The following is a 56,141-nucleotide window of genomic DNA, read 5'->3' as shown; positions in this document are numbered from 1 at the left end:
GCGTCGGCCACTCCGGCCCGCTCCCCGGACAGTCCGCGGACCTGGGTGTCGAGGCCGTCGAGCCGCTGCACGGCGGCACAGGGGTCGTCGCCGCCCACGGACCTGACCGCCTCGTCGACCGCGTTCCGCACGGCGGGCTCGACCTTCCCGGCCTGCGCGGACCTGGGGAAGGTCGACAGGAGCTCGTCGAACTGCGTGGTCCAGCCCTCGCTCCCACCGCTCAGCGACGCCGCCGCGCACTCGTAGAGCGACGTGGCCAGCCGGTCGTCGGGCCAGTCGGCGAGGTCTCCCAGTTGTCTCTCGTCCATCGCGCGCGGAACCGTGCGGAGGTACTTCAGGGGCGGTACGGCGGAGCAGTAGTCCTTGCGCGCGTAGGGGGCCCCGACGGTTTCGTAGTAGGTCTCGAGCCGGTCGGGCACCTGCCGGGCCGCGCGTGAGTCCGGGTGGTCCTCGCCGAGCGCTGCGTAGGAGGCCAGCGCGCGGCGGTAGCCGGCCTCGGCCGTCGCGAAGTCCTGCTTCCCGGAGCGCTCGACCAGTTCGTCGGCCCGGTCGAGCCGGTCGAGGAGCATCCGCTCCGTGGCCTCGTCACGCGCTCCGTCGTACAGGACGACTCCCGTGGCGGGCACGGCCAGCAGGACGACGCCGAGCACGGCCGCGATCAGGGCGCTCGGCAGCAGCGCCGGCCGGGCCCGCAGGCCCACGGCCGCGCCGTGCGCGGCGGCGAGCGCCAGGAAGACCAGGTAGAGCACCACCGCGGCGCCGGGGACCCCGTCGGGGTCCGCGGGCAGGGCCACCAGGAGCAGGATCGCCGTCGCGACCCAGCACACGGCCATCAGCCACCAGCGGCGCACCACGGCGTAACCGAGCCCGAGCCCGCTGAGATTCAGCAACGCCACCGCGACGGCCCGCCAGGGGCTGGCGGGAGCGGGCGGCGGCGCGGTCGGCATCGGCGGAACGACGAAGCCGTCACGAGCACCTTGATGATCCCAGGACATGACGGTTCCCCCCGTCGATCACGCCTGAAGCTGTCTGGCTTGTCAGCGTACGGACAGTCAGCGACCCGCGACAGAGCAGACGTCGAGCGTCCGAGACCCGTCTGCCACACGCGACGGTGGACGTCCCACCCGTCGCACACGGGACGGCCGACGGGATGCGTGCCGCGCCGGCTCGTCGTGTCGTGCGTCACGTGGGGTCGCCCCGGCCGGTACGTCCTGGGAGGGCTGTTCGCGCTCCGCGGGGCCGGCGGTGCGTCCCGCCGCCCGCCGGGCGGAAAGCCGACGGTGCGACCGGAAGCCGCAGTCGGTGGTCCCTTCCGGTGCCGCCCTGACGGGTGGTTCGTGACGGTGGGACAGGGTCGGGCCACGCCTGGATGCCGCTCGGTCACCGGGCCCGCGTGCGGATACCGGGACCTCGTGGGGCGTGTGTGTCTGCGGTGCCGCTCCACCTGACGGCCCTCGCTCTCTGGTGAGAGGCGCTCTCGCCGTGTAACGTCGCTGGCAGATGTCGTGGTTCGCAGTACCTGCCCGCGCCGTGGTGCGGGCGTTTTGCTGTGCAGTGCCCGAGGACCAGGACGACTACCTCCGGGTTCGCGCGGTGCGGACCCGTCGACGAGTGAGAGGCACTGGCATGGCCAGCGGAACTGTCAAGTGGTTCAACGCCGAGAAGGGCTTCGGTTTCATCGCGCAGGACGGCGGCGGCCCTGACGTCTTCGCCCACTACTCCAACATCAACGCCACCGGCTTCCGTGAGCTCCAGGAGGGCCAGGCCGTGACGTTCGACATCACCCAGGGCCAGAAGGGCCCGCAGGCGGAGAACATCACGGCCGTCTGACCCCGCGTCACGCCGGCACGGCGCCTCGACGACCATCCGCGACCGAGGCGCCGTGCGGGACGGCGGACGACGAAGGCCCGGCACCCTTCTCGAGAGGGTGGCCGGGCGACGTGCTGACACGATGCCGGCACGCCATGCGCCCGCGGCCGGGCGCGCACCGTGTTTCCGGCGCCGTCCGCGCCGGTGTTCCGACGGCCCGAGTGTCGCCGTCCTTCCTCGCCCTCGCCGGCCCGCCCTCGTTCAGGCGTGTGCCGAGGCGTCCGGGTCCCTTCCGCCCGCGGCCGTCGACGACGGCCCGGCGGGCACCGCTCGTGGCGGTGCGGATTCCTTCCCGTGGATCCCTCGGCCCGGGGCCGTGTTGACGATGCGTCCGCTTTCCGGGCCCTCTCCCTCCGCCGTTGTGCGGTGGCTCCTGTCCTGCGGCCCCGGGCACCCTTCGCCGCGACGGCGGTCTCCCGCCCACCCGCTCGCTCCACCGGTCCCCGGTGGCGGATGCGTACGGCCGTGTCACGCGGTCGCGACGGACCGGAGGGGCGTTACTCACTTTCGGGTGACGGCCGGATGCTCCCCGATGACGCGGAGAACGTCCGCGTATCGCCAGGATGCCGCAGGGGCAAGGGAGTTGATGGTGACGAGACGTCACTCATGGTCTTTCAGCAGTTAAAGGGCTGATACAAGCATCTGTAACCGACATGTCCGTAATCTGTAACAGCGGTCGGGTGTCGCCCGTCCTGGGCGGGGATGTGGAGCAAGTTATGAGTCCTCGGCCACCGGGCCGGGACTCGCACAGGGTCGCACCGTGCGGGTTCCCCGCGAGGGGTGCCCGCACGGGGTGTGCCGGCTCTCGAACCTTGAGGAGCTTTCATGTCCGTTTCCACGTCTGTCACCGCCCGCCGCATGGCGGCCGCCGTCCTGGCGGCCGGTGCGCTGGTCGGCTCGGCCTCCGTCTCGGCCTCGGCCGCGGAGCCGCGCTTCGAGCGCTCGCACGTCGCGATCAGCCGGGTGCAGGCCAACGCTCCGGGCTTTGACGACCGCTCCGCCCGTTCCCTGAACGCGGAGTGGGTGGAAATCACCAACTCGGGCCGTCGCGGCATCAACCTGGACGGCTGGACGCTGTCGGACCGGCAGGGCAACCGCTACACCTTCAACCACTACCGCCTGGCCGGGCGTTCCACCGTCCGGATCCACACCGGCTACGGACGCGACACCAGCCGTGACCTCTACCAGGACCGCCGCAACGAGGTGTGGGACAACCGCTCCGACGCCGCCACGCTGCGCACCGAGCGCGGCCGCTTCGTCGACAGCGTCTCCTGGGGCCGGCACCACGACCGTGACGACCACCGTGGCCACGGCGACCACCGGGGCCACGGGGACCACCGCGGTCACGGCCGTGACGACCACCGCGGTCACGGCGACCACTGAACGGCCCCCGACGGCACGCCCGTTCGGAGCCGGATGATGGCAGACGACCGGCCGAGGGCCGGACGACGCCAGACCCCGTGATCATTCGGTTCACCGGACGGTCCCGCTGAGGAGGACCCGCACCGCACGGTGCGGGTCCTCCGCGTGTGCGCGCAGGCTCCCCCCTTCCCCCCACGAGCGGACCCCGGCGACTCCTTCAGCGCCCGGGCGAAGGACACGACGGACGAGAGCACCGCCCCCGGCACGGCCGGGCACGACGGTCAGGCGGGTACCATCCCGGTCCCGCCCAGCAGCAGGGTCACATCCACCGCCGCCACGACGACCGCCGTCGCGAACGCCAGCCGTTCCCGGCGGCGTCCCAGCACCGTCCCCGTCACCGCCACCAGCAGGACCAGGACCAGCGCCGTCACCCCGCGCCGGCCGGGCGGTCCCGCGGGCCCCAGGACCAGCAGCGCGGACGCGGCCACCAGGGGCACCGGAAGCAGCCGCCGCGCACGGTCCGGCCCCAGCCGCTGCGGCCACCCGTGCACCCCCGCCACCAGATCACCACGGATGTCCGGAAGCACGTCGCCCAGATGCGCCCCGATCCCCAGGAGCGCCCCGGCGCCGAGGACCCACCAGGCGGGCCACGGGCGGCCGGGCAGCCCCAGCGTCACGAAGGCCGGGAGCGCGGCGAACGCCAGCGCGTAGGGCGCCCAGGACCAACGGGTCGCCTTGAGACGCAGGTTGTACGCCCATCCCGCACCGACCGCGACCAGATGGACGGCGCCGGCCCAGAGACCGTTGAGGAACGAGAGGGGCACGCACAGGGCCAGCGCCGCGTACGCGGCGGTCCACACCTGCCCCGCTCCGACCGCTCCGTCCGCGACGGGCTTGCCGCGGCGGCCCTCCGCGATGTCCCGCCCCGCGTCGAACGCGTCGTTGCACCAGCCGACGGACAACTGCCCCGCCAGGACGGCGGCCCAGGCCAGGACACACCCCTCGGTCCCGCGGCCGGCGATCACGGCCAGCGCCGCCGTCAACGTGGTGACGGCCACGACGGGCCCGGGATGGCACGCCCGGCCCAGACCGGTCACCAGGCCGCTCCCGCGTCCCGCGCCGCCACCGGCCGTCGTGTGCTCGGGAGTACCCACCCGGCGATGGTAGGAGGCCCGGTCCCCGCGGTCGGAGCGCGCCACGGGACGAACGGCCGGACGGGCGATCCCTGGTGACGAAGCGCCGGGTCGGGGAAAGGCTGCTGAGCCGGGCAGCCCGGCCCAGTCGGTTTCGGACGGGAGTCCTATGACGCGGATCGCCGCCGTTCACGGAACCCTCGCGCCGCACCGCTACGACCAGTCCGAGATCACGGACATGGTGGCCCGCAGGTGCCTGCGGGACGGTGCCGACCGCCGTGCGCTCGACCGGCTGCACCGCGGCGCGAAGGTCCGCGGCCGCCACATGACACTGCCGCTCGGACAGTACGAGACGCTGGACGGATTCGGCGCCGCGAACGCCGTCTTCGTCCGGACCGCGACGGACATGGGGGCCAAGGCCGTCCGGGAGGCGCTGCGTCTGGCCGGTCTGTCCGCCACCGACGTGGACCTGCTGGTCTTCACCTCCGTCACGGGCATCGCGGCACCCTCCGTCGACGCCCGGCTGGCGGGCCGCCTCGGACTGCGGCCCGACGTCAGGCGCGTGCCGATGTTCGGCCTGGGCTGTGCCGGGGGCGCCGCGGGCCTGGCCCGCGCGCACGACTACCTGCTGGGCCGGCCCGACGAGGTGGCGGTGCTGCTGTCGGTGGAGCTGTGCTCGCTCACCTTCCAGCGCGACGACGCGTCCCTGGCCAACCTGGTCGCCACCGGTCTGTTCGGCGACGGCGCCGCCGCCGTGGTGGCCTGCGGTTCCCGTCGTACGGGCGGAGCCGGGGGCCCCACGATCGTGGACACGCGCAGCCGGCTGTACCCCGGCACCAGCCGCGTCCTGGGCTGGGACGTCAGGGACTCGGGCTTCCGGGTCGTACTGGACCCGGAGATCCCCGACGTGGTGCGCCGTCACCTCGCCGACGACGTCCAGGGGTTCCTGGAGGACCACGGCCTGAAGCCGAAGGACGTGACCGCGTGGGTGTGCCACCCCGGCGGCCCCCGGATCCTGGAGGCCGTCGGCGAAGCGCTCGACCTGCCCGAAGACGCCCTCGACGTGACCTGGCGTCATCTGGCAGAGGTGGGCAACCTCTCCTCGGCGTCCGTGCTGCACGTACTGCGCGACACCCTGGCGGACCGTCGCCCGCCCCCCGGCACGCCGGGTGTGCTGCTGGCGATGGGGCCGGGCCTCGCCTGCGAACTGGTGCTGCTGCGCTGGTAGGCCGCCGGCACACGACACGGAACGGTGGGACACGCACACATGGACTGGTACGCGCTGCTGGTGGCCGCCGTCGCCGCCGAACGGGTGGGCGAACTCGTCGTCGCCCGCCGCAACGGACGCCGGAGCCGCGCGCACGGCGCGATCGAGGCGGGCCGGGGTCACTACCCGGCGATGGTCGCCCTGCACACGGCCCTGCTGATCGGCTGCCCCGCCGAGGTGTGGCTGGCCGGCCGGCCCTTCGTCCCGGCGCTCGGCTGGTCCATGCTGGCCGTGCTCGTGGGTGCCCAGGCGCTGCGCTGGTGGTGCATCGCCACCCTGGGGTTCCGCTGGAACACCCGGGTGATCGTCGTGCCCGGTCTGCCGCTGGTGGCCCGCGGCCCCTACCGGGTGCTGCGCCATCCGAACTACGTGGCGGTCGTCGCGGAGGGAGTGGCCCTCCCGCTGGTGCACACCGCCTGGGTCACGGCGCTCCTCTTCACGCTGGCCGACGCCGTGGTGCTCACCGTACGCATCCGGTGCGAGAACCGGGCACTGGCCGGTACGGCTCCCTCGTTCGGGTCCGTTCCGGCGTGATCGACGTCCTGGTGGCCGGCGGCGGCCCGGCCGGTCTGGCGGCCGCGGTCCACAGCGCGCTGGCCGGTCTGGAGGCGGTGGTCGTCGAGCCGCGGACCGCGCCCGTGGACAAGGCCTGCGGAGAGGGCGTCATGCCCAGCGGCGTCGCCGGGCTGCGGGCGCTGGGCGTCGAGGCGGCGGGGAAGGAACTGCGCGGAATCCGGTACGTGGACGGCACCGCCCGTGCCGAAGCGTTCTTCCGGGGCCCGAGCGGCCTGGGGATCCGCCGCACCGAACTGCACCGGGCGCTGTACGAGCGCGCACTCGGCCTCGGCGTGCGGATCGTTCCGGGCAGGGTGGGGGAGGTGCGCCAGGGCACGGACACGGTCACCGCCGCGGGTCTCACGGCGCGCTGGCTGATCGCCGCCGACGGCCTGCACTCCACCGTACGCCGGGGCCTCGGGCTGGAACTGCCCGGCGGCGCGCACCGGCGCTACGGACTGCGCCGGCACTACCGTGTCGAGCCCTGGACGGACTTCGTCGAGGTCCACTGGTCCGGCCGTGGCGAGGCCTACGTGACACCGGTCGCCGACGACCTGGTGGGCGTCGCGGTCCTCAGCCGTGTGCGCCGCGGATACGACGAGCACCTGGGCGACTTCCCGGACCTCACCGCGGCGTTGCGCGGGGCCGGAGCAGAGGCCACCGGCGTGCGGGGCGCCGGTCCGCTGCTCCAGCGGGTGCGCCGCAGGGTCGCCGGGCGCGTCCTGCTCGTCGGCGACGCGGCGGGCTACGTCGACGCCCTCACCGGGGAGGGGATCGCCCTCGGCCTCGCGACGGCCGGTGCCGCCGTCCGCTGCCTGGCGGCGGGGCGGGCACGGGAGTACGAGCGGGCGTGGGCCCTGCTGACCCGCCGTCACCGGCTGCTGACCGGGGCCCTCCTGGCCGCGAGCCGCCGTCCCGGCACCGCCCGCCTGGTCGTCCCGGCGGCGTCCCGGCTCCCTCCGCTCTTCACCGCCGCGGTCCGCGCGTTGCAGTAGCGGAGCACTTGTGGCACGCGGCTCCGGTTCCGACTCCCGCGGACTCCGCCGCCGCCCACCGGGAGCACGGCCGGACGAACGGCCACCACGTGCGCGCGGCGGACACCCGTCCGCGGCTCGAGGCGGGACCGGCATCCGGTCGTGGCTCCGCGCCCGGGGCCGGGTGCCCGTCGTGTCCCGGGAGTCGGGCCGGGCGCCCGTCGTGTCCTGCGGGCGGGGCCGGCCGACGACCCGCGTGGCGGGGCCGGGGCAGGTGATCGTCTCCGCGTCGTGTCCGCGGCCGCCGTCTGATCGCGCACCGCGGCCGGGTGCCCGGCCGCGTGAGACGGGGTCCGGCACCCGTCCGCGGTCCACGCCGGGGCGGGTGCCGCCGGTGCGCCGTGACCGACGGGGGTGTCACCCCGTGAGAACGCCCGGCAGGGCCAGTGCGCCGAGCAGGGTGATGCCGGCCAGGAGCCAGACCACGTAGTCGCCGATGTGCCCCGAGTGCAGGAGGCGCAGCGGCTTCGTCCAGCCGTACGGCTCCTGGCGGGCGGGGCCGTGGACGCCCGCCGCGGCCAGTCCCACCGCGAGCGCGGTCGAGACGAGGCCGAGGACGAGGCCCGGCGCTGTCCAGTGCGGTGGTTCCCCGGTACCGAACGCCCGGCCCGCACGCGCGGCGAACTCCGGGAGCAGCCCGGCCACGAGAGCCCCGGCGAGCAGGACGGCGGGGACCGCGGCCATCGTCGCGGGCACCCGCAGGAGCCGCCCCCGGCTCTCCGGCTCCTCCCGCTCCCCCTTCGTCTCGTACGCCGCCGCGGCCGCGGGCCGCTCACCGGCGCCGAGGAACACCCGCGCGGCCACCCGCAGGACCGCCCCCGCGGTGACCGCCGACGCGGCGACGAACACCACGGTGAGGAGCGGGCCGCCGGCCTCCTCGGTGAGCGCCTTGCCGAGCCCCGTCGCGAAGGGAGGCATCCCGGACAGGGCCAACGCACCGGCCACGAACAGCACGCCGACCCCTTTCAGTTCCCTCGCGCGCCCGTGCAGTTCGTGCTCGTCGACGCTGCCGTACCGGTCGAGGAGGATGCCCGTGCAGGCGAAGAGGGCGGCCTTCGCACCCGCGTGGCCCGCGATGTAGACGGCGACACCGCTGGTCGCCTCGTGGCTCAGCAGGCCGATCCCGACGAGGAACAGCCCCGTGTGCGCCACGGTCGAGAAGGCGAGGAGCCGCTTCACGTGCCGCTGCTGCCAGCACATCACCGAGCCGGCCAGCGCCGTCAGGACGCCGATGGTGACGAGGGCGTGTTCGGCGTCCGGCGCCGGGATGCCCCCGGGCCCGGCGAAGACCGTGTGGTACACCCGCCACACACCGTAGGAGCCCAGCTCCACCATGACGCCGGACAGCAGCATGCAGACCGGGGTCGGCGCCACGGCGTGCGCGTCCGGCAGCCAGAAGTGGAACGGGACGGCCGCCGCCTTGACCAGGAGCCCGGTGAGCACCAGGACGAAGGCGCACAGGGTCAGCGCATCGGGCCCGCCGAGGGCGTCGAGCCGTACTCCGATCCGCCGCATGCCGAGTTCCCCGGTGCGGGCGTACAGCAGCACGATCCCCGTCAGCGTCGCGTACGCGCCCAGTGAGTTGACGACCCCGAACGTGAGCGCGCCCTGCACCGCCTTCGCCTCCTCCACGCGGTAGCCGGTCAGGGCGTACGCCACGACGCCCATCAGCTCGAAGAAGACGAAGGCGTCGAAGAGGTCCCCCGTGAGGGCGAAGCCGCACATGCCCGCCTGGAAGAGCAGGACGAGGGCGGGGAAGGAGCCGGCGTGCCGGTGCGGCGGCTCGTCGAAGTAGCGCCAGGAGTAGACGAGCACGGCGACCACCAGGACGGAGACCAGCGACGCGAGTCCCGTCCCGGGCGCGTCGCCGACCAGGACGATGCCGACCCCCTCGCCGCCGTGCGGGCGCCAGCCGCCCACCCACTCGACCGCCTCCGGACCGGACCCCGCGAGGAGCGCCAGGGCCAGGCCCGCGGTGGCCGCCGCCACCGCGCAGCCGATCGTCTCGGCGGCGGCCCGCGGAAGCCGGCGCCCCGCGGCCACCAGTACGGCGGCGCCCAGCAGCGGCAGCGCGACGACCAGGGGCAGCAGCCGGCTCATCCGCGCAGCTCGGACAGTTCGTCGGGGTCCACCGTGCCGTGCCGTTTGGCGACCTGCATCACGAGGGCGAGCAGCAGGGCCGTGACCGTCGCGCCGACCACCACGTCCGTCAGGGCCAGGGCCTGCACCACGGGGTCGACGAGCGGCCTCGATCCCGGCTTCAGGTCGGAGAAGACCGGCGCGGTACCGCCGTCGCGGTAGCCCACGGCCAGCAGCAGGACGTAGGTGGAGGACTGGCAGACCGCCAGGCACCCCACCGCGTGCACCAGATGCCGGCTGGTGGCGAGGCCGTAGCACCCGGCCAGGAAGATCCAGCCCGCGAACAGGTAGGGCAGGACGGACATCATGACGTGGTCCTCCGCTCGTTCATCGCCCGCTCTCCTCCTCGATCTCCACGGCCTGGTCGAGGAAGCGGGCGAGCAGCACGACCACGGCACAGGCCACCTCCATGCCGACGGTCATGTTCAGCAGGGGCACGATGCCGCCCGACGCGAGCGTGTTGAACGTGCCGTACCCGATGACGGTGTTGGCCAGGAACGAGGACCCCGCGACGAGTCCGGCGAGTCCCAGCACCAGGTACGCCCCCTCGCCGGCCGCGTCCCCGATCTCGTACACGCCGACCGGGCGGACGCGCTCCAGGGCGCGGTAGTCGGCCCCGATGTAGAGCAGGTGGAGCGCGGTCGCCACGACGACCCCGCCCTGGAACCCGCCCCCCGGGCTGAGCTGGCCGTGGGCGACGACGTAGAGGCCGACGACCAGGGCGACGGGCAGCAGGAGGAGCGCGTAGCGGCGGACGGGGAGCGGGACCCGGGCCGGCGCGGGCGGCACCTCGCGCTCCTCGCGCGTCTGCCGCAGCAGGACGACCGTTCCGAGTACCGAGGCGAACAGGATGCTCTCCTCGCCCAGGGTGTCGAACGCCCGCTGGTCGAAGTTGACCGCCGCGACGACGTTGGCGGTGCGGTGGGCCAGCGCGGCTCGCACGGCACGCTCACCGTAGGGGTGGCTGTCCCCGCCGAAGGCGGGCAGTCGCGGGCAGGCGGCGCAGAACAGGGCGGCGAAGCCGAGGGCGCCCACGGCCAGGATCCACATCCGCAGGCGGCGGCTCACCGGCCGTCCTCCTCGCGCCGCCCGCGGCGGCGCACCTTCCGTACGGACAGGAGGATCAGCAAGGGGGTGAGCGCCGAGCCGACCGCGAGCTGCGACAGGGCGACGTCCGGTGCCTGCAGGACGGTGAACAGCACCGCGAGTGCCAGGCCGAGCACCGAGAGCACCAGGGCCTGGCGGGCCGGATCACGGACCAGCACCGCGGCCGTGGCGGTGGCGGCCACGGCGCACAGCGAGATCAGCAGGAGGGTGTCAGTCATACCGGGTCTCCGTCGGGTTGCGGTGGGCGCCGGACAGCGTCCGTGAGGCGATGACGTTCCCGGCGGCGAGCAGCACTCCGATGAACACGACCTTGACCGCGGCCCGCCCCGGTCCGGTGGCCGCGCAGGACGCGATCACCACCGGCGCCGTGGCGGCCACCGTCAGCGCGGTCACGGCCCGCCCCCACCGCGGTTCCTCGTCCAGTTCGCCGGAGAGCAGCCGCGCGAACACGAGCGTGCCGACCGGGCCCAGTACGGCGAGGACCAGGGCCAGATCGGTGTAGGCGGGGCGTTCGTAGCCCTGGGCGAGCAGCAGCATCACCAGACACACGACGGAGGTGCCGCAGTTCTGGGCCACGACCCTGTGCCCGAGCGGCCCCCGCGCCGTGCCCCACACGACCGGGAGGAGACCTGCCACCAGGAGCAGCGACGCACACACGAGCCACGCGTTCACCGGCCGCTCACCGCCCGGCGCGCCGCCACCGCCGCGACCGCGCCCACCAGCGCGCAGCCCAGCCCGACGAACAGTTCGAGGGGGTCGACCGTGCTGATGAGCACGAGCCACAGCACCGACAGCGCCACCTGCCACACCAGGATCTCGGCGACCGTCGCGCCCAGCCGTCCCCTCCTCATGCCGGGGTCACGGCGCTGTCCGCCGAGGGGGATCCGGTCGTGCGCAAGGTGACCTCCGCGTGTCCTCGTGGTGCTCGTGGTCGTCGTGCGTGAGCCCGGTCCATCCAGTGCCCTGCGGGACCGCGGGCATGCACCGCGCGCGAGGAAGGGAGCACCCCGCGGGAAGCCGGTGCCGGGGCGGGCCCGGAGCGGGATCGCCGGTGCCGACGTCCCGGGACCGGGCCGAGGGGGCCGGTCCTGTACCGACGGGAGCGGGGCGGCCGCGCCGGTGGGGCCGGAGCGTCCTCCGTCCCGCCGGCCGGAACCGGGCGGTCCGGCGGTCACCTGCATCATCACGAACGAGAGGGGTACTTGCGCGTCACGCCACACCCGCGCGAGGAAATGAGGACGCCGTGAGCGAGCCCCGCCCACAGGGCCCCGGGACCGGTGAGGGGCCGATGCCGAAGCCCGTACCGAGGGACCTTCCCGATCAGCAGGCCGCACCCGACGAGGACCCCTTGGACGTCGTCGGCGTGCCCGGACGGCCGCCCGGGAGCCGCAGGCCCGAGACGGAGCGCCAGGGCGCGGAAGGCGGAGCCGAGGACGCGCAGGAGCCCGACGCGGAGGTCCCCGGCACGGACGAGGGGGACACCGGTCGCGAGGGCACCCCGGATCCCGCCGGCTCCCCCGCCGAGCACCCGGTGCCCGACGAACCGGCCGACTGACCCCCTGGCACCGCGGGAGCCCGGGTGACGGCCCGGGGCCGTGCCCGCGACCGCCGACCGAGCCCGGCCGCCGGAAAGGAATCACGATGGGTGTGCGAACGTGGGTCAGCGAGTGGCCCGTCTACCGCCAGCTGACCGGCCCCGACCCGCTGGGGCGCGGCCGCGCCGCCATGTCGTCCCGTACGGAACGGCTGAGACCGCGCACCGACAGCGCCGACCGGGTGGTGCAGTCGGTCTGCCCGTACTGCGCGGTCGGCTGCGGCCAGCAGATCTACGTCAAGGACGACGAGGTCGTCCAGATCGAGGGCGACCCGGACTCACCCGTCAGCCGGGGCCGCCTCTGCCCCAAGGGCTCGGCCACCCTCCAGCTCACCACCGGCCCCGCGCGCCTGCACGAGGTCCTGTACCGGCGCCCGTACGCCACCGACTGGGAACGACTGGACCTGGAGACGGCCATGGACATGGTCGCCGACCGGGTGGTCGAGACCCGGCGCCGCACCTGGGAGTGGGAGAGCGACGGGGTGCGCACCGCCCGCACGCTCGGCATCGCGAGCCTCGGCGGCGCGACCCTCGACAACGAGGAGAACTACCTGATCAAGAAGCTGTTCACGGGACTCGGCATCGTCCAGGTGGAGAACCAGGCCAGGGTGTGCCACAGCTCCACCGTCGCGGGCCTCGGCACCTCCTTCGGACGCGGCGGCGCCACCACCTTCATGCAGGACCTGCAGTTCGCGGACTGCATCGTCATCCAGGGGTCCAACTACGCCGAGGCGCATCCGGTCGGCTTCCAGTGGGTCATGGAGGCCAAACGGCGCGGCGCCCGCGTCATCCACGTCGACCCGCGCTTCACCCGCACCAGCGCCCTCGCCGATCTCCACGTGCCGATCCGGGCCGGCAGCGACATCGCGTTCCTCGGCGCGGTGATCAACCACGTGCTCACCGAGGAGAAGGACTTCCGGGAGTACGTCCTCGCCTACACCAACGCCGCCTCGATCGTCGACGAGGACTTCCGGGACACCGAGGACCTGGACGGTGTCTTCTCCGGGCTCGACGAGGAGGGCCGTCGCTACGACCCGAGGAGCTGGCAGTACGAGGGAGTGGACGTCCAGGCACCCGCCGGCGACGTCGACGAACAGTACGAGCAGAAGACCCAGGGCTCGGGCCACTCCGAGTCCCACGGCTCGGGCGGAGCCCGGACCAGCGGCCGCCCGCCCCGCGACGAGACGCTGACCCACCCGCGCTGCGTCTACCAGATCCTCAGACGCCACTACGCCCGCTACACCCCCGAACTCGTCGAGGAGACCTGCGGCATCCCGCGAGCCACCTTCCTGCGCGTCTGCGAGGCACTGACCGCCAACTCCGGCCGGGACCGCACCAGCGCCTTCGTGTACGCGGTCGGCTGGACCCAGCACTCCACCGGCTCCCAGTACATCCGCGCCGCCTGCATCCTCCAGCTCCTCCTCGGCAACATCGGCCGGCCCGGCGGCGGCATCCAGGCACTGCGCGGCCACGCCTCCATCCAGGGCTCCAGCGACATCCCCACCCTCTACAACCTGCTCCCCGGCTACCTCCCGATGCCCCACGCCCACGCCCACGAGGACCTGGACACGTTCGTGGAGGCCGTCCGCACCGAGAAGGGCTTCTGGGGGAACATGCGGGCCTACTTCGTCAGCCTGCTCAAGGCGTACTACGGAGACGCCGCCACCGCCGACAACGACTTCTGCTTCGACCACCTCCCGCGCCTCACCGGCTCCCACGCCACCTACGACACGGTCATGGCCCAGCTCGACGGCACCTGCGAGGGCTACTTCCTGATGGGCGAGAACCCCGCCGTGGGCTCCGCCAACACCCGGCTCCAGCGCCTCGGCATGGCCAACCTGAAGTGGCTGGTCGTGCGCGACTTCTCCCTGATCGAGTCCGCGACCTGGTGGAAGGACGGCCCCGAGACCGAGACCGGGGAGCTGCGCACCGAGGACAACGGCACCGAGGTCTTCTTCTTCCCCGCCGCCGCCCACACCGAGAAGTCCGGCTCGTTCACCAACACCAACCGCTGGCTCCAGTGGCACCACGCGGCCGTGGAACCGGAGGGGGACGCGCGCAGCGACCTGTGGTTCACCTATCACCTGGGCCGGCGCGTCAAGGAACGGCTGGCCGGCTCGTCCGACCCCATGGACCGGCCCGTCCAGGACCTCGCCTGGGACTATCCCGTCGACGGCCCGCAGCGTGAACCGGTCGCCGCCGCGGTCCTGGCCGAGATCAACGGACACGGCCCGGACGGCGCGCCGCTCTCCGCCTACACGGAGCTGAAGGACGACGGTTCCACCCGCTGCGGCTGCTGGATCTACTGCGGTGTCTACGCCGACGGGATCAACCACGCGGCCCGCCGCACCCCCCACACCGAACAGGACCACGTGGCCGCCGAGTGGGCCTGGGCCTGGCCCGCCAACCGGCGCATCCTCTACAACCGCGCCTCCGCCGCGCCCGACGGCACCCCCTGGAGCGAACGCAAGGCGTACGTGTGGTGGGACGAGGAGGCGGGGGAGTGGACCGGGCGTGACGTCCCCGACTTCATCCCGGACCGCGCACCCGGCCACGTCCCTCCGGAGGGCGCGACCGGTCCCGACGCCCTGCGCGGCGACGACCCGTTCATCATGCAGGCCGACGGCAAGGGCTGGCTGTACGCGCCGGCCGGGCTGGAGGACGGCCCGCTGCCCACCCACTACGAGCCGCAGGACTCGCCCTTCCCCAACCTCCTCCACCCCTCGACCCCGCGCTCCCCGGTACGGCAGCTGCTGCCGCGCGAGGGCAACCGCTACCACCCCGGCGGTGACGAGCCGGGCTCGGAGGTCTACCCGTACGTCGTCACCACCCACCGCCTCACCGAGCACTTCACCGCGGGCGGGATGAGCCGCTGGTCGTCCTACCTCTCGGAGCTCCAGCCCGAGTTCTTCTGCGAACTCTCCCCGCAGCTCGCCGCCGAGCGCGGCCTGGAACACGGCGGCTGGGCGACGATCGTCACCGCGCGCAACGCCGTGGAGGCGCGCGTCCTGGTCACCGAGCGGCTCGCGCCCCTGACCGTGCACGGGCGGACCGTCCACCAGATCGGTCTGCCCTTCCACTGGGGGCCCAACGGGGTGTCCACCGGTGACGCGGCCAACGAGCTGATGGCCATCGCGCTCGACCCCAACGCCCACATCCAGGAGGACAAGGCGCTCACGGCCGACATCCGGCCCGGGCGCCGCCCCCGCGGGCCGGACCTGCCGAAGCTGGTGGCGGAGTACCGCCGACGCGCGGGAATCACCGGGGCGACAGGGACGGAGGCCCGGAAATGACGGACCGGAACCTGCTGAGCGGTCCCGAGCCCGAACCGGCCCGGGACGCCGGCCACTCCCAGCCCCCCGAGCGCGTCGGCTTCTTCACCGACACCTCGGTCTGCATCGGCTGCAAGGCCTGCGAGGTGGCGTGCAAGGAGTGGAACGCCATCCCGGAGGACGGGCTCGCGCTGAGCGGCATGAGCTACGACAACACGCAGGGCCTCGGCGCCTCCACCTGGCGTCATGTCGCCTTCGTCGAGCAGCGGGTGCCCGCGCCGGAGGGGCGCACCGAACTGCCGCTCGCCGAGGGCGCGGTGAGGGTCTCCGAACCCGCCCCTGCGGCGACTCCGGAGGGCTCCCCGCCGACGGCCCCCGAAAGCTCCCGGACACCGGGCGACATGCGGTGGCTCATGTCGTCGGACGTGTGCAAGCACTGCACGCACGCGGCCTGTCTCGACGTGTGTCCCACCGGCTCGTTGTTCCGCACGGAGTTCGGCACGGTCGTCGTCCAGGAGGACATCTGCAACGGCTGCGGCTACTGCGTGCCCGCCTGCCCGTACGGAGTGATCGAGCAACGCCCGGACGACGGAAGGGCGTTCAAGTGCACCCTGTGTTACGACCGCCTCGGCGCGGGACAGGAACCGGCCTGCGCCAAGGCCTGCCCCACCGAGTCCATCCAGTTCGGCCCCCTCGACGAACTGCGCGAACGGGCCGCCCTGCGGGTGGACCAGCTGCACGAACAGGGAGTCGGGGAAGCCCATTTGTACGGACACGACCCCGAGGACGGGGTCGGCGGTGACGGCGCCTTCTTCCTGCTCCTCGACAAGCCGGAGGTCTACGGGCTGCCGCCCGACCCGGTGGTGACCACCCGTGACCTCCCGGCCATGTGGAAGCACGCGGGGACCGCCGCGCTCTCCCTCGCCGGAGGCATCGCGCTCGCCTTCGTCCTGGCGGGCCGGGCGGAGGGGGCGCGATGACCAGGACCCGCAAGCGCCGCGGTGAGCAACTGATGGTCCCACGGGCGGAGTTCACCTCCTACTACGGGCGTCCGATCATCCACGCCCCGTCCTGGGCGGCCCGTGACATCGCCGGATACTTCTTCCTCGGCGGCCTGGCCGGAGCCGGTTCGGTGTTCGCCGCCGGGGCCCAGCTCCGCGACCGCCCTCGCACCGCCACCGCGATGAAGGTCTCCTCCCTCGCCGCCGTGTCCCTGTCCGCCGCCGCGCTGGTCCACGACCTCGGCCGGCCCGGCCGGTTCGCCAACATGCTGCGGGTCTTCAAGCCGACCTCACCCATGAGCATGGGGTCCTGGCTGCTCGGTGCCTACGGCCCCGCCGCCGGCGCCGCCGCCCTCAGCGCCGTCACCGGCCGACTGCCCCGCGCGGGTGCCGTCGCGACCGCGGGCGCCGCGCTGCTCGGGCCCGCGCTCGCCTCGTACACCGCCGTCCTGGCCGCCGACACCGCCGTACCCGCCTGGCACGGCGCCCACCGGGAACTGCCCTATGTGTTCACGGCGTCCGCGACGGCCGCCGCCTCGGGAATGGCACTGGTCGTGGCGCCACCGCGCGAGAACGCTCCCGCCCGCCTCGCGGCGGTGCTCGCGGCGGCGGGGGAGAGCGTGGCGGCCGAGGCGGCCGAGCGGCGCCTCGGCATGGTGGCCGAGACCTGGCGCGAAGGACGTGCGGGCACGCTCCTGCGCGCCGCCCGCGCCCTGACCCTGGCGGGCGCGGCGACCGCGGCGCTGGCCGGTGGACGCAGCCGGCCGGCCGCCGTCCTGGGCGGGCTGGCCCTGCTCGGGGGATCGGTCTGCACCCGCTTCGGGATCTTCGCGGCAGGAACCGCCTCCGCGCAGGACCCGAAATACACCGTCGTACCCCAGCGGAACGGAGGGTGACCCGTGGTCACCGTGTCCCTCACCGGCACGTCCAGGGAGGACGCCGCCACCGTCTTCGACGTGCTGCGAACGGCGTTCCCCACCGACCGCCCCCCGGAGGTCCCCGAGGACCCTCCGGGATCCCGTCCCGCTGTGTGGACCGCGGAGTTCGCGCCGGCCGACGACCGCATCCCGACCGGCCCGGCCCCGCTGGAGGGCCCGGTCAGCGCGACGCTACAGGGCGGCTACCTCGCCGTGGACCTCCTGCGCGAGGCCCTGAACGGCGCGTTCGCCGTGCAGGAACGGGGCACGGCGTCGGGAGACCAGGAGAAGGAGGTCGACCTGCGGCTCGGGGCCAAGCGGTAGCCGGGAGGGAGGGAGCGGGGCGCGGCCGGGCACCGGCCCGGCGCTCCTCGCGCCGCGTCCGTCCCGCCATCCGTCCACATGGAGGAGGAGAGCGACATGGTGCAGATCGGGTACACGATGATGACCGAGCAGGCCGGCCCGCGCGAACTCGTGGAGCAGGTGGTCCGCGCCGAACAGGCCGGATTCGACTTCTCCGTCACCTCGGACCACTACTTCCCCTGGCTGGACTCCCAGGGGCACGCCCCGTACGCGTGGAGCGTGCTCGGCGCGGCCGCGCTGGCCACCGAACGCATTCCGCTCATGACGTACGTGACGTGCCCGACGACCCGCTACCACCCGGCGGTCGTCGCCCAGAAGGCCGCCACCCTGCAACTCCTGTCCCAGGGACGCTTCCGCCTCGGGCTCGGCTCCGGCGAGAGGCTCAACGAGCACGTGGTGGGCGGTGGCTGGCCCGCCGCCCACGTCCGTCTCGACAAGCTGGAGGAGGCCGTCGGGATCATCCGTTCCCTCTTCGGGGGAGGCGACGTCAACCATCACGGCGTCCACTTCGACGTGGAGAACGCCCGGCTCTTCGACCTGCCGGACACCCCACCGCCGATCGGCGTCGCCGTCTCGGGCGACCACTCGTGCGAGATCGCCGGCCATCTCGCCGACCTCATGATCGCCACGGAGCCCGAACCGGCCCTGACCTCCGCGTTCGACCGGCACGGCGGGACGGGCAAACCCAAGGTCGGCCAGCTTCCCGTCTGTTACGACACCGACCGGGACGCGGCGATCGCCCGGGCCCATGACCAGTTCCGCTGGTTCGGCGGCGGCTGGCCGGTCAACTCCGAACTGCCCGGACCCGCCGCCTTCGAGAGCGCCACGCAGTTCGTACGCCCCGAGGACGTGGCCGGCTCCATACCCTGCGGCGACGACGTGGAGAGCGTGGTCGAGGCCGTACGGCCGTTCGTCGACGCGGGGTTCACCGAGGTCGCGCTCGTCCAGATCGGCGGCGACCACCAGGAACCCTTCACGGACTGGGCCGAGAAGAAGCTGCTTCCCGCCCTGCGTGAGCTGTGAGAGGGCGAGGACAACCGCGATGACCGAGAAGCGCGCCGCGATCTTCGACGTCGACGGAACCCTGGTCGACACCAACCACCTGCACGTCGTCACCTGGTGGGAGGCCTTCCGGCAGGCCGGACACCGTGTTCCCATGCACGACGTGCACCGGGCCGTGGGCCTCGGCGGCGGCGACCTGATCGAGCACCTGCTCGGCAAGGACCGTGACCCCGAGGGCGACGGGGAGCTCGAGGCGGCCCACCGCACCCTCTACGCCACCTGGTTCGACCGGCTGATCGCGTTCGACGGCGCGGGCGACCTGCTGCGCGCGCTGGCCGGGCGCGGCTGGGAGGTCGTCCTGGCGACCTCGGCGAGCGGCGCGGAACTCTCGGCGCTCCGCCGCGCCGTCGACGCGGACGACGTCATCCTCGGGGCGGCCAGCGCGGACGACGTGAGGTCGGGCAAACCCGCGCCCGACCCCGTCGAACGGGCCAGGGACCTCGCCGGTGTCCCCAGCGGACGGGCGGTGTTCGTGGGGGACACCGTCTGGGACATGGAGGCCGGCACCCGGGACGGGGTGACCTCCGTGGCGGTGCTGTCCGGCGGCATCCCGCGGGCCGACCTGGAGGCGGCGGGCGCCGCCGCGGTCCACCGGGACGTCGCGGACCTCCTCGAGAACCTCGACTCCAGCGTCTTCGCCGACCGGGAATGAAAGGCGACGGCCCTGGACCGGCGGGATCGGGGTACCCGGTCATCGGCGATCGCCGGAGCACGCCCGCGTGCTCCGGCCGCATCAGGCTACGGACAGGAGGTGATCACCGTGTCGGACGTGCGGACGCGGCCCGACGGATCGGCCGAGCGGACACGAGGGAACGGATCGGAACCGGTGGGTGAGCTGGTCCAGCGGGCCTCGCAGCAGCTCACCGAGCTGGTCCGAGGAGAGCTCCGGCTGGCACAGGCGGAGATGAAGGAGAAAGGTAGGCGGTACGGGAAGAGCGGCGGTCTGTTCGGCGGCGCGGGAGTGGTCGGCTTCCTGACCCTCCAGGCCCTCGTGGCCACCGCGATCGCCGCGCTGGCCGTACCGCTGCCGGTGTGGGCCGCGGCACTGATCGTGACGGTGGTCCTGGGCCTCGTCGCCGCGGCCATGGCGCTGACGGGGAAGAAGCAGGCCGACCGGGCGGCACCGCCGAAGCCCGAGCAGGCGATCGAGAACGTGAAGGCCGATGTGGCCGAGATCAAGAGGAGTGCCCACCGATGAGTGAACCGTCCGACGACAAGCGCACGGCCACGACCCCCGGTGAGATGCGCGAACAGGTCGAGCGGACCCGTGCCGAACTGGGAGAGACGGTCCAGACGCTGGCCGACAAGGCCGACGTCAAGGCCCGTGCGAAGGACAAGGGCGTCGAGGTCAAGGAGAGGACCGTGGAGGTCGCCGAACAGGCCAGGGAGAAGACCGCCGAGGTCGCCGGGCAGGCCGCGGCCAAGGCGGGCGAGCTGAAGGCCAGGGCGTCCAAGGCCGCGCACGCGGTCCAGGACAAGGTGCCCGACCCGGTCAGGGACCGGGCGGCCCAGGCCGCGGGCCAGATGCGGGACAAGGCCGCGCGGGCCGGTGGCGTATGGCACGAGAAGGCCCCCGAACCGCTGCAGCAGCAGACGGCCCACGGGGCCCGGCTGGCACGCGAGAATCGGGCGCCGATCCTGGCCGCCGTGGGCGCCGCCGTCCTCATATGGCTGGCCATCCGTCACCGGAAGGGGTGAACGGGCGGGCGCGGAACACCGTCGAGCGGTCGCGTCACATGGCCGGGTCCGCCGGGTGACGCGCGGTGCTCCCGTCCGCCGGCAGCCACTGCCACGGGAAGTCCCCGGCCGTCACGGCCCGGGGACTTCCGCCGTTCCCGGGGGTTCGGATGCCCCTGCCGCGGAAGGGCCCTGTTTGGCCGATATGCCACCGGGGACTCGACCTGTCCAGCGAAGCACGTGCGTACGCGAAGACACGCGCACCGGACAGGACCGGCCGGCGTCACCGTGCGCGGACCGCGCACCGGCGCGGGGCGGCAAAGGGGAGATCATGAAAGCAGCGGTATACGAAGGCCCGCGGAAGGTCAGCGTCAAGGACGTCCCGGACGCCAGGATCGAGCACCCCTGCGACATCCTGGTGAAGGTCACCACGACCAACATCTGCGGCTCCGACCTGCACATGTACGAGGGACGGACCTCGTTCGAACCGGGCCGTACCCTCGGCCACGAGAACCTGGGACAGGTCGTCGAGGTCGGCTCCGCGGTCAGCAAGGTCCAGGTCGGTGAGTACGTGGTGCTCCCGTTCAACATCGCCTGCGGCTTCTGCAAGCAGTGCGAGCGCGGACTCACGAACTATTGCCTGACCATGCAGCCGGAGCCCTCCCTCGCCGGAGCGGCCTACGGGTTCGCCGAGATGGGCCCCTACCAGGGAGGCCAGGCCGAGCTGCTGCGCGTGCCGTACGGCGACTTCAACGCCCTGCGACTGGGGGAGGACGCCGCCGAGAGGCAACTGGACTACGTGATGCTGGCGGACATCTTCCCGACCGGCTACCACGCCACCGAGATGGCCCGGGTGCGACCGGGTGACCAGACGCTGGTGATGGGCGCGGGCCCGGTCGGTCTGATGGCGGCCTACTCGGCGATCCTGAAGGGTGCCGGCCGTGTCTGGGTCGCCGACCACCAGCAGGACCGGCTGCGGATCGCCGAGGAGATCGGCGCGGTCGCGATCGACACGAACGAGGCGGACCCGGTCGAGGTGGTGAAGGACGCGACACTCGGCCTGGGGGCCGACAACGGGTGCGAATGCGTCGGATACCAGGCCCACGACCCCCAGGGCCAGGAGGACGCGAGCCTCACCGTCAACCAGCTGATCGACGCCGTGCGCTTCACCGGCGACATAGGAGTGGTGGGTGTCTACCTGCCCGAGGACCCCGGTGGTGAGGACGCGCAGGGCGAGCTGGAGGCCCAGGGCAAACTGCCGCTCGACTACGGCCTGATGTGGTTCAAGGGCCAGACGATGGGCACCGGCCAGGCACCGGTCAAGCGGTACAACCGTGCGCTGCGCGACCTCGTCGCCGGAGGCAGGGCGGAGCCGGGCTTCGTCGTGTCCCATGAGCTCGACCTGGACGAGGCGCCGTCCGCGTACGAGCACTTCGACCGTCGCGAGGACGGATGGACCAAAGTCGTCCTCCACCCCGACGGCCACCGGCCGTAGGGACGCATTTTCCGGCCGTTTGTGAGCCGGCGGGCCATCGGGGGTACTCGATTGTCCACGCACAGGCCACGTCCCGGGAGGAGGCGCACCATGCCCGCAGGATCGAACAAGAAGCGTGAGCGGCAGTACGAACACATCAAGGAGAGCGCGCAGGACCGTGGGGAGTCCGCGAGCCGTGCCAAGGAGATCGCGGCGCGCACGGTGAACAAGGAGCGGGCCAGGGCGGGTGAGTCCGAGACCGCGAGCAGGACGTCCCTGCGCGACCCCAAGTCGGCGTCGCAGCGGGGCGGCGAGCGTTCGCACTCCGGGGCACAGGGCCCCACCAGGGACCAGTTGTACGAGGAGGCCAAGAAGCGCGACATCCATGGACGCTCGTCCATGAGCAAGCAGCAGCTGAAGAACGCGCTGGGCCGCTGAGACGCGTCGCGGCGCCGGCCGCGGGAGCGAGAGCGCGGGCGGGTCGGGACATGACGGACGACGGGGCGGCTCCGTGGGCGCCGCCGGAGAGGGACTGCCGATGCGGGACGACACATCGAAGGACGGACGCGAGGAATCGCCGGAGGAACGGGCCGACCGCAAATGGGGTGACCTGCTCCAGGAGATCCGTGTGGCGCAGACCGGCGTGCAGATCCTGTTCGGCTTCCTGCTGACCGTGGTGTTCCAGCCGTCCTACCGGCGGCTGTCCGACGCGGACCAGACGCTGTACATGGTCACGATCGTCCTCGGCGCCACGGCCATCGGCGCCCTGGTGGCCCCCGTGTCGTTCCACCGCATCGTGTCGGGTCACTTCATCAAGCCGGAGGCCGTCGTGTGGGCGTCCCGGCTGACTTTCCTCGGCCTGCTGCTCCTGCTGCTCACCATGACGGCCTCCCTCCTGCTGGTGCTGCGCACGGCCACCCACGACGACGGGTACGTGCCCTGGATCGTCGCGGGTGTGGCCGCGCTGTACATCGCGTGGTGGTTCGTCATCCCCTTGGTCCTGCGGATGCGCAAAGCGGGTTCCGAAGCCCGCGAGGCCGCCGACGAGAAGGACTGAGCCGGGTGCCCCGGGCGGAGCGACGGCCCGGGGCACCCGGCTGCCGCCCGGTCACGGGTCGTCCGGGAACGCGGGCGGCCGGGACCTGTCCCAGGTGTCAGCGGCTGCGGATGGCGCTGGTGGTGAAGAATCCGGTGGCGGCGGCCGCGACGAGGGCACAGACGGAAAACAGCACGGTTCGGCGCACGGGGCGTCCTCTCTGACTGATCGTGAGTTGGCACCCTGCACAACGCCGCTCGTGCCGCCGGGGGCTCGCCGCCGGCCCGTACGCCACCCGCATGGACGCGATGCGGGACCGCGCCGCACGGATCCCCCGGGGCGCGGCTCCGCCGGTTGCCGTACCGCTCAGCGGACGCGTGCCACTCCCGCGTAGATGCCGCTGCCCTCCTGCGCCGGTGCCCGGTCCGTCCTGAACCACTCCGTCGCCGTCACCAGGCCGGGGGAGACGAGGTCGAGGCCGTCGAAGAAGAGCTCCACCTCCGCCCGGGTACGGAAGCCGAGCTGGATGCCGCCCTTGGCGTACTCGGCGGTGACCTGCGCGGAGAGTTCCGGGTACACGTCGGAGGAGGCGTGCGACAGCACGAGGTAACTGCCCTGGGGCAGCGTCCCGACCAGGTTGCGGACGATGGAGTGGGCGTCCTGGTCGTCGGGGATGAAGTGCATCAGCGCGATCAGCGACAGCGCGATCGGGCGGCTGAAGTCCAGGATGTGCCGGGCGTGTTGGACGATGTCCTGCGGCTGCCGCACATCGGCCTGGATGTAGTCGGTGACGCCCTCGGGACGGCTGACCAGGAGCGCCTCGGCGTGACGCAGCACGATCGGGTCGTTGTCGGTGTAGACGACCTTCGCCGAGGGCGTGATGCCCTGGACGATCTGGTGCAGGTTGGGCTGGGTGGGAATCCCGGTGCCTATGTCCAGGAACTGGTCGACGCCCTGCTCGGCGAGCCAGGCGGACGCCCGGTGCATGAACTCGCGGTTCTGCCGGGCCGCGTCCCGGGCCTCGGGCGGCAGCTTCTCCGCCACGGCCTCGTCGACCGGGTAGTTGTCCTTGCCGCCCAGCAGCCAGTCGTAGACCCGCGCGGGATGCGCCTTGCTGGTGTCGAGCGGCGGAAACGACTGTCGGTCGATCGTCATGCTAGCTCCCATCGCACCACGCGAACGCGGGCAGGCCAAATGTTCGGTCATCCTACTCGGAGCGGTCATGTGGTCTGTGTGACAAGGGAGTTGATCGGAAGAAGAGGACGCCTGCGAGGAAGGCGGCCGGCCGGGCGCCCCGCGCGGAGCGGCGCGGGCGGCCGGGGCTCCGGTTGCGGGGCTCCGCGAGCGCACGCACGCTGGCTGGAGGGGTGACCCGTGGCAGGGGATGGTCGTCGTGAGCGGATCCGCAGGACGGACGGCCACACTGTTCTCGCGCCGGGACCGCGCGGTCATCGCCGCGGCCGCGATCGCGGTGCTGCTGGTCGAGCTGGACTGGTTCGCGCTGAACCTGATGCTGCCCGTGATCGCCCGCGACTTCGGGACGCCGGCCACGAACCTGCAGTGGCTGGTGAGCGGCTACATGCTGACCCTCGGGGCACTGATGATCGTCGCCGGGCGGGCGGCCGACCTCTACGGCCGAAGACGGGTCCTCGTCATCGGGCTGACGGGCTTCGCCGCGATGTCGGTGGTGTGCAGCGCCGCGCGGAACGCGGCGTGGCTGACCGCGGGACGCGTGGTCCAGGGGACGGCGGCGGCACTGGTCCTGCCGATCGCGGTCGCGGTGGTGACCGCGCACTTCCGTGACGGACGCCAGGGCCGCGCCGTCGGAACGGTCCTCGCCTTCAGCGCCATCGGCACGGCGCTCGGCCCCTTCGTCGGCGGGACCTTCGCCGAACTCGTCAGCTGGCGCGCGGTCTTCCTGCTGAACGTGCCCTTCTGCGCGCTGGCGGCGCTGCTGGCGCTGCGGTACGTGACGGAGTCGCGGGACGAGGGGGCCGTGCGGGGGATGGACCTGCCGGGCGCCGTCACCCTGGCCGGCGGTCTGACGGCCGTCATGCTCGCCGTCGACCAGGGATCGGACTGGGGCTGGGGCTCGGCGGCCACCGTGGCGTGCTTCGCCGCGGGCGCGGCCATGCTGGGCCTGTTCGCGGTGGTCGAGCGGCGGACGACGGAACCGCTGATCGAGCTGTCCCTGCTGCGCAACCGGCCGTTCGTGACCGTGACGGCGGCCGGGACGGTGTCGAACATCGTGTACTGCCTCGTCGCGGTGCTGGCGGCGCTGTACCTGGAGCAGGCACGCGGACTGTCACCGCTGGAGTCGGGAGTGGTCTTCCTGGCGCTGTCGGCGGGGGTCGGCGCGGCGAGCTACTGGTCTGGCCATCTGGCGCGCCGGTGGCGGGCGGAGGTGCTGATGGCGGTGGGGCTGCTGCTGAGCGGGGTGGCGCTCGCCGCGCTGACCTGGGCGCGTCCGCTGCCGCTCTACGCCGCGGTGTTCGCGGTGGTCGGAGCGGGCGTCGGGCTCGGCTGGGCACTCACCAACGCGGCGACCCAGTCGTACGTGTCCGCCGGGCGGCTGGCGGCGGCGTCCGGGCTGGTGCTCACCTCGCTGGTGCTGTGGGGTGCGGCGGCCGTGACGGTGGCCGCGACCGTGCTGGAGGAGGTCAGTGGATCCGCCGGTGCCGCGGCGTCCGACGGTTCGGCGATCGACGGGGTGCTGCGGGTGGTCGCCGTGCTGTCCGTGGCCGGTGCCGGAGTGCTGGTCCCGCTCGTCCGCTCCGGCGCACGGACACCGGCGGGAGAAGCCGCGGCGACGCCGGATGGGGGCGGCGCGGCCCGGGGAACGCGCTCCAGGAATCTCGCCGGGGGCGGTGCGGGAAGAGGGACGACGGGACGGCGTACGGGCTGACGGCTCTCCCGTGAGGCCGCTCCCGCGCCGTCCGGCGCCTCGGGCCGGACCGGCGTGAACGAGAGCCTCCCGAGCGGGGTTTTGAACCGCGCTTTACACATTCACTGCAACCGCGGACCGGTGCCCGCAGTCCAAAAGAGAAGTGAGGCAGGCACGATTGTGAGCCGGGGTAGAAGTGAAGCGACGTAGCGGGATATCGATGGCAATCGTCATGGCGGCGGTGCTGGCGGGGACCAGCGCCTGCGGCGGCGGGGGCAAGACGAAGGCGAGTTCGGACGACGGGAAGGGCGGGTCGAAGAAGCCGGCGGCCAGCGCGAAGCCGTCTCCGACGAAGCCCGCCGGGCCGCCGATGCTGCTGGAGACGATCACTCCGCAGACCGGTGCCACGGTCGGCGTCGCGATGCCGATCTCGGTGATCTTCACCAATCCGGTGGGGCAGAAGGCCCGCGCCGACATCGAGAAGCACATGAAGGTCACCAGCTCCAAGCCGATGACGGGCGCGTGGCACTGGTTCGGTGACCGGCGCGCCGACTGGCGGCCCAAGTCCTACTGGGCGGCCGGCACCAAGGTGAAGGTCACCGCGGACCTGAAGGGCGTCGCCAACGGCAACGGCCGCTACGGCACGCGTTCCTACGTCCACGACTTCACCGTCGGCGACGACGTCCGCGCGGACGTGTCGGTCACCGGTCACACGATGAAGGTCACGAAGAACGGCGCGCCCGTGCGGACGCTGTCGATCAATGCGGGAAGCGCAGAATTCCCCACGTGGAACGGCGTGATGGCGGTGATCGACAAGCAGGAGAAGGTCCACATGACCTCGTGCAGCGTCGGCATCAGCTGCAACAAGGGCGACGCGAACTACTACGACCTGACGCTTCCCTGGGACGTCCACCTGACCCAGTCCGGGACCTACGTCCACTACTCGACCGGTGACCCGAACCCCGGCAGCGGCAGCGCCCGGGGCTCGCACGGCTGTGTCCACCTGTCGATCACCGACGCCAAGTGGTTCTACGGCCAGGTCAAGCAGGGCGACCCGGTCTCCGTCACCGGCTCCCCGCGTGCGAAGGCCTCGGCCGACAACGGCTACGCCTCCTTCAACCTGAGCTGGGACCAGTGGCTGGCGGGCAGCGCGAGCGGCGAGACCACCGCGGGCTGACCCGCGGCGGCGCACCGGGGCCGGGCCGGTCAGAAGAGCATGGACAGGTCGCCCGGCCGCACCCGGGCCGTGACGGGGAGGGTGGCCTCGACCTCCCCGTCGGCGCCGTAGGGCACCGGCCGGTCCGCCTCGATGCGGATCTCCCGGCCCCGCAGGACCACCACTTCCGGCCGCGCGACGTGCGCGCCGGTCTTCAGCTCGTTCATGAGGGTGAAGAACAGCCGCCGCGGGGCCTGCCGGATCATGACGACGTCCAGCAGGCCGTCGTCCGTCAGGGCCAGCGGGGCGATGATGCGCCCGGAACCGTAGTAGGCGGAGTTGGCGGCCACGACGGTGTAACCGCGGTGGAAGTGTTCCTCCCCGTCGACGGTGACGCGGTACGACACCGGACGCCACCCGGTGACCGCGCGCAGGCCTCCGGCGTAGTACGAGGCGGCCCCGCGCAGCACGCGCGCCTGGTTGGCGTGCTGATTGGCGAGGGCGTCGACGCCCGCGTACACGCTGCCGAGCACCACGGTGCGCGGGTGCACCGCCGATTCCACCTCGATGGTGTCGACGCGCCGCGGCTCGTGGTGCAACAGGACACGGGTCAGGTCCGCGGCGGCGGTGGGCAGCCGGAGCGCGCGGGCGAAGTCGTTGCCGCGGCCGGCCGGGACCAGGCCCAGCACGGTGTCCGTCCCGCTGAGGGCGCCGCCGATGCCGCCCGCGATCCCGTCTCCGCCCACGGCGAGGACGACCCGGCCCCGTTCCCCGGCGCGCAGCGCGAGTTCCTGCGCGTGGGCCAGACTGCGGCTGTACTCGGTCTCCAGTCCGGCTCCGGCCTCCCGCAGCAGGCGGGCGACCGGGAGCAGCGCCGCCGCCCCGGTGGAGCCGCCCGCGGTGGGGTTGACGACGGCGGTGAACTGTCGCATCGGTGTGCCTCCGGGCAGTGACGGTGGGACGGAGCGGGGCAGGGGCGGAAGCTGTGCGCGGCAGCGGTGCCGGTGCCGGAGCCGGGAGCCCCGCCCGTGGGGGCGGGAGCCGGGGCGGCCGGAACCGGGCGACGTCTCCGGCGGTCTCGGGCCGCCGGAGCGCGTGCGCGTCGGGTGTCAGTCGACGGGGAGCAGGATCCCGGGGTTCAGCACGTCGTCGGGGTCCAGCCGCCGCTTGACGGCCCGCAGGGCCTCGACGCCCAGCGGCCCCGCCTCGCGGAGGTACCAGTCGCGGTGGTCCGTGCCCACCCCGTGGTGGTGGCTGATGGTCCCGCCCGCGCTCAGCACGGCCTCGTTGGCGGCTTCCTTGGCCGGTGCCCAGTGGGCCACGGCGTCCTCGCCCTGCGCCGAGACCACGGTGAAGTAGAGCGAGGCGCCGTTCTCGTACACGTGCGAGATGTGGCACATGACCAGGGGCGGGGTTCCCGCGGCGGTCAGGGTCTCGGTCAGCGCGGTGCGCACGGCGGCGTACAGCTCGGGGACGCGGGACCAGAAGGTCGCGGTCTCCAGGGTCTCGGCGAAGGCCCCGGCGTCGAGCAGCGCGTCGCGCAGGTACGGCGCCGAGTAGCGGCCGTGCGCCCAGCGTTCGCCGGGCTCGGCGCCCAGGTAGGTGCCCCCGGCCGCGCGCAGGACCGCCGCGGCCTCCTCGCGGCGGCGCGCGGTCTCCTCCTCGGTCCCCTCGTACCCGGCGATCGCCGTGCAGCCGGCGGCCGCCGGGGCCCCGGCCGAACCGATGGCGTCGGGCTGGGCGAGTCCGACGAAGGTCTCGGTCTCGTCGGACAGCCGCAGCACCGTGGGGCGCGGACCGTCCTGGGCGAGCCGGCGCAGGGCGGTCGCGCCCTCCTCGAACGAGGCGAACCGCCACCCCTCGTAGACGCGCGTCCGCGGCAGCGGTCTGATCCGTACGGTGACGGAGGTGATGACGCCGAAGGCGCCCTCGGAGCCGAGGACCAGCTGCCGCAGGTCGGGACCGGCCGCCGAGCGGGGGGCGCGGCCCGTGTCCAGGGTGCCCTCCGGGGTCGCGAGGGTCAGACCGAGGACCATCTCGTCGAAGCGGCCGTATCCGGCGGAGGCCTGACCGCTGGAGCGGGCGGCGGCGAACCCGCCGATGGTGGCCCATTCGTAGGACTGCGGGAAGTGCCCGAGGGTGAAGCCGTACTCGGCCAGGAGCGCCTCCGCGTCGGGTGCGCGTAGGCCCGGCTGGAGCGTCGCGGTCCGCGAGACGGGGTCGATGGCGAGCATCGCGTTCATCCGGCGCAGGTCGAGGGCGACGAAGGCGCTGCGCTCCGGGGCGAGGCCGCCGACGACGGAGGTGCCGCCGCCGAACGGCACGACGGCGAGGCCGTGTTCGGCGCACGCGCGCAGTACGGCGAGGACCTCGTCGTGGGTGGAGGGCAGCACGACGGCCGCGGGGGCGTCCCCGGCGTCGCCCGCGCGGATCTTCAGCAGATCGGGCGTGGACTTCCCGCGGGTGTGCCGGATCCGGGTCTCCGCGTCGGTGCGCACGTGCGCCGGGCCGCCGACGGCGTCCGCGAGCGCGCGCAGGGCCGGGTCCGGCGCGGGCTCGGAGAGGGGGATCTCGTCGAGGGCGTGCGGGGCGGTGTCCCGCGGCTTGACGCCGAGCAGGTCCCTCAGCAGGCCGGTCACCGCGTCGGGCAGCGGCGCCGCCTTCGCCGGGTCGCCCCAGCCACTCCACAGCATGTCCATGAACGTAGTCCTCATCGGTCGGTTCGCGACGCGCCGGCTCCCGCACGGCCGCTCAGGGCGTTACACTGTGACACATGGCGCCCATTCGTCACAACCACTCGGACGGTGACCCCGTCCTCGACGCCGTACGCGACTGTGTCCTGGCGGTCGGAGTCCGGCGTACCACCCTGACCGACGTGGCCCGCCGCGCCGGTGTCTCGCGCATGACGCTCTACCGGCGCTGGCCCGACGTGCGCTCGCTCGTCGGCGACCTGATGACCCGTGAGTGGATCGACGTGGCGACCCGCGCCATGCCGGAGCCCCAGCCGGACGGGCACACGCGGACCCTGATCGTGGACGGTCTCGTGGCCGGGGTGGAGGGCTTCCGGGCCCACCCGCTCTTCCGCAAGATCATCGACGTGGACCCCGAACTCCTGCTCCCCTACGTGCTGGACCGCCGCGGCGCCAGCCAGGAGGCCCTCCTGGAACTCCTCGGCGACGCCCTGGAGCAGGGGCACGCCGACGGCTCGGTGCGGATCGCCCCCACGAGACGCCAGGCCCGTTCCGTGCTGCTCGTGGTCCAGTCCTTCACCCTGTCGCTGCGGACCATGACCGACGAGGACGACCCCGAACTGACCAGCACCGCCTTTCTCGACGAGTTGCGCACCCTTCTGGAGAGGACCCTCACGCCATGAGTCCCACGAGCAGTCCGTCCGGCCCGGCCGCCCCGGCGCCCGGATCGTCGCTCTCCGCCGCCCGCCGCCGCCGTGAACTGGCCGAGGCCGTGGGCGGCGACACCGTGGACCTCCTGGTCGTCGGACTCGGCGCCACCGGCGCCGGCGTCGCCCTGGACGCGGCCGCGCGCGGTCTGAGCGTCGTCGCCGTCGACGCCCACGACCTCGCCTTCGGCACCTCGCGCTGGAGTTCCAAGCTCATCCACGGCGGACTGCGCTACCTCGCCTCCGGACAGCTCGACGTCGCCCACGAGAGCGCGGTCGAACGCGGTGTCCTCATGGAGCGCACCGCCCCCCACCTGGTGCGCGCCCAGCCCTTCGTGCTGCCCCTGACCCCGTTGGTGTCACGCGGCCAGGCCTCCCTGGCCTGGGCCGGCTTCCGGGCCGGGGACACCCTGCGGCTCGCCGCCCGCACCTCCCGCGCCACCCTGCCCGCGCCGCGCCGCCTCTCCGCGGTGGAGGCCCGGCACCTGGCGCCGTCCGTGCGCCCCGCGGGCCTGCGCGGCGGGCTGCTGTCCTGGGACGGCAAGGTGACCGACGACGCCCGGCTCGTCACGGCGCTCGCCCGCACCGCCGCCGCCCACGGCGCGAAGATCCTCACCCGGGTCAGGGTCCTCGGGACCGGCGGGACCGTCGCCCGCGTACGTGACGAACTGACCGGGGAAGAGGGCGAGATCAGGGCCCGCGCGGTCGTCAACGCCTCCGGCGTCTGGGCGGGCGAACTGGTCGAGGGCATCCGGATCCGCCCCTCGCGCGGAACCCATCTGGTGCTGCGCGCCGACCTGTTCGGCCCGCTGCCCGCGGGTCTGCACATCCCGATCCCGGGCGAGACCAACAGGTTCGTCCTCGTCCTGCCGCAGGACGACGGCCGCGTGTACGTCGGCCTGACCGACGAACCCGTCGACGGGGACCTGCCGGACGTGCCCGAGGTGCCCGAGTCGGACGTCGGCTTCCTGCTGGACGTCGTCGGCTCGGCCCTGGACGCCCCGGTGCGGCGCGACGACGTGGTGGGTGCCTTCGCGGGGCTGCGCCCCCTGCTCGACACCGTGCCCGCCCGCTCCGGAGAGACCGCCCGCACCTCCGACATCTCGCGCCGGCACGCCGTCCTCACCTCCGACGACGGGGTGACCACCGTGGTCGGCGGCAAACTCACCACCTACCGGCGCATGGCCCAGGACGCCGTCGACGCGGCGGTCGAGGCCCGGGGGCTGCGGGCCGGCCCCTCGACGACCGCCTCCCTGCCGCTGGTCGGCGCGGCGGCCCCGCACCGGCTCGGATCACTGGCCGCCCCCGGCCACCTGATCCGCCGCCACGGCACCGAGGCCCCCGCCGTCCACGCCCTCGCCGCCCGTGATCCCCGGCTCGGCGAGCCCGTGGTGCCCGGACACCCCGTCACCCGGGCCGCGCTGCTGTGGGCCGTGCTGCACGAGGGCGCCCTCGACGAGGCCGACCTCCTGGACCGGCGTACCCGCATCGGTCTGGTGCCGCAGGACCGGGCCGCCGCTGTGGCCGCCGCCCGGGAGGCCCTCGACACGGCCGCGGAGCACTGCGTCCGGCACGGCGACACCCCTCAGTCCGAGGTGACCCCCCAATAGCCGATCAGTGCAGGCTCGCCGTCGGCGTACAGCACCGTGCATCTGCCCTGTGAACGGCTGGGGAAGTCCAGCCGGCCCGAATCCAGGGCCGCGTCCCAGTCGGCGTGAGCGGGGCGGCCGTCGGGGGCCCAGGCCCGGATCTCCTCGTCCGTCAGGGGACGCATGAACGGGCCGTCGTCGGAGTCCGTCGCGTCGATCATCTCGGGCTGGTCCAGGACGGTGGCGGTGCCGCCGGTGAAGACGTACTCGTGCCAGTCCGGGTCCCGCCACAGCTCCTCCACGGTCCGGCCGGGGAAGCCGTGGTCGTCCTCGGACAGTTGCTCCTCCTGGGCTCTGCGGAACGCGGCCGCCAGGTCGGGCTCGTACGGTCCTGTGTGGGTCCAGCAGTCGCCGCCCATGCCGTTCCGTCTCCCTCGTCTCGTCGAATCGGTGGGTCAGCAGCCTAGGAGGGGGCACTGACAGCCGGGCCGTCGCACGTGACAGCCGGGCCGTCGCACGGTGCGCGCACGTCGACCGGAGCCCTGGCGCGCCGTCCATTGGCGGCACGGTCCTCGCGTGTCGGCCCCGCCGTCACCGCCGCGGCGCCCGTGCTCCCGAGACTGGCCCCATGAGTGAACAAGCCGGTTCGCCGGCGTCGGCCGCGCGGCGCGAACGCCAGCAGACCGTCGTCATGGCGACCCTGACCGTCCTGGCGGGCGCGGTCGACGCGGTCAGCTTCCTGACCATGGGACACGTCTTCACCGCGCTGGCCACGGGCAATCTGCTCTTCCTCTCCTTCGCCGTCGCCGGTGAGGGAGAACTGCCGGTGGCCCGCCCCGCCGTCGCCCTGGTCGCCTTCGTCCTGGGGGCCGCGGCCGGGGCCCTCACCACCGGCGGTCTCGTCGCGCGCCACCGGCACTGGTTCGCGGCCGCCCTGGCCGTGGAAGGGGCGCTCCTGGCCCTCGCGGGCGCCACGGCGCTGTGGCGGCACGGTTCCGGATCGCTCACCGATCACCCGGACAGCCTGGTCATCGCCGTGGTCGGCTTCGCCATGGGCCTGCGCGCGGACACCGCCCTGCGCGCGGCGGTCCCCGGCATGCCGACCCTGTTGATCCAGGTGTCCCTGGTCCGTCTCGTCCACGGCCTCACCGGAGCCACCGGAGCCACCGCGGCGGCCGGGCGGCACCCCACGGCCCGGATCCGGCTCGTCGCGACCGTCGCCGGCATCTTCGCGGGCGGTGCCCTCGGCACCCTCATCACACCGTGGGGGACGGGCCGGGCGCTGCTCACCGTCGCGGCGGCGGTCCTGGTCGTCGCCGCCCTCAACGTGCTCCTGGCACGGCTGCGCCTGATCTCGCCGGAGCTCATCGGCTGAACTCACCGGAGTCCGGATCCCGGGGGAGAGAGCCACGGCGTGGCCTCGGGCGCCCTGGACGACCCGGGGTTCACGTACGTCGCGGCCGGCACGCGCACACGGGTGAGCGGCTCGGCGGGGCACCCGGGACCCGGAGGGCCGGCTGGTGTGCCGCGGGCGGCCCGAACCCGACCGTGAGGTCGTGCTGCCGGCCCCGGCCGACCTGTGGCCGATCGGGTCCGGGTGGCTCCTGTGCGACGAAGCCCGGTCCGAAGCCGGAGCTCACGCCGAAACCGAAACCGAGGCCGCGTACCGGGGCACGAGCGGCTCCGCCACGGCGGGCGGCACGTCAGGAGGCGGCGCCGACGGCACGGGCGGCCGGTCCGGCATCGGGCAGTACCGCTCTCCTGCGGGTGCCGTCGCGACCACGGCCGACGGGCGTTCCGCGAAATGCTTCACGGGCAGGGACGGCCGCGCCCGCCGGGGCTGCGACTCCGGCTGATCAGGGCGCCGGTCGAGGGCCGGTCCCGGTCCTCGACATTGCCGGGAACCGGCAGTCATGCCGGGGGCCGACGCTTCCGGGACCCGACGTGTCGGGCGGTCGGCCGCGTGTGACCTAATGCTCCGGGGCGAAGGAGACACGGGGGTGGCTGTGCGGTCGGCGGAGCGGTCGGTGCCGGAGCGGATCCGGCGGGAGCGGTGGCACGCGGCCGCCTGGACACTGCTGGGACTGGCCCTGTCGGCGGTGGCCGCGGTGCCGGGCTCCTTCGTCCCCGGACGGGTCGCCGCGGAGGCGGCCTTCGAGGACGCCCGGCCGTGTGCCGGTGGAGCCGCGGCGCGGGACGACGGCGCGAGCTGCCTGCGCACGATCCGCGGGACGGTGATCTCCGCCGGGAACGCCAAGAGCGGCAAGGCGACGGTCTTCCGCGTGATGCTGCGGCCGCCGGTTCCGGCCCCCGCCGATCAGCCGATCGACCTCGACGCGCACGGAGACCTGTCCGAACGCATCGAGCCGGGGGAACGGGTGAGCGTCACGACGTGGCGGGACGACGTGGTCGCCGTCAGCCAGGACGGGGTCCGCGAGCGGCTTTCGGGACTGCCGGACGAGGACCCCATCATGCTCACCGGAGCCGCCCTGGTCTGCGTCTGGTCGGCGGTACTGGCCTTCATCGCCGCTTTCGGCAGCGCCCGGCGGGCCCGCCGCCTCGCCACCGGCCGCCCTGTCGTCCCCCGGATCCGGATGGGGGCGAAATCCGTGCCCGTGGTGGTGGTGCCCCTCGTCGCGGCCTTCACCGCCGGTCACTTCTGGGACACCTGGACGGCTGTGGTCATGACCGTGGTCGTCTGGGCCCTGATCGCGGTCCCGGCCACGATCCTCGCCCTGCGCTGGGACCGGGAGCCGTCCTCCACGCCCCTGCCGGGAGAACGGTCCGACGCCCGGCTCACCGTGGCCGACTGACCCGGCGGGGGACAGTGTTCACGACACGGCCGCACGGACTCACCGCTCGCGACCCCGGCCCCGCCGCCGAAGGGCTCTCGCGCCGGTGGTGATCTCCTCGTGCGCCAGCCGCCCCAGCAACGCGCCGCCGAAGACGACGACACCGACACCGACCAGCCAGGACTGCACGACGAGGACGGTGCCGAAAGGGCCGTAGGAGACGGTGCTGGAGGCGATCAGGGGCGAGAAGACGCGACGCGAGAAGACCCGCAGACCGAGCAGGCCGAGAGCCGTCAGCACCGCGCCGGGCAACAGGGCCTTGCCGTCGATCCTGCCGCCGAGCAGCATCCACTGGGACCACCAGAAGAACAGGACGGCACTCAGCGCCGCGGCCACCGTCCCGGCGGCCGAGTGGCGCCACAGCGTGGTCGTCGCGGTCACGTAGATCGATCCGATGAGCACGGCCAGCCAGAGGACCTGACGCCATCGCGCGTACCAACGGGCTGCGGACAGGTCCCAGACCTTCTCGTAGCCGGTCTGCACCGCCGCGCCGAAGCTCAGACCGAAGACGGCGAGCGCGGCGAGACCGAAGGCCGTCGTGGTCTGCCGTACCTGTGCGGGTCCGGCGAACAGCCGCGCGACCTCGTCCCTGGCGGCACTCGACACGCCGAGGCCGTCCCCCAGCCACTCCGCGAAACCCCGCCCGTGCGCCGGATCGGCGGCGGAGACGACGATCAGGAGCGGCACCAGCGTGAGGAAGCCGAGGGCCGCGAAGCCCAGCGACCGCTGTCCCAGTTCGATGGCCTTGCTGTGCCGCCATCCCCGGCCGAAGGGGGAGTCGTGCAGCGCCGCATGCAGCCGTGCCCGCGGGGCGGGCCGGTCGTCGTCGGCGTCCGGGGGAGCTTTTTTCGGCATGCAGGTCGATTACCACAGACACCGCCGGCGCCAACCGCATCAGGACAGGCCGGTGCGAGGGCGGCCCTGGCGCTTTCGCCGGGTCGGTCGCGCGACCCGCGACGGGCGGGCCCGGCCGGACGGCGGGTCCGGCCGGGCCGAAGGGCGCTGAGGCGGGGTCAGCCCAGTGCGAACTTCTGGGCGGCGGAGCCGTTGCAGTCCCAGATCCGCAGCCGGGTGCCGTTGGCCGTGGCGCCGTCGGGTGAGTCGAGGCAGCGGCCCGACTGCGGGTTGAGCAGCGAACCGTCGGCCTGTTGCTGCCAGACCTGGCCCCCGGCCCCGTTGCAGTCCCACAGTTCGACCTGGGTGCCGCCCGCGGTGCCGTTGCCGTTGATGTCGAGGCAGCGGCCCAGCGTGTGCAGCCGGCCGTCCGAGCTGTGGAACCAGTGCTGGTCGACCGCGTACGACTGGCAGCTCCAGAGCTGTACGGCGGTCGCGTTGGAGCCGTTGTCGTCACCGGCGACGTCGGCGCAGGCACCGCCGGGCCCGATGACGGGCGCGCCCGCGTTGACCGCGAACTTCTGGGCGGCGGAGCCGTTGCAGTCCCAGATCCGCAGCCGGGTGCCGTTGGCCGTGGCACCGTTGGGGGAGTCGAGGCAGCGCCCCGACTGCGGGTTGAACAGCGAACCGTCGGCGCGCTGCACCCACTTCTGGCCGCCGACCCCGTTGCAGTCCCACAGTTCGACGTTCGTGCCGTTGGCGGTGCCGTTGCCGATGATGTCCAGGCAGCGGCCGATGGTTCCGAGCGATCCGTTCGCGTTGTGGGTCCAGTGCTGGTCCTCGGCGTACGACTGGCAGTTCCACAGCTGCACGGCGGCGCCGTTCACCCCGGTGTCGTCCGCGGCGACGTCGGCGCACTGGCCGCCGGGGCCGCCGATGGTGCCCTGCGGACCGTTCGGGACGTTGGTCTGGCCCGAGTAGCCGACCGAGACGATGTTCGCCTGGACGGCGTTCTCGGCCGCGTCCGTCGGATAGCCGATGACCATGACACCCTCGAAGAACGTGCCCATGTTCCAGTTGCTGTTGTCGCCGCCCGTGCCCAGGATGATGCCGCCCTCCTGCTGCATGGGCCGGTAGCCGCCCCGCGTGGGCAGCGCCCCGTCCCACCAGGTGGTCAGGCTCCCCGACTGCGAGTTGCCCCCCTTCAGCGCGTAGGTGGTCTGACCGTTGTTCTTGAGGACGGCCGTGACGTACGTGCTGTTGTTGCCCTTGTTCGCGGTGTTGGAGCCGTTGTCGCCCTGGAACATGCCGTTCTCCAGGTCGGCCTCGACCCAGGGGCCCGAGCCGCTGCACGGGGCGAAGTAGCAGGTGGTGGCGATGGACACGGCGTCCATGTGGCCGTTGCCGGTGTCGGCCGGCGTGGCTTCGGCGTTGCCGTAGTCGAAGCAGCAGGCGGAGCCGACATGGGTGCCGCTGGCGACCATGTAGGCGCCTTCCGCCTGGCCGTTGACCGCGGTGCCGGAGGCGGCGCCGTGCGAGCGGTAGCCGACCCCGGGGGAGATCCAGATGCCGTACACCTTGTGGCCGCCCGCCGTGACGGACAGCTCACCGGCGTCCGCGCCCCGGTCGGCGCCCATTCCGGCCGTCCCCGCGGGGCCGGGGAACAGGTCGTTGTGGCGGGAGGTCTGGTCGTACACCTTCGAGATGCTGCACGTCGTGTTGGCGCAGAAGCCGTCCTGCTGGGCGGCGTTCGCGTAACCGCCGGCCGTCAGCAGCCCGATGTCGGCGCTCGCGCCGTCGGAGACGCGGGTGACCTGGTACAGCGGGCCGTTGTACGCCGAGAACAGCGCGCGTGTCGTGCTGTGTGCGGCGACGCACGGGGTGCCCGCGCCGGCGTAGATGTCGCAGGGCTGGGAACCCGCGGCCCGGGCGACACCGGGCATGCCGACCAGGACGGTCACCAGGAGACCGAGGACGGCGGCGACGGACAGCAGGGCGTGGCGCAGCCGGGACCCCGGTCCGGCCGCTGGAGACGGGATGAGACGAGAGGAGGCAGATCTGCTTCTGCGCATGCGTGCTCCCGAAGTGGAGGGTGGAGCTACAACTCGCCCTCGGAACAGCCGAGTTCAGGCTGCCTGGCGACTGAGACGGAAGTTACAAGCGCTGGTTGATTGCGTCAATATTTGTTGCTTTCCTTTCTGCTGGGCCCGCGTCGATGTCCGAACGTGTGGCTTTGGGGCGGCCAGTGGCCCGTGGCGCGCCCCGCCCGGACCCGGCCCCCCGCTCCGCCGGAACGGGAGGGGCGACAGGACGTACGCGGTGGTACCGCCGCGTATCGCCACCGTGGTCCGGTCCGCCGCCGGAGCCGGGGCGACCCACTTCGGCTGGATCATCCCGTTTCCCCTCGTGGTCCCGTCGTTCGTCCTGAACAGCGGCGGGCGACCGGAATTTGAAAGGGATACGACGACCGAAAAGCGACTGTGGCGGCCCGGGGGAGTTTTTTCGACCGGCCCTGCTGTGCAACATTCGAGCGAGGTCGAGCAACACCCTTGGAGGGGAAGCGCATTGTCGCCCACCACGGGATCCGAACGCGGGTCCCTGTACGTCCTCACACCGTCCAGTGACGAATCCATTGCCGCCGAATGGGCCGGTGGAAAAGGGAAGAACCTGCACACCCTGACCGCGTCCGGATTTCAAGTACCGCGCTGGTCGGTCATCGGCCTGGACGTATTCGCGGAATTCTGCCGCGACGGCGGCCTGGACGGACACCTGGCCCGCCTGCTCGCCGGTGACCTCGAGTCGAGAGCGGGCCGGATCGCCGCGGAGATCGCCCGTCTGATCGAGGACGCGCCGCTCGGCGACCGCCTCACCGACGCCATCGGACTGGCCTACGGGCTGGCCGGCGGCGGCGCCGTGGCCGTCCGCTCGTCCGGCCCGCAGGAGGACGGCGCGCGCCACTCCTTCGCCGGCCAGTTCGACACCTTCCTCAACGTCCGCGGCCTCGACGAGGTCGTCGCCCACGTCCGCCGCTGCTGGGCCTCGGCGTTCTCCGAACGCTCCCTGCGCTACCGCGCACAGCGCCGGCTGCCCGTCAGTGCCGACGGTGTCGCCGTCATCGTGCAGCACATGGTGGCCGCCGAACTCAGTGGAGTGCTGTTCACCGCCGACCCGGTGACCGGGCGCACCGACCGGCACGTCGTCAGCGCCGTCCACGGGCTGGGGGAGGGGCTGGTCTCGGGCGCGGTCGACGCCGACACCGTCGTCCTGGACGCCGGCACCGGCGAGCCGCTGACCACGGTGATCGGCGACAAGCGGGAGCGCTACGACGCCGGATCCGGACCCGGCTGCCGGGTGTCGCCCGTCGCCGACGGGGACCGCGCCGAACTGTCACTGACCGCCGACCGGCTGGAGCGGCTGCACGCGGCCGGGGCTCGCCTCGCCGCCCTGTACGGCACCCCCCAGGACATCGAATGGGCCATCGCCGACGACACCCTGTGGATCCTGCAGAGCCGGCCCGTCACGACGCTCGCCCCGGCCGCCGACCCCGCACCGGAACCCGGACGGGACCTGCGGCTCTGGGACAACTCCAACATCGTCGAGAGCTTCAGCGGCGTCGTCTCCCCGCTCACCTACAGCTTCGCCGCCGACACCTACGCGAAGGTGTACGACAGCTACGCCCGCGCCCTGGGGGTCCGCGGGGAGCGGCTGCGTGAGGTGCAGGAGTGGACGCCGCACCTGCTCGGCTACGTCCACGGACGGGTCTACTACAACCTCTTCCACTGGTACCGCATGGTGCGCCTCGCGCCGTTGTACCCGCTCAACCGGCGCGTTCTGGAGAAATCCCTGGGCGTCGCCGAGAGTATTTCCGACGAGGTCGCCGACGCGCTCCACCCGTTCACGCCCCGGCCCGGACTGCGCGGTCACGTCGAACGCCTGACACGTACGGTCGTCTTTGCCGGGCGATTCATCACCATCCGGAAATCGGTCGACACGTTTCATCGAGATTTCTATCGTGCGTACACGATATTCAACAATGTCGACTACGACGCCCTGCCGGGTGACGAGACGTACCGCCGTTTCCGGCGGCTACAGCGGGAACTCATCGAAAAATGGGGCCCGATGCAGACCCTCGACGCGACGATCCTGCTCTCCGTGGGACTCCTGGCCCTGCTCACCCGCAGATGGCTGCCGACGGCGCCCGAGTGGTTCACCTGGGCCGCGGCGGCCCCCGGCGGCGGCGTCGAGTCCGCGGAACCGGTGTGGGCACTGCGCGAACTGGCCGACCAGGCGCGTGCCGACGCCGAGGTCCTGGCGCTGCTGGAACGGACCCCCGACTCCGAGGCCCACCAGGCCCTGCGCGACGCCGGCCACGTCCGGTTCCTGCGGGCCGTCGACGCGTACATCGCCGACTACGGCTACCGCAGCCCCGACGAACTCAAGCTGGAGGTTCCCGACCTGCGCGAGAACCCGGCCGGACTCTTCACCCTGCTGCGCGGGGCGCTGCCGGACACCGGCGACGGCGGCGGCACCCCGGACCGCGGCGGCGAGGTCGACGCCTACCTCGACGAACACCTCGGCCGCCCGCGGCGCCTGGTGTACGAACGGGTGCGGGGCAAGGCCCGGGCCGCGCTCGCCGACCGGGAACGGCTCAGGTTCTGCCGCACCCGCGCCTTCGGAGCGGCCAAACGCATGCTGCGCGCCCTGGGCCGCGACCTGGCGCGCGCCGGTGCCGTCGACGCCTGGGACGACGTCTTCTTCCTCCGCCTGGAGGAGATCCGGGGCGCCTACGAGGGCATGATCGCCCACACCGAACTGCGGGACCTGGTCGTGCTGCGCCGCAGACAGCAGGCCGCCGACACCGCGCTGCACGCCCCGTCCCGCTTCACCACCCGCGGCGCGCCGTACTGGTCGGGCAACCTCGAACGGGCCGGCTGGAACAGCGGCCCGGCCGCCCCCGGCGGTGCCCGCGAACTGACCGGCGTCCCCTGCTGCCCCGGCGTCGCCGAAGGGCCCGCCGTGGTCACCGACACCCCGCGCGACATCGGCGGCGGCATCCTGCTCACCTACCGCACCGACCCGGGATGGGTGACCGCGCTGTCCTCGGCCGCCGCCCTGGTCATCGAACGGGGCAGCCCGCTGACCCATGTGGCCGTCGTGGCGCGGGAGCTGGGCATTCCGACCGTGGTCCAGGTGAAGGGCGCCACCACAGAGATCCGCACCGGCACCCGGCTGCGGGTCGACGGCGCCGCCGGCACGGTCGCCGTGCTCGCCGACCCGTCCCCCGACACCGCGGCCGCCGTCCCGGACAGCCCCCGAACGGAGACGCACCAGTGATCCTCACCGAGGAACGGTTGCAGGACCTGCTCGACAAGTCCCTCGCCGAACTCCCCCTCGACACCGAGTGGGCCGTGACCCTGGAGGGCTCCATAGCGGAGGGGTTCGGCAACCCTTCCTCCGACATCGACTTCCTGCTCGTGAGCCGCCGCGACGACGACCTGCCGACCATGCCGTCCCTGCTGTTCGTGGACGGCAGAAGGGTGGAGATCCGCACCCGCTCGGTGCGTCAACTGGCCGACCAGTTCCAGGAGGTGGAGCGGACGGCCGGACGGCCGGCCCGGCTCTCCGAGGACCTCCTCAACCGCTGCCAGCGGGTGCTGCACAGTCATCCGCTGCGCGGCCACGCCCTCGTCGAGGAGGTGAAGGCGCTGCTGCCCGTGGAGCGGTTCCGCCGGATCACCGCCGACTGGTGGGCGCACCGGGCCCGGCAGTCCTTGCGGCACGCGCTGGCACTGCAGTGCCTCGGCGAGAGCGACGAGGCGGTCGACTGGACCCGCGCCGCGCTCGTGCAGAGCGTCAAGTCCTGGGCGGCGGGCCTCGGTGAGACCTATCTCGAACCCAAGTGGCTGTCCATGCAGCTGGACCGGGCGGGACGGGCGGACGTGCGCGACCGCTACTGGGCGTTGGAAGAGGCCGTCGTCCCGTCCGGCGACGCCGGTGCCGCCCGGGCCCACCTGACCGCCTGCCTCGATCTCGCCGCGGACCTCGGCCTCACCGGCGTCCCCCGGAAGCCCGAACGGCTCACCGTGGAACGCGTGGCCCGGGTGACCACCTGGCAGACCGGCGAACGGGTCCACGTCGTCCGCGGCGGGCGCGACGTGTTCGCCCTCGGCGCCGACGCCGGAACCGTCTGGCGCTCCCTCGTCCTGGGCCGGCCGCTGCCCCGCGTACTGGCCGAGAGCGCCGCCACCGGCGTCACCGACCCCGGCCCGCTGCTCGCCGCCTTCCTGCGTTACGGACTGGTCCGCCTCGTCTGGAAGGGCGGCGGAGCCGTCACCCCCGCGCTCCCGCTCGCCGCCCCGCCCGGCCCCGTGACCCCGCCGCCCTCCACCGCGCGGCCGCTGCTGTCGGTCCGCGGCGCGGCCGTCACCGGAGCCCGCGCCGTCGACCTGATGCCCCTGCCCGCCGACCGGTTCGCCGCCGCGGCCATGGCCCTGGTGTGGTCCAACGTGGTGGTCGAGAACGCCGTCGAGGACCTGACCGGAGCCCTGCGGCGCGGCCAGCGGCGGGTCGCCGAACTCACCGCGCGCCGCGCCGTGCACGCCGCGCTGCGCGGACTGTTCAGCGCCCACGGGGTCAACCCGCTGCCCGCGGACACCGACCTCGTGCGCCGCATGGACCTGCTTCCCGCCGCCACCGGACCGATCGGCGTCCGTGCCGGGGAACTCCTGGGGCGGGGCGTGGACTCGGCGGAGGACGGCGACGCGCTGCGCGCGGAGCTGCGCCGCTTCATCGCCCTGGTACGCGGTGCCATGGGCGCCGACTCCTTCCCGCTCTCCTTCGACTCCGCGCACACCTGGCGGGCGACGCTGCAACTCGGCCACGACTGGCTGCGCATGGGCGCCCACCTCGGTGCGGAGCTGCCCATCGAAGAGGCCCGCGAGCTGCTGGCCGGCAACGGGGCCCAGCCCCACCAGGCCCGCTGACGGGCCCTCGGCTCCCGAGCATCCGACCCGACGTTCCGTGCGGAGGATCCACCGATGTCCGATCCGACGACCCCCGATCCGACGACCCCCGATCCGGCGGCGTCCCACCCGATGACGGTGCTGGTGACCGGCGCCAGCGGCTTCGTGGGCGCCGAGGTGACCGCCCGGCTCACCGCCGCCGGTCACAGGGTGCTGGCGGTGGTGCACCACAACGCCGACCTCGTCCGCAACAACGGCAGAAAACTCACCGCCGGTCCGGGCGCCGTCACCCGGATCACCGGCGACGTCACCCGCCCCGGCCTCGGGCTGAGCGGTGCCGACCGGCGCCTGGCCGCCGGTGCCGACCGGATCGTCCACTGCGCCGCCGTCACCGACTTCGGACTGCCGCCGGGCCGGTACGAACGCGTCAACGTCGAGGGCACCAGGCACGTCCTGGGCCTCGCCCTCGGGACCCGTACGCCCCTGGTCCACGTCGGCACCGCCTACGTGTGCGGGGAACGCGACGGCATCGCGTACGAGGACGAACTCGACCTCGGCCAACGCCCCGGCAACGACTACGAGAAGAGCAAACTGGCCGCCGAGACCCTGGTCCGCAAGGCCGCGGCGGACGGCCTGCCCGTGACCGTGGTCCGCCCGAGCATCGTCACCGGCGCCACCCGCACCGGCCGCGTCCGCGACCACAAGACCGTCTACCCCGTGCTCCGGGTCCTGACCAGGGGCCTGGTGCGCACGGTGCCCGGTCACCACGACGCCGTCCTCGACCTGGTCCCGGTCGACCGGGTCGCCGACCTGGTGACCGAGGCCGCCACCCGGTTCCGGGACGCCGAGGGCCGCACCCTGCACGCCGTCGGCCACGAGCTGACCCTGCGGGACATGTCCGACGTCCTCGCCGAGTACCCGTCCCTCCACGTGCCGCGGTTCGTCCCCCCGTCCGCGTTCTCCGCCACGGCCCTGCCCGGCCGCGAACGCCCCTACTACGACCGCGTCGTCTCCCTGTACGCCCCCTACTTCCGGCGCCGCGTCCGCTTCGACGCCACCCACGCCGAGGCCTTCGGCCACCGTCCGCCCGCGACGGGCGCGCACGCCTACCTGCGCCGCCTCCTCGACCACTGCCTCGCGACCGGCTATCTCGGCCCGCCCCCGCCCAGGGAGCCGGCCGCCCGACCCGACGGGAGCACCCACCGATGACCCTCGCCCACCTCGCCGAGCCCTCGTACGGCATACCCGTCTCACCGCTGCTGACCTGCCACCCCGACAAACAACGGCTGTACGGCGCGGACACCTACTACCAGGAGAGCCACGACCAGCTCGCCGCCCTCACCGACGACGTCACCGGCTTCGCCCACCGGCACGCGCTGCTGCTGCTCAAGCCCGACGCCGTCGTGGCGCGCAGGCTGGACGCGGCCGCCGACTGGCTGGCCGGGCAGGGTTTCACGATCGCCGGCGCGGGTGTCACCCGGCTGACCCGCACCATGATCCGCTCCCTGTGGTACTTCCAGTGGAACCTCGCCACCCCTCACCGCAGGCGGCTGGCCGCACTCTTCCTGGAGGACGCCGACGCCCTCGTCCTGCTCGTCCGGCCCGAGAACGACCTGGACGTGCCAGCCTCGGTCGAACTCACCCGGCTCAAGGGCCCCACGGACCCGGACGCCCGCCGGCCCGGCCAGCTGCGCCATCTCCTGGGCCGCTACAGCTACTTGCTGAACCTGGTGCACACTCCCGACGAACCCGCCGACGTGCTGCGGGAGCTGGCCGTCCACTTCGACGAGACCGAGCGCGACCGCCTGTTCCGCTCCGCCCTCGCCGGCGAGGACCGCGCCGCGCACGCGCACGAGCTGACCGGACTGCTGTACGCCGCCACCGAACCCCGGGACCTCGACTTCGGACCCGCCCTCGCACGACTGCGCGACACCGTGTCCCGGCACCGGGGCGCCGACCCCTCGGCCGCCCCGCGGGAGCTGCTGGAGAGCGCCTGGCGGAGGGGGATCGACCTCGACCCGTGGGACGCCGTCATCGTCGGCTCGAAGGTGCTCCCCATGCGACAGCCGGGCCGGGCGCCCGTGCTGGACGGAGCCGACGCCGACACCTGGCGCCGCCACCTGGACACCGTCCGCGCCACCGCGAACTGAGGAGCGGCATCGTGCAGTTCACCCCGACACTCCCCAAGGAACTCGTGCACCGCTCCGCGGTCGAGGAGGTCTTCCTGACCGACGCCGAGCGCCACGGCGAGGACGAGATGCTGCTGGCCGCACGCTTCCCCCGCCGCCACGCCTTCTACGACGACACCCTCGGCCCCGGCGACCGCCTCGACCCCTTCCTGCTGCTCGAAGCGTGCCGGCAGGGCATCTTCGTGGTGGCCCACCGCTACCTCGGCGTCCGGCCCGGACACAAGTTCCTGCTCCGGGCGGTCGAGTTCGAGGTGCCGGACCCGGCCGCCCTCACCCGGGGCGACCGGCCCACCGAGGCGGTCGTCACGACCCGGATCGAGAAACGGTTCGCCACCCGGGCCGAAGTGCGGGGCCTGCGGCTCCGCTTCGGCCTGTCCATCGGCGCCCGCGAGGCCCTGGCGGCCCGCATCGACTACTCCTGGATGCCGCCCGAGGACTGGACGAGCCTGCGGGCCCGGCAGCGCGGCGCGCTCGGCCTGCCCGCCGTGCCCGTCGCGCTGCGCGGACGCCACGTCGAACCAGCGCTCGTCGGCCGGCGCGCCTCGGCCAACACGGTCATCTCACCGCCGCGCACCACGGACGACGGCACCCACACGGCGCGCCTGCTGGCCGAGACCACCCACCCCACCCTCTACGACCACTGGGTGGACCATGTGCCCGGCATGCTGGAGCTGGAGGCATTCCGCCAACTCGCCCTGCGCGCCGCGGTGTCCGCCGGAACCGTCCGCACGCCCAGCCCGCTGCCGGTGGCCCTGGCCGCGCGGTTCCGCCGTTTCGCCGAGATGGATCTGCCGCTGGAGTGCCGGGCCGCTCCGGCGCCGCCGGGGGCTGCCGTCGAATGCACCCTGCGCCAGCCCGGCTCCGTGGCCGCCGAGGCCCGGATCAGGTTCGCCGACGCGGACGCCGGACCGGTACGCGCCCTGGCGGCGCCGGCCGTGCACAGGGCCGCATGAGGCCCCCGGCCGCACCCGCCAGGGAAGAACCCCCCTCGGGCGCACCCGGCCACGGGGACGCGGCGACCACCTTCACCGCCCGGCGAGTTCCCGCCAGACTGGGCCGTTTCGTGCTGCGCAGGTTCCGGCCGCACCTCTACGTCACCTACGGACTGCTGTGGGTCCTCGCGCTGGAGGGCTCGGCGGTGGCCGCGGCCGGCCCGGCCTGGCGCCCGTCCGGCGCCACCTGGATCCGGGTCGTCAGCGTCGTACTGGCCCTGCTGTTCCTGCGGATGCTGGACGAACAGAAGGACCTCGCCCACGACCGCGTCCACCACCCGGACCGGCCGCTCGTCACCGGCGCGATCACCGCGGCCGAACTGCGCGGCGCGATGGCGGCGGTCGCCGCGGTGGTGACCGGTCTGAACGCGGCCCTCTCGGCGGCCGACGCCCTGCTGATCCTCGCGGCTCTCGGGTACGGGCTGCTCCTCGCCCCGCTGGAGCGGCTGTCCCCCGCGGTGCGCGACCGGCCCCTGCTCGGCCTGGCGGTGACCTACCCGGTCCAACTGCTGCTCGGTGTCTACGTCTACGGGTCGCTCGTCGCCGCGGGAACCGTCACCGCCGACCGGCGCGGTGCCGCGCTGCTCACCCTGAGCGCCTGTGTCTTCCTGCACTTCGAGTTCGCCCGCAAGACCGCCTGGGAGGCGCCACCGGGCGCCCGTCCGTACTCGGCCGCTCTCGGACCGCGGCGCGCCGCCGCGGTCACCGCCGCCTTCGCGGCCGGGGCCCTCGCCTGCCAGGTCCTGCTGCTCGCCCCGCGGGGTCCGCTCGCGCTGCTGCCCTGCCTGGCGGCCGTCCTGCCCGCCCACGCCACCCGGCGGTTCCTGGCCGCGGGGCGCGGCGGGTGGCCGATGCCCGCCACGATCGCCTTCGTCGTGGCCACCCACCTCGGGCTGGTGCTCCTGGCGGTGCTGCTGCCGTGACCGACGGACTTCCCCTGTCCTGCGAGGAGCTGCTGACCACCACGCGGTCCGTGCGGCACGGTCTCGACCTGGACCGGGCGGTGGATCCGGCCCTGGTCGAGGACTGTCTGCGCATCGCCCTGCAGGCACCGAACGGCAACAACCGGCAGAACTGGCGCTGGATCCTGCTCACCGACCCGCGCGTCCGCGCGGACGTCGCCGAGGTCTACCGGGCCGCGTTCTACGAACGCAACGCCGCCGCTCTCGAGCGGCCGGCGGAACTGCCCGCGGCCACGCGCCCGGTGCTCACCGCGGCCCGGGCGCTGGCCGACCGGCTGCACCGGGTACCGGTCCTGGTCGTCCCGTGCCTCGAAGTGGCCGGCGGACGGCTGCCCCCGGGCAACCAGGCCGGTCTGTGGGGATCGTTGCTGCCGGCCGCCTGGAGCTACGCGCTGGCCGCCCGCAGCCGCGGACTGGTCACCGCCTGGACGGCCGTCCACCTGGACCGCGAGCAGGAGGTCGCCGACGTACTGGGCCTGCCGCCCACGGTGCGCCAGGGCGCGCTGCTGCCGACGGCCCATCCGCTGCGCACCACGTTCCGTCCGGGGCCGCGGCTGCCGTTGGAGCGGGTCCTGCACCGCGACGGCTGGCAGGGAACACGGCCGGTGTGAAGCCCGGGAGGGGGAACGCCCGCGGGTCCCGGCGGGTGTTCCCCGGACGTGGGGCCGCCGGGCCCCGCCGGTCAGCCGACGGTCGGGCTCGGGGTCGGGCTGTTGGTGTTCACGTTCAGGTCGGGGCGCGGGGTCAGGACGACGATCGGGGCGCCCGGCTGCGGCGCGGGCGGTGTGAGCTGGTCCTTGGGGAGCGTGGGCGGGGCGCTCTGCTGGGCGAGGACCGAGGGGAAGTCGATGGTGCCGGTCTTCTCCATCATGGTGATGTGGTCGAGGACCGTGTCGTTGGCGAGGTCCGCGAGCTCGCGCACGAGGGAGTTGTTGGTGTTGGCGCGCACCTTGGCGATCACCGAGAAGATGGAGCCGTGCGTGACGCGCAGGATGTTGGCGGCGGTCCTGTCGAACTCCTTGCCGCTCAGGGCCGCGGAGGTCGCCACGAACTGCTGCTGCTGCGGAGACGCCTGGTTGGGCAGGGTGATGTTGAGCTGGACGGCGACCTTGCGGTCCAGCTCGTCGAGGCGCGCATGACCCACTATCAGGTGCTTGCCGGCCTCCCGCATCGCCGGGGTCGAGCCCTTCTTCAGCGCGATCTCACCCAGGGGGTACTCCCACAGCCCGGCCGCGCGCACCTTGACGACGAAGTCGCGGTCGCCCTCGGTGAGCGGGCCCCACTGGGTGTCCGCGATGATGCGGGTCTGGGCGCTGGACGTGGTCTGGACGCCGAGCATGGTCGGGTATACCAGAGCGGCGAGAGTCAGGGTCACCGCGCCGCCCACGAAGACCGTTCCTGCCAAGTTGCGTGAGACGGGCATGATGCCTCCTGACGTATCGATCAGATTTCACAGGGGGTACGGATGTCACCGCCCCTTTGATCATTTTGACGGGTAAAATCTGGCTCCCTTCCTGTGTCGTGCGTCACAGCGGGCGCACAGGTCGGGGGCGTGCCGCTTCCGGTGCGCCGACGGGTGCGGGCACGGACGGGGACCGGGCGGCGCGACCGCCCGCCGAAGCCGGCCCGGAAGCATCCGTGAGGATATCCGGCGGGGGTGACCCGAGTCCGGCCGGAGGTGGCGGAGGCGTTCGGCGGGTGCGTCCGGCGGATGTGTCCGACCGGGGTGCGAACGGTCCGGCGGAGTCCGCGAAATTCTCTCCATCAATCGATTGATCGATGCCTCCGGGCGGCATATCCTCCCCGCCATGTCCGACTCGCCACCCGCCTCACCGGCCCCCGCCCCGCCGCCCGCCGACGCCAGTCGCGAGCGCATCATCGCGGCCGCCACCTCCCTCTTCGCCGAGCACGGCTACGACGGCACGAGCACCCGCCGGATCGCCGCCGACGCGGGGCTGAACATGGCCACCGTCGCCTACCACGTCGGCGGGAAGCCGGACCTCTACCGGGAGGTCATGCTCCGCGCCCACCTCGCCGAGCAGCGCGTGCTCACGGACGCGCTGGCCGCGTTCCGGGAGACCGCGCCCACCGACCCGGTCGCGGCCGTCACCGAACTGGTCGACCGGTACCTCGACTTCTGCCTCGACCAGCCCCACATCCCGGCCCTGTGGATGCGCCGCTGGCTCTCGGACGCCGCCGAGTTCGCGGACCTGGAGGCCGCCTACGCACGGCCGCTCATCGAGGCGGTCCGTGACACCGTGCGCGAGGCCGTCCCGGCCGGGGCCGCCGCACCCGCCGACGTCGAGATGACCGTCTGGACGGTGCTGTGGAGCACCCACGGCTTCTGCCGCTCGGGCATCCGCGCCGAGGTCCCGCGCTTCCGCGCCCACCTGCGCGCCCTCGTCCTGCGTGATCTGGGGCTGGGCGCCCCGCGGCCGCGCGAGGGGGAGCGCGGATGACGACGGCCCTGGTCCCCCCGCCCGCCGTCGGCGGCCTCACCCGGCGCCGTCTGTTCGTCTACGGCCTCGGCTCGGTCGGCACCGGCCTCTTCTCCACCGTCCCCGGCCTGCTGCTGCTCTACTTCATGACCGACACGCTGGGCGTCCCCGCCGGAATCGCCGGACTCGTGGTCGCCCTGCCCAAGGCCTGGGACGCCGTGTTCAACCCCGTGGTCGGGGCCGCGAGCGACCGTGAGGCCGTCCGCACCGGCCGCAGGACGCGACTGCTCGTCGCCGGCGGGCTCGCGCTGCCCGTCACGTTCGCGGCGATGTTCCTGTCCCCGATGACCGGCACGGGCGCGGCCGCGTGGGTGACGGTGACCTTCGTCCTGGCGGCGAGCGCCTTCTCGCTGTTCCAGGTGCCCTACGTCGCCCTGCCCGCCGAGATGTCGCCCGTGCCGTCCGTCCGCACCCGGATCATGGTCTGGCGGATCGTCTTCCTGACCCTCGGCATCCTCGTCGCGGGCGGCGCGGCACCCCTCGTGGTCGACGCCGCGGGCGGAGGCCGCAAGGGATACGGAGCGATGGGGCTGACCGTGGGGCTCGTCATCGCGGCGGTCCTGCTGGTCCCCGCGCTCGGTACCCGCTGGGTGCGCTCACGGCCCGGACCCGAGCCCCTCGGGCTGGTCGCCGCCTTCCGCACCGCACGCGGCAACCGCGCCTTCTTCGCGCTGCTGCTCTCCTTCGTGCTCCAGGCCGCCGCCGTCGCGATCATGCTCGCCGCCGCGCCCTACGTCGCCACCTACCGCCTCGGCGGCTACGGCCTGACCTCGATGCTCTTCGTCTGCCTGGTCGCCCCCAGCGCCGTCGCCGTCCCGCTCTGGGCCAAGGCCGCCGGGCGCTGGGGACGGCTGCGCTGCCTCACGGTCGCGACCTGCGGCTACGCCCTCGGCGCGGTGGGCCTGTTCCCGGCCGCGGGCGGTGGCGGCACCGTGTCGGTCGCCCTGACGCTCACGCTCTGCGGGCTGCTCGGCGTCTGCTACGCGGCCCTCCAGGTCCTGCCGCTCGCCCTGCTGCCCGACACGGTGCACGCCGACACGGCCAGGACCGGACAGGTCCAGTCGGGAGCGTTCACCGGACTGTGGACGGCCGGCGAGACCGTCGGCCTCGCGGCCGGCCCCGGCGCGTACTCGATCGCCCTGGCCTCCACCGGCTTCGTCTCCTCGACCCTGGACCACCCGGTCGCCCAGACCGCCACCGCGCGCACCGGAATCCTCCTGGGCTTCAGCCTCGTGCCCGCCCTGCTCATGCTCCTCTCCCTCCCCGCCCTGCGCGCCTACGGCCGCCGCCGCGCCGCGCGAGAAACGGAAACCGCCTGATGACGACTTCCCCGCGGACCACGGCCGACGCCCCGGCCGCCCACCCCGGCCTGCCCGAGACCGGTCGCTCCGGCGCCGACCTCCTCGCCGAACTGGCCGCCCTCACCGCCGCCGACCTGCCCACCCGGGGCGGGAACACCACCGCCTACGTCTACGACAGCGGCCGTCCCGAGGTGCGCGAGGCCGCCGAACGCGCCTATCTGACGATGATGGAGGTCAACGGTCTGGACCCGACCGCGTTCCCCAGCATCGTCGCGCTCGAACGCCAGGTCGTCGGCGCGACCGCCGCCCGGCTCGGCGGTGACGACAGCACCCCGGGCATCTTCACCAGCGGCGGCACCGAGTCGATCATCCTCGCGGTGAAGGCCGCCCGGGACGCCCGCCCGGACGTCCTCGCCCCGGAGATCGTCGTCCCCGTCACCGCCCACGCCGCCTTCCACAAGGCCGGCAGCTATCTGCGGGTCACCGTGCGCAGCGCGCCCGTCGATCCCGGGACCTACCGCGCCGACCCCGCCGCCATGGCCGGACTCTGCAACGAGAACACGGTCCTCGTCGTCGCCTCCGCCCCGTCCTACGCCCACGGCGTGATCGACCCCGTCGCGGAGATAGCCGCCGACGCCGCCGCCCGTGGCATCCCCTGCCACGTCGACGCGTGCGTCGGGGGCTGGCTGCTGCCCTGGCTCGCCGAGGCCGGCGCCACCGTCCCGGCCTTCGACCTCTCCGTCCCCGGCGTCACCTCCCTCTCCTGCGACCTGCACAAGTTCGGCTACGCCCCCAAGGGCGCCTCCGTCCTGCTGTTCCGTGACGAGGCCCTGCGGCTCGACGCCTACTACGCCTGCGCGACCTGGCCCGGCTACACCGTCGTCAACTCCACGATCCAGAGCAGCAAGGGCGCCGGCCCGCTCGCCGGGGCGTGGGCCACGCTGCAAGCCCTCGGCGCCGACGGCTACCGCGAACTGGGCCGCGCCGCCCTGTCCGCGACCCGTCGGCTGATCAGCGGCGTCGAGGAGATCGACGGCCTCACCGTCCTCGGCACCCCCGAGGCGACCCTGGTCGCCATCGGCACCGACCCGGCGGCCCCGGCCCCGCTCGACCTCTTCGCCCTCGCCGACGAGACCCGCGCCCGGGGCTTCTTCCTCCAGCCGCAGCTCAGCCTCGACGGCCTCCCGGCCAACCTGCACCTGACCCTCACCGGGGTGAGCGAGCGGGGCGTCGAGGAACTGCTCACCGTCCTGCGCGAGTGCGCCGACGCCGTCCGTCCGCTCGGGCCCCCGACGCCGCCCGCGGACATCGTCGACCTGCTCACGCAGGTGGACCTGACCGAACTCGACAACGCGTCCTTCGCGGCGCTGCTCCCGGCCGCGGGGGTCGACCCGGCCGGTGAGAACGCGGCCCGGATGGCCCCGGTCAACCGCCTTCTGGACGCCCTCCCGGCAAAGACCCGCGAGGTGATCGTCACCCGTTTCCTGTCCGCGCTCTACAGCCCGTACCTGGGCGGGTGACCGCCGCGCCGCGGCGACCGGTCCGCGCCGGCCGGGGCGGACGCCGCGCTCACCGCGCGACGCGCTGCTTCCGGCCGCCGCGGCGCAGGCGCGCGCCGGCGTAGACGAGGTCCAGGAGAAGGACGACGACGCCGATGACCAGTAGGTAGAACAGTCCGTGGGCGGCGACGCCGATGAGGCCCAGCACCACTGCCACGAGGATCAGGAACAGGAACAGGCTCATCGGCTCTCCCGGCGGCTCTCGGCCCGGTCCTCCGGGCGGCTCTCGGATCAGCGACGGGCGAGACGGCGCTCGCCCTTGAGGCCCGGCACGTATGCGAGTTCGTAGTGCGCGAAGACCTCCGGCTCGTCCGTGGCGGGCAGCACGCCGTCCGTGTCGATGGAGGGGGCCCTCTTCACCAGGTTCCTGTCGTGCGCGACCCTCAGGTAGCCCGGCCCGACGGTCGCGCGGTCCAGGGGGACGAACACCAGGCGGCGGCGCGTGGGCAGGCCCACGGTCACGGTGGCGAAGGAAGGATCGTCGGTGGCCGTGTCGACGTAGACGGACTCCAGGGTGCCGATCTTGTGGCCCTCGGGGTCCACCACGTCGTGACCACGCCATTCACGGATGTCACCTGCCTCGAACATCATGTACCTCCACAGGTGCGGTACCCCCGATCGTCGGCCTGATGCACGGGCCGCCCCGGTCGCCCCGCCGGGAAACCGGTGGTCCATGCGCCGATCATGCCGCTTCCGGGACCGGTCCGGCCCGCCCGAGGGGCCGGTCAGGTCCCGGACGGAGCGTCGGATCCGGACGGCTCGCGGCCGGGCAGCATGGTCAGCAGCATGACGCTCGGCTCCGTGGCGCGGACGGTGTGCGGCAGCCGTGCGGGCAGGTGGATCCAGCTCCCCGGCAGGGCCTCGGTCTTCTCGTCGCCCAGGACGAGGTCGAGGCGGCCCCGGACGACCTGGACGACCACGGGCAGGGCCGAGGTGTGTTCGGTCAGTTCCTGGCCGGCGGCGAAGGCGAATCCGACCACGCGGATCCGGTCGTCGCGGTACAGGACGCGGCTGAGGGTGCCGTCCTCGGGCACGGTCAGCTCGGCGGCCAGGTCGGTGATCACGGTGGCGTGCATGGGGTGGCTCCTCGGTGCCGGGAACGAGCGGGACGGCGACCGGGCTGATCGCGCCCGGGCGGGTGCGGCGGGCTGACAGCCGGCCGTGCCGCCGAGGCGAACCTAACGCGGGGGCGGTGGTGCGCGGTGGGCCGTGTGGTCCCGTCCGGCAGGGCCGAGGGGCCCATGCCGTGGGGCCGCAAGCTCCCCGTGTCTCCCGCGCGGCTGAAGTTAGCCTCGCCTCACTGATGGTCCCGATGTTCTTTCCGCGGGGCGGTTCCTGCCCGGCTCGACGTGCTGGAGATGCGGATGAGTGCCATGAACGAGGTGCGTGAGGCGGCAGCCGGCCGGAGAACCGCCGTCGTCGATGCCGTGCCGCGCTCGCTGGCGGACCTGACGCCGGGCGCCAGTGCCACGGTGACGAGGGTGGCCGCCGACGCGCCCGCCGTGGCGCGCCGACTGCACGATCTCGGCTTCACCCCCGGGGCGGTGGTGGAGGTGGTACGCCGGGCGCCGTTGCGCGACCCCGTCGTCTACCGGGTCAAGGACTACGAGGTGTGCCTGCGCCGGGCACAGGCGGCGTGCGTGCACATCGCGGAGGTGGACCGGTGAGCGACGGCTGCCACGGTGACAGCGGCACGGAGGCGACCCTCACCGGAGTGCCGCGGATCGCTCTGGTCGGCGCCCCCAACTCGGGCAAGACCAGCGTCTTCAACGGCTTGACGGGCCTGCGCGCCAAGACCGGCAACTACCCCGGGGTGACCGTGTCCCGGTTCGTCGGGATCTCCCGGACGGGCCGTGACCGGCACGTGGTGGAGGACCTGCCGGGCACCTACAGCCTCGACCCGATCAGCCCGGACGAGCGGATCACCGTCGACGTACTGCACGGCAGGCTGGAGGGCGCCGGGCGGCCGGACGCCCTGCTGGTCATGGCGGACGCCACCACGCTGCGGCGGTCGGTGGGCTTCGTGGCCCGTGTGCTGGCCCTCGGCCTGCCGGTCTGCGTGGTGCTGACCTTCACCGATGAACTGGCGCGCCGTCAGGGCGGCCTGGACGTCGAGGCGTTCGCCCAGGCGCTCGGCGTGCCCGTGCTGCCCGTGGTCGGCCACCGCGGACACGGCGTCGCGCGACTGCGCGAGCAGCTCACCACCTGGCGCACCTGGTCCGTCCCGGTCGTGGCCCCGCCCACCGAGCCGGGCGAGCGGGACGCCTGGGCGGAGTCGGTCCTGGCCTTCGCCGGCTACCGGCCCCCCGAGCGCCACCGGGCCACCCGGCGCGTGGACGCGGTGCTGCTGCATCCGGTGGGGGGCACGGTGGTGTTCTTCGCGGTGATGGGGCTGTTCTTCCAGACCGTCTTCACCTTCGCCGCCCCGCTGCAGGGCGGGGTGGAGTCGCTCTTCGCGTGGTTGTCGGGCCAGGTGCACGATCATGTCGGCGATCCGTGGCTGTCCGGGCTGCTGGGCGACGCCCTTATCGGCGGTGTCGGCGGCGTGCTCGTCTTCGTCCCGCAGATCGTCCTGCTGTTCCTGCTGCTGGCCCTGCTGGAGGGCGTCGGCTACATGGCGCGGGCGGCGTTCCTGATGGACCGGGTGATGGCCCGCGCCGGGCTGGAGGGCCGCGCCTTCGTGGCGCTGCTGTCGTCGTTCGCCTGCGCGATCCCCGGCATCATGGCCACCCGTACCCTGCCCTCCGCGAAGGACCGGCTGGCCACGATGATGGCCGCCCCGCTGATGACCTGCTCGGCGCGGCTGCCGGTCTACGTCCTGCTCATCGGCCTGTTCGTCGACCCCTCCGCCAGGGTCGGCCCGTTCGGCGCGCAGGGCGTGGTCATGTTCGGCCTCTACCTGCTCGGAGCCGTCTCCGCGATGCTGGCCGCCTGGGTGTTCAAGAAGCTCGGCGACCGCCACGGCCAGGTGGTGCCGTTCTTCATGGAGATGCCGCCCTACCGGCTGCCCGCCCCCCGCGCGGTGCTGGTGGCGATGTGGTCCTCCGCGCGCGCCTTCCTGCGCAAGTGCTCGACCGTCATCGTCGCCACGAGCGTCGTGCTGTGGCTGCTACTGAACCTGCCCCTGCACACGGCGGCGCAACTGCACGCGGCCGGCGTCGACACCACGGACTCCGTGGCCGTGTCCGCCTACACCGCCGACCACAGTTACGCCGCCGGTCTGGGCCGCGCGGTCGCCCCCGTCTTCGAACCGCTGGGCTTCGACTGGCGCATCAACATCGGTGTGCTGTCGGCGCAGGCCGCCCGGGAGACCTTCGTCGCCACCATCGGACAGGTGGCCGCCGCCGAGCAGCCGGAAGCGCCGGACCGGGCGCTGCGTGCCATGACCTACACCGACGGACCGCACGCCGGGGAGCGGGTGTTCACCGCGCCGACGATCGCCGCGCTGCTGGTCTACTTCGTGTACGCCCTCCAGTGCATGGCCACGGTGGCGGTACTGCGCCGCGAGACGGGCACCTGGAGATGGCCCGCGATCGCCCTCACCTACCTGACGGCACTGGCCTGGCTCATGGCCTACCTGGCCCGGACCGTCACCGTCGCGCTGGGCGGGTGAGCCGTCGTGATGATTCCCCTGCACCCGCAGCGAGTGCCCGGCCGGCCCGGGCAGTTGCGCTGGATCATCCCCGCGGGGACGCTCCCCGGCGTCCCCGCAGGCCCGCTCGCCGCGGTACCCGGACCGCTGGCGGCGCTGTTGGGCGATGCCACCCTCGAACGGATCGCGGTGGAGACCACGGCCGTGATCACCGTACTCGGCGCCGGTCGTGACTGGAGGGACGAGGGCGCGCGGGTCCGCTCGGCGCTGCACGCCGCCCTCGGCGATCCCGCCGGATGGGTGGTGGAGGCCGACGCCCGCGTGGGTGACGACGCGTCGCTGTACCGCGCGGCGCAGGAGGTCCTCGCGGGGGAGGTGGGCGCCTTCGCCCGGTCCCACGGAGGGGACATCGACCTGGTCGACGTGCACGACGGCGTCGTCACGGTGCGCCTCGGCGGTGCCTGCCACGGCTGTCCCGCCGCCTGGTTCACGCTGCACCGGCGTCTGGAACG

The 56,141-nt window shown here is 73.4% G+C and carries 54 protein-coding genes (1 of these 54 running past the window's edge); 36 read left to right on the top strand and 18 right to left on the bottom strand.

Features of this window, described 5'->3' with window-relative positions; genetic code table 11:
• A protein-coding gene (locus tag CW362_RS11425; protein WP_103549274.1) for a hypothetical protein crosses the window boundary here: on the bottom strand, positions 1–995 show its 5' portion. It extends 562 nt beyond the left edge of the window; 995 of the gene's 1,557 nt are visible here — the first part of the coding sequence; it begins with the start codon at positions 993–995; its stop codon lies off the left edge, out of view.
• A gap of 631 nt (positions 996–1,626) precedes the next feature.
• On the opposite strand from CW362_RS11425, the gene CW362_RS11420 reads away from it, so the two are divergent.
• On the top strand, positions 1,627–1,830 hold the full coding sequence (locus CW362_RS11420) for a cold-shock protein (protein WP_103549273.1): 204 nt from the start codon (positions 1,627–1,629) through the stop codon (positions 1,828–1,830).
• A gap of 864 nt (positions 1,831–2,694) precedes the next feature.
• Complete coding sequence (locus tag CW362_RS11415; RefSeq protein WP_103549272.1) at positions 2,695–3,252, top strand: lamin tail domain-containing protein; 558 nt, start codon at positions 2,695–2,697, stop codon at positions 3,250–3,252.
• 260 nt (positions 3,253–3,512) lie between these two features.
• On the opposite strand, the gene CW362_RS11410 is transcribed toward CW362_RS11415, so the two are convergent.
• The gene (locus CW362_RS11410) at positions 3,513–4,385 is read right to left on the bottom strand and encodes a UbiA family prenyltransferase (protein WP_103549324.1); all 873 of its coding nucleotides are present in this window, start codon (positions 4,383–4,385) and stop codon (positions 3,513–3,515) included.
• Between the two features lie 148 nt (positions 4,386–4,533).
• Here CW362_RS11410 and CW362_RS11405 point away from each other — a divergent pair, with 148 nt between their 5' ends.
• From CW362_RS11405 to CW362_RS11395, 3 genes are read left to right on the top strand one after another with little or no spacing between them, the layout of a single operon-like run.
• A complete protein-coding gene (locus CW362_RS11405) occupies positions 4,534–5,592 on the top strand; it encodes a type III polyketide synthase (protein WP_103549271.1) in 1,059 nt (352 codons plus the stop codon).
• A gap of 39 nt (positions 5,593–5,631) precedes the next feature.
• Complete coding sequence (locus tag CW362_RS11400) at positions 5,632–6,165, top strand: isoprenylcysteine carboxyl methyltransferase family protein (RefSeq protein WP_103549270.1); 534 nt, start codon at positions 5,632–5,634, stop codon at positions 6,163–6,165.
• Positions 6,162–7,181, top strand: coding sequence for an NAD(P)/FAD-dependent oxidoreductase (locus CW362_RS11395; protein WP_103549269.1), 1,020 nt, complete (start codon positions 6,162–6,164; stop codon positions 7,179–7,181). Before CW362_RS11400 ends, CW362_RS11395 begins: the two co-directional genes overlap by 4 nt.
• Before the next feature lie 396 nt (positions 7,182–7,577).
• Here the strand turns inward: CW362_RS11395 and CW362_RS11390 are convergent, their stop codons facing one another.
• From CW362_RS11390 to CW362_RS11365, 6 genes are read right to left on the bottom strand one after another with little or no spacing between them, the layout of a single operon-like run.
• On the bottom strand, positions 7,578–9,320 hold the full coding sequence (locus CW362_RS11390) for a complex I subunit 5 family protein (RefSeq protein ID WP_103549268.1): 1,743 nt from the start codon (positions 9,318–9,320) through the stop codon (positions 7,578–7,580).
• The gene (locus CW362_RS11385; protein WP_103549267.1) at positions 9,317–9,667 is read right to left on the bottom strand and encodes a sodium:proton antiporter; all 351 of its coding nucleotides are present in this window, start codon (positions 9,665–9,667) and stop codon (positions 9,317–9,319) included. Before CW362_RS11385 ends, CW362_RS11390 begins: the two co-directional genes overlap by 4 nt.
• 19 nt (positions 9,668–9,686) lie before the next feature.
• Positions 9,687–10,427, bottom strand: a complete 741-nt coding sequence (locus CW362_RS11380; protein ID WP_103549266.1) for an MnhB domain-containing protein — start codon at positions 10,425–10,427, stop codon at positions 9,687–9,689.
• Positions 10,424–10,684: a DUF4040 domain-containing protein gene (locus tag CW362_RS11375; protein ID WP_103549265.1), complete on the bottom strand. Its 261-nt coding sequence runs from the start codon at positions 10,682–10,684 to the stop codon at positions 10,424–10,426. Before CW362_RS11375 ends, CW362_RS11380 begins: the two co-directional genes overlap by 4 nt.
• Positions 10,677–11,138, bottom strand: a complete 462-nt coding sequence (locus CW362_RS11370) for an MrpF/PhaF family protein (protein ID WP_103549264.1) — start codon at positions 11,136–11,138, stop codon at positions 10,677–10,679. Before CW362_RS11370 ends, CW362_RS11375 begins: the two co-directional genes overlap by 8 nt.
• Complete coding sequence (locus tag CW362_RS11365) at positions 11,135–11,317, bottom strand: hypothetical protein (RefSeq protein ID WP_103549263.1); 183 nt, start codon at positions 11,315–11,317, stop codon at positions 11,135–11,137. Before CW362_RS11365 ends, CW362_RS11370 begins: the two co-directional genes overlap by 4 nt.
• A 392-nt stretch (positions 11,318–11,709) precedes the next feature.
• Here CW362_RS11365 and CW362_RS11360 point away from each other — a divergent pair, with 392 nt between their 5' ends.
• The 12 genes from CW362_RS11360 to CW362_RS11305 all read left to right on the top strand — a co-directional run bounded on the left by CW362_RS11360 (position 11,710) and on the right by CW362_RS11305 (position 22,883).
• Positions 11,710–12,021: a hypothetical protein gene (locus CW362_RS11360; RefSeq protein ID WP_103549262.1), complete on the top strand. Its 312-nt coding sequence runs from the start codon at positions 11,710–11,712 to the stop codon at positions 12,019–12,021.
• Positions 12,022–12,107: 86 nt separating this feature from the next.
• The gene (fdh, locus tag CW362_RS11355) at positions 12,108–15,353 is read left to right on the top strand and encodes a formate dehydrogenase (RefSeq protein WP_103549261.1); all 3,246 of its coding nucleotides are present in this window, start codon (positions 12,108–12,110) and stop codon (positions 15,351–15,353) included.
• Positions 15,350–16,312, top strand: a complete 963-nt coding sequence (locus CW362_RS11350) for a 4Fe-4S dicluster domain-containing protein (protein ID WP_103549260.1) — start codon at positions 15,350–15,352, stop codon at positions 16,310–16,312. The genes fdh and CW362_RS11350 overlap by 4 nt, the downstream gene beginning before the upstream one ends.
• Positions 16,309–17,229: an NrfD/PsrC family molybdoenzyme membrane anchor subunit gene (gene nrfD / locus CW362_RS11345; protein WP_240657752.1), complete on the top strand. Its 921-nt coding sequence runs from the start codon at positions 16,309–16,311 to the stop codon at positions 17,227–17,229. Before CW362_RS11350 ends, nrfD begins: the two co-directional genes overlap by 4 nt.
• Positions 17,230–17,232: 3 nt before the next feature.
• Positions 17,233–17,574 carry a hypothetical protein gene (locus tag CW362_RS11340; protein WP_103549259.1) on the top strand — a complete coding sequence of 114 codons (342 nt, stop codon included), beginning with the start codon at positions 17,233–17,235 and terminating at the stop codon, positions 17,572–17,574.
• Between the two features lie 96 nt (positions 17,575–17,670).
• Positions 17,671–18,636, top strand: coding sequence for an LLM class F420-dependent oxidoreductase (locus tag CW362_RS11335; RefSeq protein ID WP_103549258.1), 966 nt, complete (start codon positions 17,671–17,673; stop codon positions 18,634–18,636).
• Between the two features lie 19 nt (positions 18,637–18,655).
• Entirely contained in the window at positions 18,656–19,327 is a 672-nt protein-coding gene (locus tag CW362_RS11330) for an HAD family hydrolase (RefSeq protein ID WP_103549257.1), read from the top strand.
• A 174-nt stretch (positions 19,328–19,501) separates the two neighbouring features.
• Complete coding sequence (locus tag CW362_RS11325; RefSeq protein ID WP_103549322.1) at positions 19,502–19,873, top strand: phage holin family protein; 372 nt, start codon at positions 19,502–19,504, stop codon at positions 19,871–19,873.
• A complete protein-coding gene (locus CW362_RS11320; RefSeq protein ID WP_103549256.1) occupies positions 19,870–20,373 on the top strand; it encodes a DUF3618 domain-containing protein in 504 nt (167 codons plus the stop codon). Before CW362_RS11325 ends, CW362_RS11320 begins: the two co-directional genes overlap by 4 nt.
• Before the next feature lie 310 nt (positions 20,374–20,683).
• Positions 20,684–21,847, top strand: a complete 1,164-nt coding sequence (locus tag CW362_RS11315; RefSeq protein ID WP_103549255.1) for a glutathione-independent formaldehyde dehydrogenase — start codon at positions 20,684–20,686, stop codon at positions 21,845–21,847.
• A 90-nt stretch (positions 21,848–21,937) separates the two neighbouring features.
• Positions 21,938–22,264, top strand: coding sequence for a plasmid stabilization protein (locus tag CW362_RS11310; protein ID WP_103549254.1), 327 nt, complete (start codon positions 21,938–21,940; stop codon positions 22,262–22,264).
• 100 nt (positions 22,265–22,364) lie between these two features.
• A complete protein-coding gene (locus CW362_RS11305; protein ID WP_103549321.1) occupies positions 22,365–22,883 on the top strand; it encodes a DUF6328 family protein in 519 nt (172 codons plus the stop codon).
• Positions 22,884–23,228: 345 nt separating this feature from the next.
• On the opposite strand, the gene CW362_RS11300 is transcribed toward CW362_RS11305, so the two are convergent.
• On the bottom strand, positions 23,229–24,017 hold the full coding sequence (locus CW362_RS11300) for an SAM-dependent methyltransferase (protein ID WP_103549253.1): 789 nt from the start codon (positions 24,015–24,017) through the stop codon (positions 23,229–23,231).
• A 238-nt stretch (positions 24,018–24,255) separates the two neighbouring features.
• On the opposite strand from CW362_RS11300, the gene CW362_RS11295 reads away from it, so the two are divergent.
• Positions 24,256–25,767, top strand: a complete 1,512-nt coding sequence (locus tag CW362_RS11295; protein ID WP_162684043.1) for an MFS transporter — start codon at positions 24,256–24,258, stop codon at positions 25,765–25,767.
• A 199-nt stretch (positions 25,768–25,966) separates the two neighbouring features.
• The gene (locus CW362_RS11290) at positions 25,967–26,923 is read left to right on the top strand and encodes a L,D-transpeptidase (protein WP_103549251.1); all 957 of its coding nucleotides are present in this window, start codon (positions 25,967–25,969) and stop codon (positions 26,921–26,923) included.
• 29 nt (positions 26,924–26,952) lie between these two features.
• On the opposite strand, the gene CW362_RS11285 is transcribed toward CW362_RS11290, so the two are convergent.
• Both CW362_RS11285 and CW362_RS11280 read right to left on the bottom strand, forming a co-directional pair.
• Complete coding sequence (locus CW362_RS11285) at positions 26,953–27,834, bottom strand: diacylglycerol kinase family protein (RefSeq protein WP_103549250.1); 882 nt, start codon at positions 27,832–27,834, stop codon at positions 26,953–26,955.
• 177 nt (positions 27,835–28,011) lie between these two features.
• Entirely contained in the window at positions 28,012–29,601 is a 1,590-nt protein-coding gene (locus tag CW362_RS11280; RefSeq protein ID WP_103549249.1) for an FAD-binding oxidoreductase, read from the bottom strand.
• 74 nt (positions 29,602–29,675) lie between these two features.
• Between CW362_RS11280 and CW362_RS11275 the strand changes: the two genes are divergently transcribed.
• Together CW362_RS11275 and CW362_RS11270 are read left to right on the top strand one after the other, a co-directional pair.
• Entirely contained in the window at positions 29,676–30,275 is a 600-nt protein-coding gene (locus CW362_RS11275) for a TetR/AcrR family transcriptional regulator (protein WP_103549248.1), read from the top strand.
• On the top strand, positions 30,272–31,909 hold the full coding sequence (locus CW362_RS11270) for a glycerol-3-phosphate dehydrogenase/oxidase (RefSeq protein WP_103549247.1): 1,638 nt from the start codon (positions 30,272–30,274) through the stop codon (positions 31,907–31,909). Before CW362_RS11275 ends, CW362_RS11270 begins: the two co-directional genes overlap by 4 nt.
• Here CW362_RS11270 and CW362_RS11265 read toward each other — a convergent pair.
• Positions 31,885–32,307, bottom strand: coding sequence for a hypothetical protein (locus CW362_RS11265; protein WP_103549246.1), 423 nt, complete (start codon positions 32,305–32,307; stop codon positions 31,885–31,887). The two genes, CW362_RS11270 and CW362_RS11265, sit on opposite strands and share 25 nt — an antisense overlap.
• A 209-nt stretch (positions 32,308–32,516) precedes the next feature.
• Here CW362_RS11265 and CW362_RS11260 point away from each other — a divergent pair, with 209 nt between their 5' ends.
• Positions 32,517–33,263 (top strand): YoaK family protein, encoded by a 747-nt coding sequence (locus tag CW362_RS11260; RefSeq protein ID WP_103549245.1) that lies wholly within the window; start codon positions 32,517–32,519, stop codon positions 33,261–33,263.
• Positions 33,264–33,888: 625 nt separating this feature from the next.
• On the top strand, positions 33,889–34,701 hold the full coding sequence (locus CW362_RS11250; protein WP_162684042.1) for a hypothetical protein: 813 nt from the start codon (positions 33,889–33,891) through the stop codon (positions 34,699–34,701).
• A gap of 39 nt (positions 34,702–34,740) precedes the next feature.
• Here the strand turns inward: CW362_RS11250 and CW362_RS11245 are convergent, their stop codons facing one another.
• Both CW362_RS11245 and CW362_RS11240 read right to left on the bottom strand, forming a co-directional pair.
• Positions 34,741–35,595, bottom strand: coding sequence for a YihY/virulence factor BrkB family protein (locus tag CW362_RS11245; protein ID WP_103549242.1), 855 nt, complete (start codon positions 35,593–35,595; stop codon positions 34,741–34,743).
• A 158-nt stretch (positions 35,596–35,753) separates the two neighbouring features.
• Positions 35,754–37,646, bottom strand: a complete 1,893-nt coding sequence (locus CW362_RS11240; protein WP_103549241.1) for an arabinofuranosidase catalytic domain-containing protein — start codon at positions 37,644–37,646, stop codon at positions 35,754–35,756.
• Between the two features lie 493 nt (positions 37,647–38,139).
• Here CW362_RS11240 and CW362_RS11235 point away from each other — a divergent pair, with 493 nt between their 5' ends.
• The 7 genes from CW362_RS11235 (at position 38,140) to CW362_RS11205 (ending at position 47,290) form a co-directional block, all read left to right on the top strand.
• Positions 38,140–40,908: a phosphoenolpyruvate synthase gene (locus CW362_RS11235; protein ID WP_240657751.1), complete on the top strand. Its 2,769-nt coding sequence runs from the start codon at positions 38,140–38,142 to the stop codon at positions 40,906–40,908.
• On the top strand, positions 40,905–42,557 hold the full coding sequence (locus CW362_RS11230; RefSeq protein WP_103549239.1) for a nucleotidyltransferase family protein: 1,653 nt from the start codon (positions 40,905–40,907) through the stop codon (positions 42,555–42,557). Before CW362_RS11235 ends, CW362_RS11230 begins: the two co-directional genes overlap by 4 nt.
• Positions 42,558–42,611: 54 nt before the next feature.
• Positions 42,612–43,745, top strand: coding sequence for an SDR family oxidoreductase (locus tag CW362_RS11225; protein WP_240657750.1), 1,134 nt, complete (start codon positions 42,612–42,614; stop codon positions 43,743–43,745).
• Positions 43,742–44,686 carry a nucleoside-diphosphate kinase gene (locus CW362_RS11220; protein WP_103549238.1) on the top strand — a complete coding sequence of 315 codons (945 nt, stop codon included), beginning with the start codon at positions 43,742–43,744 and terminating at the stop codon, positions 44,684–44,686. The genes CW362_RS11225 and CW362_RS11220 overlap by 4 nt, the downstream gene beginning before the upstream one ends.
• 11 nt (positions 44,687–44,697) lie before the next feature.
• The gene (locus tag CW362_RS11215; protein WP_162684041.1) at positions 44,698–45,678 is read left to right on the top strand and encodes a ScbA/BarX family gamma-butyrolactone biosynthesis protein; all 981 of its coding nucleotides are present in this window, start codon (positions 44,698–44,700) and stop codon (positions 45,676–45,678) included.
• A 110-nt stretch (positions 45,679–45,788) separates the two neighbouring features.
• Entirely contained in the window at positions 45,789–46,640 is an 852-nt protein-coding gene (locus CW362_RS11210; RefSeq protein ID WP_103549236.1) for a hypothetical protein, read from the top strand.
• Positions 46,637–47,290 carry a nitroreductase family protein gene (locus tag CW362_RS11205; protein ID WP_103549235.1) on the top strand — a complete coding sequence of 218 codons (654 nt, stop codon included), beginning with the start codon at positions 46,637–46,639 and terminating at the stop codon, positions 47,288–47,290. Before CW362_RS11210 ends, CW362_RS11205 begins: the two co-directional genes overlap by 4 nt.
• A 71-nt stretch (positions 47,291–47,361) precedes the next feature.
• On the opposite strand, the gene CW362_RS11200 is transcribed toward CW362_RS11205, so the two are convergent.
• Positions 47,362–48,102 carry a DUF4142 domain-containing protein gene (locus CW362_RS11200; protein WP_103549234.1) on the bottom strand — a complete coding sequence of 247 codons (741 nt, stop codon included), beginning with the start codon at positions 48,100–48,102 and terminating at the stop codon, positions 47,362–47,364.
• A 385-nt stretch (positions 48,103–48,487) separates the two neighbouring features.
• Here CW362_RS11200 and CW362_RS11195 point away from each other — a divergent pair, with 385 nt between their 5' ends.
• The 3 genes from CW362_RS11195 to CW362_RS11185 are packed head-to-tail and all read left to right on the top strand — an operon-like array spanning position 48,488 to position 51,998.
• A complete protein-coding gene (locus tag CW362_RS11195) occupies positions 48,488–49,138 on the top strand; it encodes a TetR/AcrR family transcriptional regulator (RefSeq protein ID WP_103549233.1) in 651 nt (216 codons plus the stop codon).
• Positions 49,135–50,496, top strand: a complete 1,362-nt coding sequence (locus CW362_RS11190) for an MFS transporter (protein WP_103549232.1) — start codon at positions 49,135–49,137, stop codon at positions 50,494–50,496. The genes CW362_RS11195 and CW362_RS11190 overlap by 4 nt, the downstream gene beginning before the upstream one ends.
• Positions 50,496–51,998 (top strand): pyridoxal phosphate-dependent decarboxylase family protein, encoded by a 1,503-nt coding sequence (locus CW362_RS11185; RefSeq protein WP_103549231.1) that lies wholly within the window; start codon positions 50,496–50,498, stop codon positions 51,996–51,998. The genes CW362_RS11190 and CW362_RS11185 overlap by 1 nt, the downstream gene beginning before the upstream one ends.
• Positions 51,999–52,047: 49 nt before the next feature.
• Here the strand turns inward: CW362_RS11185 and CW362_RS43740 are convergent, their stop codons facing one another.
• The 3 genes from CW362_RS43740 to CW362_RS11175 all read right to left on the bottom strand — a co-directional run bounded on the left by CW362_RS43740 (position 52,048) and on the right by CW362_RS11175 (position 53,113).
• Positions 52,048–52,221 (bottom strand): hypothetical protein, encoded by a 174-nt coding sequence (locus tag CW362_RS43740; protein ID WP_167455611.1) that lies wholly within the window; start codon positions 52,219–52,221, stop codon positions 52,048–52,050.
• 47 nt (positions 52,222–52,268) lie between these two features.
• Positions 52,269–52,625: a PRC-barrel domain-containing protein gene (locus CW362_RS11180; protein WP_103549319.1), complete on the bottom strand. Its 357-nt coding sequence runs from the start codon at positions 52,623–52,625 to the stop codon at positions 52,269–52,271.
• 137 nt (positions 52,626–52,762) lie between these two features.
• A complete protein-coding gene (locus tag CW362_RS11175) occupies positions 52,763–53,113 on the bottom strand; it encodes a cupin domain-containing protein (protein ID WP_103549230.1) in 351 nt (116 codons plus the stop codon).
• A gap of 288 nt (positions 53,114–53,401) precedes the next feature.
• Here CW362_RS11175 and CW362_RS11170 point away from each other — a divergent pair, with 288 nt between their 5' ends.
• The 3 genes from CW362_RS11170 to CW362_RS11160 form a co-directional block, all read left to right on the top strand.
• Positions 53,402–53,704 (top strand): FeoA family protein, encoded by a 303-nt coding sequence (locus tag CW362_RS11170; protein ID WP_206300930.1) that lies wholly within the window; start codon positions 53,402–53,404, stop codon positions 53,702–53,704.
• The gene (feoB, locus tag CW362_RS11165; protein ID WP_103549228.1) at positions 53,701–55,650 is read left to right on the top strand and encodes a ferrous iron transporter B; all 1,950 of its coding nucleotides are present in this window, start codon (positions 53,701–53,703) and stop codon (positions 55,648–55,650) included. The genes CW362_RS11170 and feoB overlap by 4 nt, the downstream gene beginning before the upstream one ends.
• Positions 55,651–55,659: 9 nt before the next feature.
• Positions 55,660–56,141, top strand: a 482-nt coding sequence (locus CW362_RS11160) for a NifU family protein (protein ID WP_103549318.1), incomplete at its 3' end; no start/stop codon positions are given.

This window comes from Streptomyces populi, assembly GCF_002911015.1.
Lineage (GTDB): Bacteria > Actinomycetota > Actinomycetes > Streptomycetales > Streptomycetaceae > Streptomyces > Streptomyces populi.
The sequence above is the reverse complement of the archived record's forward strand: the minus strand, read 5'-3'. Positions and strand labels throughout refer to the sequence as shown.

What these genes read in the sequence shown, in the direction of transcription:
- CW362_RS11420 (WP_103549273.1), top strand. Translation starts at nt 1,627, where the DNA reads ATGGCCAGCGGAACTGTCAAGTGGTTCAACGCCGAGAAGGGCTTCGGT.
- CW362_RS11415 (WP_103549272.1), top strand. Translation starts at nt 2,695, where the DNA reads ATGTCCGTTTCCACGTCTGTCACCGCCCGCCGCATGGCGGCCGCCGTC.
- CW362_RS11405 (WP_103549271.1), top strand. Translation starts at nt 4,534, where the DNA reads ATGACGCGGATCGCCGCCGTTCACGGAACCCTCGCGCCGCACCGCTAC.
- CW362_RS11400 (WP_103549270.1), top strand. Translation starts at nt 5,632, where the DNA reads ATGGACTGGTACGCGCTGCTGGTGGCCGCCGTCGCCGCCGAACGGGTG.
- CW362_RS11390 (WP_103549268.1), bottom strand. Translation starts at nt 9,320, where the DNA reads ATGAGCCGGCTGCTGCCCCTGGTCGTCGCGCTGCCGCTGCTGGGCGCC.
- CW362_RS11385 (WP_103549267.1), bottom strand. Translation starts at nt 9,667, where the DNA reads ATGATGTCCGTCCTGCCCTACCTGTTCGCGGGCTGGATCTTCCTGGCC.
- CW362_RS11375 (WP_103549265.1), bottom strand. Translation starts at nt 10,684, where the DNA reads ATGACTGACACCCTCCTGCTGATCTCGCTGTGCGCCGTGGCCGCCACC.
- CW362_RS11365 (WP_103549263.1), bottom strand. Translation starts at nt 11,317, where the DNA reads ATGAGGAGGGGACGGCTGGGCGCGACGGTCGCCGAGATCCTGGTGTGG.
- fdh (WP_103549261.1), top strand. Translation starts at nt 12,108, where the DNA reads ATGGGTGTGCGAACGTGGGTCAGCGAGTGGCCCGTCTACCGCCAGCTG.
- CW362_RS11350 (WP_103549260.1), top strand. Translation starts at nt 15,350, where the DNA reads ATGACGGACCGGAACCTGCTGAGCGGTCCCGAGCCCGAACCGGCCCGG.
- nrfD (WP_240657752.1), top strand. Translation starts at nt 16,309, where the DNA reads ATGACCAGGACCCGCAAGCGCCGCGGTGAGCAACTGATGGTCCCACGG.
- CW362_RS11335 (WP_103549258.1), top strand. Translation starts at nt 17,671, where the DNA reads ATGGTGCAGATCGGGTACACGATGATGACCGAGCAGGCCGGCCCGCGC.
- CW362_RS11330 (WP_103549257.1), top strand. Translation starts at nt 18,656, where the DNA reads ATGACCGAGAAGCGCGCCGCGATCTTCGACGTCGACGGAACCCTGGTC.
- CW362_RS11320 (WP_103549256.1), top strand. Translation starts at nt 19,870, where the DNA reads ATGAGTGAACCGTCCGACGACAAGCGCACGGCCACGACCCCCGGTGAG.
- CW362_RS11315 (WP_103549255.1), top strand. Translation starts at nt 20,684, where the DNA reads ATGAAAGCAGCGGTATACGAAGGCCCGCGGAAGGTCAGCGTCAAGGAC.
- CW362_RS11310 (WP_103549254.1), top strand. Translation starts at nt 21,938, where the DNA reads ATGCCCGCAGGATCGAACAAGAAGCGTGAGCGGCAGTACGAACACATC.
- CW362_RS11305 (WP_103549321.1), top strand. Translation starts at nt 22,365, where the DNA reads ATGCGGGACGACACATCGAAGGACGGACGCGAGGAATCGCCGGAGGAA.
- CW362_RS11300 (WP_103549253.1), bottom strand. Translation starts at nt 24,017, where the DNA reads ATGACGATCGACCGACAGTCGTTTCCGCCGCTCGACACCAGCAAGGCG.
- CW362_RS11290 (WP_103549251.1), top strand. Translation starts at nt 25,967, where the DNA reads ATGGCAATCGTCATGGCGGCGGTGCTGGCGGGGACCAGCGCCTGCGGC.
- CW362_RS11285 (WP_103549250.1), bottom strand. Translation starts at nt 27,834, where the DNA reads ATGCGACAGTTCACCGCCGTCGTCAACCCCACCGCGGGCGGCTCCACC.
- CW362_RS11280 (WP_103549249.1), bottom strand. Translation starts at nt 29,601, where the DNA reads ATGGACATGCTGTGGAGTGGCTGGGGCGACCCGGCGAAGGCGGCGCCG.
- CW362_RS11275 (WP_103549248.1), top strand. Translation starts at nt 29,676, where the DNA reads ATGGCGCCCATTCGTCACAACCACTCGGACGGTGACCCCGTCCTCGAC.
- CW362_RS11270 (WP_103549247.1), top strand. Translation starts at nt 30,272, where the DNA reads ATGAGTCCCACGAGCAGTCCGTCCGGCCCGGCCGCCCCGGCGCCCGGA.
- CW362_RS11265 (WP_103549246.1), bottom strand. Translation starts at nt 32,307, where the DNA reads ATGGGCGGCGACTGCTGGACCCACACAGGACCGTACGAGCCCGACCTG.
- CW362_RS11260 (WP_103549245.1), top strand. Translation starts at nt 32,517, where the DNA reads ATGAGTGAACAAGCCGGTTCGCCGGCGTCGGCCGCGCGGCGCGAACGC.
- CW362_RS11245 (WP_103549242.1), bottom strand. Translation starts at nt 35,595, where the DNA reads ATGCCGAAAAAAGCTCCCCCGGACGCCGACGACGACCGGCCCGCCCCG.
- CW362_RS11240 (WP_103549241.1), bottom strand. Translation starts at nt 37,646, where the DNA reads ATGCGCAGAAGCAGATCTGCCTCCTCTCGTCTCATCCCGTCTCCAGCG.
- CW362_RS11225 (WP_240657750.1), top strand. Translation starts at nt 42,612, where the DNA reads ATGTCCGATCCGACGACCCCCGATCCGACGACCCCCGATCCGGCGGCG.
- CW362_RS11220 (WP_103549238.1), top strand. Translation starts at nt 43,742, where the DNA reads ATGACCCTCGCCCACCTCGCCGAGCCCTCGTACGGCATACCCGTCTCA.
- CW362_RS11200 (WP_103549234.1), bottom strand. Translation starts at nt 48,102, where the DNA reads ATGCCCGTCTCACGCAACTTGGCAGGAACGGTCTTCGTGGGCGGCGCG.
- CW362_RS11195 (WP_103549233.1), top strand. Translation starts at nt 48,488, where the DNA reads ATGTCCGACTCGCCACCCGCCTCACCGGCCCCCGCCCCGCCGCCCGCC.
- CW362_RS11190 (WP_103549232.1), top strand. Translation starts at nt 49,135, where the DNA reads ATGACGACGGCCCTGGTCCCCCCGCCCGCCGTCGGCGGCCTCACCCGG.
- CW362_RS11185 (WP_103549231.1), top strand. Translation starts at nt 50,496, where the DNA reads ATGACGACTTCCCCGCGGACCACGGCCGACGCCCCGGCCGCCCACCCC.
- CW362_RS43740 (WP_167455611.1), bottom strand. Translation starts at nt 52,221, where the DNA reads ATGAGCCTGTTCCTGTTCCTGATCCTCGTGGCAGTGGTGCTGGGCCTC.
- CW362_RS11180 (WP_103549319.1), bottom strand. Translation starts at nt 52,625, where the DNA reads ATGTTCGAGGCAGGTGACATCCGTGAATGGCGTGGTCACGACGTGGTG.
- CW362_RS11175 (WP_103549230.1), bottom strand. Translation starts at nt 53,113, where the DNA reads ATGCACGCCACCGTGATCACCGACCTGGCCGCCGAGCTGACCGTGCCC.
- CW362_RS11170 (WP_206300930.1), top strand. Translation starts at nt 53,402, where the DNA reads ATGAGTGCCATGAACGAGGTGCGTGAGGCGGCAGCCGGCCGGAGAACC.